At 68.8% G+C, this 57,671-nt stretch carries 41 protein-coding genes and 1 tRNA gene (2 of these 42 cut by a window edge); 23 read left to right on the plus strand and 19 right to left on the minus strand.

Features of this window, described 5'->3' with window-relative positions; all coding sequences use genetic code 11:
- The 5 genes from GV832_RS02600 to GV832_RS02620 all read left to right on the plus strand — a co-directional run.
- Positions 1 to 902, plus strand: the 3' portion of a protein-coding gene (locus GV832_RS02600; protein ID WP_168773268.1) for a cupin domain-containing protein. The gene continues 220 nt to the left of window position 1, outside the view; the window shows 902 of its 1,122 coding nt (coding positions 221-1,122); its start codon lies beyond the left edge, outside the window; it ends in the stop codon at positions 900 to 902.
- 6 nt (positions 903 to 908) lie between these two features.
- Entirely contained in the window at positions 909 to 1,829 is a 921-nt protein-coding gene (locus GV832_RS02605) for a fumarylacetoacetate hydrolase family protein (protein WP_168773269.1), read from the plus strand.
- A 74-nt stretch (positions 1,830 to 1,903) separates the two neighbouring features.
- Positions 1,904 to 2,830 carry a carbon-nitrogen hydrolase family protein gene (locus tag GV832_RS02610; RefSeq protein WP_168773270.1) on the plus strand — a complete coding sequence of 309 codons (927 nt, stop codon included), beginning with the start codon at positions 1,904 to 1,906 and terminating at the stop codon, positions 2,828 to 2,830.
- The gene (locus GV832_RS02615) at positions 2,827 to 3,456 is read left to right on the plus strand and encodes a flavin reductase family protein (protein ID WP_168773271.1); all 630 of its coding nucleotides are present in this window, start codon (positions 2,827 to 2,829) and stop codon (positions 3,454 to 3,456) included. Before GV832_RS02610 ends, GV832_RS02615 begins: the two co-directional genes overlap by 4 nt.
- Positions 3,457 to 3,486: 30 nt before the next feature.
- Positions 3,487 to 4,833, plus strand: coding sequence for a DUF6880 family protein (locus GV832_RS02620; protein WP_168773272.1), 1,347 nt, complete (start codon positions 3,487 to 3,489; stop codon positions 4,831 to 4,833).
- Here the strand turns inward: GV832_RS02620 and GV832_RS02625 are convergent.
- From GV832_RS02625 to GV832_RS02640, 4 genes are read right to left on the minus strand one after another with little or no spacing between them, the layout of a single operon-like run.
- The gene (locus GV832_RS02625; protein ID WP_168773273.1) at positions 4,794 to 5,585 is read right to left on the minus strand and encodes a heme ABC transporter ATP-binding protein; all 792 of its coding nucleotides are present in this window, start codon (positions 5,583 to 5,585) and stop codon (positions 4,794 to 4,796) included. The genes GV832_RS02620 and GV832_RS02625 overlap by 40 nt on opposite strands.
- Positions 5,582 to 6,550 carry a FecCD family ABC transporter permease gene (locus GV832_RS02630; protein WP_168773274.1) on the minus strand — a complete coding sequence of 323 codons (969 nt, stop codon included), beginning with the start codon at positions 6,548 to 6,550 and terminating at the stop codon, positions 5,582 to 5,584. Before GV832_RS02630 ends, GV832_RS02625 begins: the two co-directional genes overlap by 4 nt.
- The gene (locus GV832_RS02635; RefSeq protein ID WP_168773275.1) at positions 6,547 to 7,383 is read right to left on the minus strand and encodes a heme/hemin ABC transporter substrate-binding protein; all 837 of its coding nucleotides are present in this window, start codon (positions 7,381 to 7,383) and stop codon (positions 6,547 to 6,549) included. The genes GV832_RS02630 and GV832_RS02635 overlap by 4 nt, the downstream gene beginning before the upstream one ends.
- Positions 7,380 to 8,393, minus strand: coding sequence for a hemin-degrading factor (locus tag GV832_RS02640; protein ID WP_168773276.1), 1,014 nt, complete (start codon positions 8,391 to 8,393; stop codon positions 7,380 to 7,382). Before GV832_RS02640 ends, GV832_RS02635 begins: the two co-directional genes overlap by 4 nt.
- Positions 8,394 to 8,572: 179 nt before the next feature.
- Between GV832_RS02640 and GV832_RS02645 the strand changes: the two genes are divergently transcribed.
- From GV832_RS02645 to GV832_RS02660, 4 genes are read left to right on the plus strand one after another with little or no spacing between them, the layout of a single operon-like run.
- Complete coding sequence (locus GV832_RS02645) at positions 8,573 to 10,636, plus strand: TonB-dependent receptor domain-containing protein (RefSeq protein ID WP_168773277.1); 2,064 nt, start codon at positions 8,573 to 8,575, stop codon at positions 10,634 to 10,636.
- Between the two features lie 10 nt (positions 10,637 to 10,646).
- Positions 10,647 to 11,486, plus strand: coding sequence for a MotA/TolQ/ExbB proton channel family protein (locus GV832_RS02650; protein ID WP_168773278.1), 840 nt, complete (start codon positions 10,647 to 10,649; stop codon positions 11,484 to 11,486).
- Entirely contained in the window at positions 11,476 to 11,880 is a 405-nt protein-coding gene (locus tag GV832_RS02655; protein ID WP_168773279.1) for a biopolymer transporter ExbD, read from the plus strand. The genes GV832_RS02650 and GV832_RS02655 overlap by 11 nt, the downstream gene beginning before the upstream one ends.
- Positions 11,877 to 12,686 carry a TonB family protein gene (locus GV832_RS02660; protein WP_168773280.1) on the plus strand — a complete coding sequence of 270 codons (810 nt, stop codon included), beginning with the start codon at positions 11,877 to 11,879 and terminating at the stop codon, positions 12,684 to 12,686. The genes GV832_RS02655 and GV832_RS02660 overlap by 4 nt, the downstream gene beginning before the upstream one ends.
- An 18-nt stretch (positions 12,687 to 12,704) precedes the next feature.
- Here the strand turns inward: GV832_RS02660 and kduD are convergent, their stop codons facing one another.
- Genes kduD through GV832_RS02675 form a run of 3 tightly spaced genes read right to left on the minus strand, consistent with a single transcriptional unit; the run spans position 12,705 to position 15,575 of the window.
- Positions 12,705 to 13,451 carry a 2-dehydro-3-deoxy-D-gluconate 5-dehydrogenase KduD gene (gene kduD / locus GV832_RS02665; RefSeq protein WP_168773281.1) on the minus strand — a complete coding sequence of 249 codons (747 nt, stop codon included), beginning with the start codon at positions 13,449 to 13,451 and terminating at the stop codon, positions 12,705 to 12,707.
- On the minus strand, positions 13,448 to 14,278 hold the full coding sequence (gene kduI, locus GV832_RS02670) for a 5-dehydro-4-deoxy-D-glucuronate isomerase (RefSeq protein ID WP_168773282.1): 831 nt from the start codon (positions 14,276 to 14,278) through the stop codon (positions 13,448 to 13,450). The genes kduD and kduI overlap by 4 nt, the downstream gene beginning before the upstream one ends.
- A gap of 1 nt (position 14,279) precedes the next feature.
- Positions 14,280 to 15,575 (minus strand): glycoside hydrolase family 28 protein, encoded by a 1,296-nt coding sequence (locus tag GV832_RS02675; RefSeq protein ID WP_354001915.1) that lies wholly within the window; start codon positions 15,573 to 15,575, stop codon positions 14,280 to 14,282.
- 148 nt (positions 15,576 to 15,723) lie between these two features.
- Here GV832_RS02675 and GV832_RS02680 point away from each other — a divergent pair, with 148 nt between their 5' ends.
- The 10 genes from GV832_RS02680 to bglB all read left to right on the plus strand — a co-directional run bounded on the left by GV832_RS02680 (position 15,724) and on the right by bglB (position 31,877).
- A complete protein-coding gene (locus GV832_RS02680; RefSeq protein ID WP_168773283.1) occupies positions 15,724 to 18,729 on the plus strand; it encodes an alpha-mannosidase in 3,006 nt (1,001 codons plus the stop codon).
- Positions 18,726 to 19,928: a CehA/McbA family metallohydrolase gene (locus tag GV832_RS02685; RefSeq protein ID WP_168773284.1), complete on the plus strand. Its 1,203-nt coding sequence runs from the start codon at positions 18,726 to 18,728 to the stop codon at positions 19,926 to 19,928. Before GV832_RS02680 ends, GV832_RS02685 begins: the two co-directional genes overlap by 4 nt.
- A gap of 4 nt (positions 19,929 to 19,932) precedes the next feature.
- On the plus strand, positions 19,933 to 20,973 hold the full coding sequence (locus GV832_RS02690) for a LacI family DNA-binding transcriptional regulator (protein WP_227754191.1): 1,041 nt from the start codon (positions 19,933 to 19,935) through the stop codon (positions 20,971 to 20,973).
- 188 nt (positions 20,974 to 21,161) lie between these two features.
- A complete protein-coding gene (locus GV832_RS02695; protein WP_168773285.1) occupies positions 21,162 to 23,060 on the plus strand; it encodes an ABC transporter substrate-binding protein in 1,899 nt (632 codons plus the stop codon).
- Between the two features lie 81 nt (positions 23,061 to 23,141).
- Positions 23,142 to 24,128: an ABC transporter permease gene (locus GV832_RS02700; RefSeq protein ID WP_168773286.1), complete on the plus strand. Its 987-nt coding sequence runs from the start codon at positions 23,142 to 23,144 to the stop codon at positions 24,126 to 24,128.
- 3 nt (positions 24,129 to 24,131) lie between these two features.
- Complete coding sequence (locus tag GV832_RS02705; RefSeq protein WP_168773287.1) at positions 24,132 to 25,229, plus strand: ABC transporter permease; 1,098 nt, start codon at positions 24,132 to 24,134, stop codon at positions 25,227 to 25,229.
- 1 nt (position 25,230) lies between these two features.
- Positions 25,231 to 26,238, plus strand: a complete 1,008-nt coding sequence (locus GV832_RS02710) for an ABC transporter ATP-binding protein (RefSeq protein WP_227754192.1) — start codon at positions 25,231 to 25,233, stop codon at positions 26,236 to 26,238.
- A complete protein-coding gene (locus tag GV832_RS02715; protein WP_168773288.1) occupies positions 26,235 to 27,248 on the plus strand; it encodes an ABC transporter ATP-binding protein in 1,014 nt (337 codons plus the stop codon). Before GV832_RS02710 ends, GV832_RS02715 begins: the two co-directional genes overlap by 4 nt.
- Entirely contained in the window at positions 27,245 to 30,808 is a 3,564-nt protein-coding gene (locus GV832_RS22285) for an HAD family hydrolase (RefSeq protein ID WP_265332497.1), read from the plus strand. The genes GV832_RS02715 and GV832_RS22285 overlap by 4 nt, the downstream gene beginning before the upstream one ends.
- Positions 30,798 to 31,877, plus strand: a complete 1,080-nt coding sequence (gene bglB / locus GV832_RS02730) for a beta-galactosidase BglB (RefSeq protein WP_168773289.1) — start codon at positions 30,798 to 30,800, stop codon at positions 31,875 to 31,877. Before GV832_RS22285 ends, bglB begins: the two co-directional genes overlap by 11 nt.
- Before the next feature lie 9 nt (positions 31,878 to 31,886).
- On the opposite strand, the gene GV832_RS02735 is transcribed toward bglB, so the two are convergent.
- The 8 genes from GV832_RS02735 to GV832_RS02770 form a co-directional block, all read right to left on the minus strand.
- Positions 31,887 to 34,736, minus strand: coding sequence for a M10 family metallopeptidase C-terminal domain-containing protein (locus GV832_RS02735; RefSeq protein WP_168773290.1), 2,850 nt, complete (start codon positions 34,734 to 34,736; stop codon positions 31,887 to 31,889).
- Between the two features lie 112 nt (positions 34,737 to 34,848).
- The gene (locus GV832_RS02740) at positions 34,849 to 36,024 is read right to left on the minus strand and encodes a glycosyltransferase family protein (RefSeq protein ID WP_168773291.1); all 1,176 of its coding nucleotides are present in this window, start codon (positions 36,022 to 36,024) and stop codon (positions 34,849 to 34,851) included.
- 46 nt (positions 36,025 to 36,070) lie between these two features.
- Positions 36,071 to 39,349: an ATP-binding protein gene (locus tag GV832_RS02745; protein WP_168773292.1), complete on the minus strand. Its 3,279-nt coding sequence runs from the start codon at positions 39,347 to 39,349 to the stop codon at positions 36,071 to 36,073.
- Complete coding sequence (locus tag GV832_RS02750; RefSeq protein ID WP_227754193.1) at positions 39,349 to 40,605, minus strand: metallophosphoesterase family protein; 1,257 nt, start codon at positions 40,603 to 40,605, stop codon at positions 39,349 to 39,351. The genes GV832_RS02745 and GV832_RS02750 overlap by 1 nt, the downstream gene beginning before the upstream one ends.
- Positions 40,606 to 40,817: 212 nt before the next feature.
- Positions 40,818 to 42,065 (minus strand): NAD(P)/FAD-dependent oxidoreductase, encoded by a 1,248-nt coding sequence (locus GV832_RS02755; protein ID WP_168773293.1) that lies wholly within the window; start codon positions 42,063 to 42,065, stop codon positions 40,818 to 40,820.
- Complete coding sequence (gene amaB, locus GV832_RS02760; protein WP_168773294.1) at positions 42,058 to 43,524, minus strand: L-piperidine-6-carboxylate dehydrogenase; 1,467 nt, start codon at positions 43,522 to 43,524, stop codon at positions 42,058 to 42,060. The genes GV832_RS02755 and amaB overlap by 8 nt, the downstream gene beginning before the upstream one ends.
- Complete coding sequence (locus GV832_RS02765; RefSeq protein ID WP_168773295.1) at positions 43,521 to 44,531, minus strand: ACP S-malonyltransferase; 1,011 nt, start codon at positions 44,529 to 44,531, stop codon at positions 43,521 to 43,523. Before GV832_RS02765 ends, amaB begins: the two co-directional genes overlap by 4 nt.
- Positions 44,528 to 46,756 carry a thiamine pyrophosphate-dependent enzyme gene (locus tag GV832_RS02770; protein WP_168773467.1) on the minus strand — a complete coding sequence of 743 codons (2,229 nt, stop codon included), beginning with the start codon at positions 46,754 to 46,756 and terminating at the stop codon, positions 44,528 to 44,530. Before GV832_RS02770 ends, GV832_RS02765 begins: the two co-directional genes overlap by 4 nt.
- 92 nt (positions 46,757 to 46,848) lie before the next feature.
- Between GV832_RS02770 and GV832_RS02775 the strand changes: the two genes are divergently transcribed.
- Complete coding sequence (locus tag GV832_RS02775; protein WP_168773296.1) at positions 46,849 to 47,712, plus strand: LysR substrate-binding domain-containing protein; 864 nt, start codon at positions 46,849 to 46,851, stop codon at positions 47,710 to 47,712.
- A 15-nt stretch (positions 47,713 to 47,727) separates the two neighbouring features.
- Here GV832_RS02775 and GV832_RS02780 read toward each other — a convergent pair whose 3' ends face one another.
- Both GV832_RS02780 and GV832_RS02785 read right to left on the minus strand, forming a co-directional pair.
- A complete protein-coding gene (locus GV832_RS02780) occupies positions 47,728 to 49,008 on the minus strand; it encodes an MFS transporter (RefSeq protein WP_168773297.1) in 1,281 nt (426 codons plus the stop codon).
- Between the two features lie 82 nt (positions 49,009 to 49,090).
- Complete coding sequence (locus GV832_RS02785) at positions 49,091 to 51,139, minus strand: M10 family metallopeptidase C-terminal domain-containing protein (protein WP_168773298.1); 2,049 nt, start codon at positions 51,137 to 51,139, stop codon at positions 49,091 to 49,093.
- A gap of 293 nt (positions 51,140 to 51,432) precedes the next feature.
- Here GV832_RS02785 and GV832_RS02790 point away from each other — a divergent pair, with 293 nt between their 5' ends.
- Together GV832_RS02790 and GV832_RS02795 are read left to right on the plus strand one after the other, a co-directional pair.
- Entirely contained in the window at positions 51,433 to 52,554 is a 1,122-nt protein-coding gene (locus GV832_RS02790; RefSeq protein ID WP_168773299.1) for a hypothetical protein, read from the plus strand.
- Entirely contained in the window at positions 52,547 to 53,797 is a 1,251-nt protein-coding gene (locus tag GV832_RS02795; protein ID WP_168773300.1) for a leucine-rich repeat domain-containing protein, read from the plus strand. The genes GV832_RS02790 and GV832_RS02795 overlap by 8 nt, the downstream gene beginning before the upstream one ends.
- Before the next feature lie 54 nt (positions 53,798 to 53,851).
- Here the strand turns inward: GV832_RS02795 and GV832_RS02800 are convergent, their stop codons facing one another.
- Positions 53,852 to 56,275, minus strand: coding sequence for a calcium-binding protein (locus GV832_RS02800; protein WP_168773301.1), 2,424 nt, complete (start codon positions 56,273 to 56,275; stop codon positions 53,852 to 53,854).
- Positions 56,276 to 56,805: 530 nt separating this feature from the next.
- A tRNA-Leu gene (locus GV832_RS02805) sits at positions 56,806 to 56,890 on the minus strand.
- Between the two features lie 144 nt (positions 56,891 to 57,034).
- Here GV832_RS02805 and GV832_RS02810 point away from each other — a divergent pair.
- Positions 57,035 to 57,671, plus strand: partial view of a complex I NDUFA9 subunit family protein gene (locus GV832_RS02810; RefSeq protein WP_168773302.1) — the 5' portion only. Its footprint extends 347 nt past the window's final position; only the first 637 of its 984 coding nucleotides appear in the window; the start codon lies at positions 57,035 to 57,037; its stop codon lies off the right edge, out of view.

The following is a 57,671-nucleotide window of genomic DNA, read 5'->3' on the forward strand; positions in this document are numbered from 1 at the left end:
ACCTGGTGACGCCGGAAAAGGCGGGGCGGCGGGTGATCTACCTGAACAACCCGGGGCGGACCGATGTGGCGGCGGCGGTGGGCTGGATCTATGCGGGGCTCCAGGTGATGAAGCCCGGAGAGGTCGCCAGCGCCCACCGCCATTCCGCCAGCGCGATCCGCTTCATCATGGAGGGGACGGGGGCCTATACCGTCGTCGATGGCCACAAGATGACCCTGGGCGCCAATGACTTCGTCCTGACCCCCAACGGCACCTGGCACGAACACGGCGTCTCGGCCGAGGGCTCGACCTGCCTCTGGCAAGACGGGCTGGATATTCCCTTCGTCAACGCGATGGAGGCGAATTTCTACGAGGTCCATCCCGATCTGCGCCAGGCCGTGGGCCATCCGGTCGATGACATGACCAAGACCTGGGGCAATGCCGGTCTGACGCCCTCGGGCGGGGATTGGCAAAAGGGCTACAGCCCGATGTTCAAATACGAATGGGCGCCGACCTATGAGGCCCTGGGCCGCTATGCCCTCTGCACCGATGGCTCGCCCTTCGACGGGGTGATGATGGACTACGTCAACCCCGTGACGAACGGCCCGGTGATGCGCACGCTTGGCGCCTCGATGCAGATGCTGCGCCCCGGTGAGCACACCAAGGCCCATCGCCACACCGGCAGCTACCTTTACCACGTCGCCAAGGGGCGCGGCTATTCGGTGATCAACGGCCAGCGCTTCGATTGGCAAGAGCGCGACATTTTCTGCGTGCCCTCCTGGGCCTGGCATGAACATGTCAACCTGGACGACCGCGACGACGCCTGCCTCTTCTGCCTCTCGGACCTGCCGGTGATGCGCGCCCTCGGGTTCTACCGCGAAGAGGCCTTTTCCGACAACCACGGCCATCAGCCGGTGAAGTGAGAGCCCATGAAACTCGTGACCTATCGTGCCGATATCGAAGCGGCAGCAAGCCTGGGCGTCCTGGTCGGTGACCTGGTCGTCGATGTCGCCACCCTGGGCGAGGCCTGCGGCGAGCCCCTGCCGGGCTCCATGCTTGACCTGATCGACGCGGGCCAGCCCGGTCTTTGGGCGGTGCAGGATTGCCTGGACCGCGTGGACGGGCGCTTTCCGATCCATTCCGCGACGGCCCTGGCCAATGTGACCCTGCTGGCGCCAATCCCTCGACCCCGCAAGAATATCTTCGGCATCGGGCTGAACTATCTCGACCATGTCGCCGAAAGCGCCCGCGCGCTCGACACCAACAAGGACCTGCCCAAGCAGCCGGTGATCTTCTCCAAGCCGCCGACCTCGGTCATCGGCCCGGATCAGCCCATCGAGCACAACGCCAGGATCACCCGTCAGCTGGACTGGGAGGTGGAACTCGCCGTCATCATCGGCACCCGCGCGCGGCGCGTGACGACCGGGGCGGCGCTGTCGCATGTCTTCGGCTATTCGGTGATGATCGACGTCTCGGCCCGCGACAACCGCCGCGCCGGCCAGTGGATCTATTCCAAGGGCCAGGACAGCTTCGCCCCCTTCGGCCCGGTGATCGTCACCGCCGACGAGATCCCGGACCCGCAGGTCCTCGACCTCTGGCTGACGGTGAACGGGGTCGAGAAACAGCGCTCGAACACCGCCAAGATGCTCTTCAAGGTCAATGAGCTGATCGCCGACATCAGCCAGGGCATCACGTTGGAGCCCGGCGACATCATCGCCTCGGGCACGCCCGAGGGCGTGGGGGCGGGGCGCGACCCGCAGGAATGGCTCTGGCCGGGCGATGTGGTCACGGCCTGCGTCGAGGGCATCGGCACGCTCCGCCACCCCGTCGTGAACGCCACGCCCGACTGACCCCTTGGCTTTCACATTTGCCCAAATACTCTCTTTGCGCCCCCTCCCGGCGCGCTGACATCGGAGACCAAGCGATGACCCCTTTCAAAGCCGCCGTCGTGCAGATGGCCTCGGTCCCCGGCGATCCCATGGCCACGGCCCAGGCCGCCGCCGCCCGCCTGCGCGAGGCGGCATCCCAGGGCGCCCGGCTGATCGTTTTCCCCGAGGCGCTGGTGGGCGGCTATCCCAAGGGCGCCAGTTTCGGCGCGCCCATCGGCATGCGCAAACCCGAGGGCCGCGCGGCCTTTGCCCGCTATCACGCCGCTGCCATCGACCTCGAGGGCCCCGAGGTCGCCTGCCTCGCGGAAGCCAGCGCCGAGACCGGTGCCTTCGCCGTGTTGGGCGTCATCGAGCGCGACGGCGCCACGCTTTACTGCACCGTCCTCTATTTCGACGGGGCCAAGGGCCTGGTGGGCAAGCACCGCAAGCTGATGCCCACCGCCGGAGAGCGGCTGATCTGGGGCTTTGGCGATGGCTCCACCCTGCCGGTCTTCCAGACCGAGATGGGGACCGTGGGCGCGGTGATCTGCTGGGAGAATTACATGCCCGCCCTTCGGATGCACATGTATCACCAGGGCGTCAGCCTCTATTGCGCCCCCACGGCGGACGACCGCGACACCTGGGCGCCCACGATGCAGCACATCGCGCTGGAGGGCCGGACCTTCGTGCTTTCCGCCTGCCAATACATCACCCGCGCCGCCTATGGTCCCGACCACGAAAGCGCCCTGGGCGATGCGCCCAGCACGGTGATGATGCGCGGCGGCTCGGTCATCGTCTCGCCCCTGGGTCGCATCCTCGCCGGCCCCGATTTCAGCGGCGAGACCATTCTTTACGCCGAGATCGACCCGTCAGAGGTCCTGCGCGCCAAGTTCGATTTCGACGTGACCGGCCATTACGCCCGGCCGGATGTCTTTCAGCTGGTCGTGGACACCGAGGCGAAACCCGCCGTGCGGGTCAAATGAGATACGACCTCGAGACCCTCCCCGAGCGCATCGCCTACAAGCTTCTGGCTGCGACGACCGTGCCGCGCCCGATCGCCTGGGTCGTGACGCTGGACCGCGAGGGGCGCCGCAATGCCGCGCCCTATTCCTTCTTCAACATCATGGGCTCGGCCCCGCCCACGGTGGCGCTTGGGATCATGGCCGATCCGCGCGGGCTGAAGGACACGGCCCAGAACATCGCCGACATGGGCGAGTTCGTCATCAACCTCGTGCCCGAGCGGCTGGTGGGCGCGATGAACCAGACCGCCATCGATGCCCCGCGCGGGGTGGATGAGTTGGCCCTGGCCGGGCTGGAAACCCTGGCCTCGACCCATGTCGCCCCGCCCCGCATCGCCGAAAGCCCGGTGGCCTATGAATGCCGCCTGGTGCAGATGGTCGAGACCGGGCCGCACCAGGTCCTGGTCATCGGTCGCGTCCTGGCCGTGCATATCGCGGACCGCTTCCTGATCGACCCCGCCCGCGCCCATATCGACACGCCCGCCCTGGACCTCGTCGCGCGCGGCTTCGGCGCGACCTATCTGCGCGCCCAGGACAGCTTTCAGCTGGAGCGTCCGACCTGGCCTCTGGCAGCGCCCCCCGGCGGCTGATAGCGTCACGGCCAAAGACAGGGAAGACCCATGGCCGCCAAGACCACGCTGAACGCCAAGAACCTGGAAGCCCTGGGCGCGGCGCGGCTGGCGGAACTGCTGATCGAGGTTTCGACCGGATCGGCCCTGGCGAAAAGGCGGCTGCGGCTGGAGCTTGCGGGCGCCCAAAGCCCGAAAGAGGCCGCGCGCGAGATCGCCAAGCGCCTGTCCACCATCGCCACCGCAAGGGCCCGGATCGGCTGGCGCAGCCGCAAGGGGCTGGTGGCCGATCTTGATGGCCAGCTTCAGGCCATCGCCCGCCTCTCGCCCCAAGACCCGACCGAGGCGCTCGCCCTGACCTGGCGGCTCCTCCAGATCGCGCCCTCGATCTTCCGGCGCTGCGAGGATACCGGCGGCACGGTGGTGGCCGTCTTCCACCGGGCCTGTGCGCTGCTCGGAGAGCTTGCCCCCAGGGACCGGCCCGAAGCCCTGGCCGAAGAGGTGCTGGAGGCGCTCCAAGAGAACCTCGACGGGCAATATGACCCGCTGATCCCCTGCCTGGCCCCGGCTTTGGGGGCTGTGGGCCTCGCCCATCTCAAGACCTTGGTGCAGGCCCTGCCCGTGCCGAGCGGCGCCAGCGACCTGGCCACCCGCACCCGCCGCGCCATCGTCCGCATGGCCCTGCAGGACATCGCCGATGTGCAGGGCGACGTCGATGCCTTCATCTCCCAATACGGCCCCGCCCACCTCGCCCAGCCGCAGATCGCCACCGAGATCGCCCAGCGCCTTGTGACCCAGGGCCGCCTGACCGAGGCGCTGGAGGCGCTTGACCGCGCCGCCCCCGGCGATGCGCCCTGGGCCGAGGCCCGGCTTGCGGTGCTGGAGGCCCTGGGCCGCCAGCCCGAGGCTCAGGCCTTCCGGCTTGACCGCTTCCGCCAGGGCCTGTCAGCGGCGCCCCTGCGAGCCTACCTGAAGAAACTCCCGGATTTCGAGGATATCGATGCCGAAGAGCGCGAGCTTTCCTATGTCGCCGCCCATCCCGACCCGATCCTGGCGCTGGATTTCCTGATCCAATGGCCCGACCTTCCCCGCGCCGCCGCCCTTGTCCTGCGGCAGAGCCTCGACGGCGACCGCTACGAGGTCCTGACCCCCGCCGCCGAGGCCCTGTCGGACCGCTTCCCCCTGTCAGCGACCCTGGCCCTGCGGGCGATGATCGGCTTTACCCTGGGGGCGGGCCGTTCCGCCCGCTACCCCCATGCCGCCCGCCACCTGACCCATGCGGCCGAAATCGCGCCCCATGTCGAGGATTGGCAGGGCCATCCCAGCCACGAGGTCTATGCGGCGGGGCTAAGGCGCGATCACGCGCGCAAGGCGGGGTTCTGGCGGGCGCTGGGCTGAACGGCCTGGACCAAAAGGAAGGGCCCCTCGGGCGGCAGGCGGTTCAAGGGCGCCTCGCAGCCATAGACCCGGGCGATCAGCGCATCGGACATGACCTCTGACGGAGCCCCATCGGCCACCAGCGCCCCCTGGTGCAGCACGAGGATACGGTCGGCGCCCCGGAAGGCCAGATTCAGGTCATGCAGCACGACCAGCGCGCCGCCCCCTGCCGCTGCAAAGGCCCTCGCCCGGTCGATCACCGCGACCTGATGCGCGAGGTCAAGGCTCGAGACCGGCTCGTCCAGCATCAGCCAAAAGGGCTCCAGCCCGGTTTCCGCCTGGGCCAGGGCGCGGGCCAGGTGCATCCTCTGCGCCTCGCCGCCTGACAGTTCCATCGCGTTGCGGTGGGCGAAACCCTTGAGCCCGACCTCGGAGAGGAGGGCGGCGATCCGGGCGGGGGGCAGGGGGCGGGAGGCGCCCAGGGCCACGATATCCTCGACCGGGAAGGGGAAGGCCAGCGTGGTTTCCTGCGCCATCACCGCGCGGCGGAGCGCGAGCTGCGGGGCGGGGATTTGGCGGATATCCTGGCCGTTCAGCAGCACCTGGCCGTCAAAGGGCAGGGTGCCCGACAGCGCGGCCAGAAGCGAGGATTTGCCCGAGCCATTGGGGCCGATCAGGACGGTGACCTCGCCGGGATGAAGCCGCAGGGTCAGGTCATTCAGAACCGGGCGGCCCGCGCGGTGCAGGGTCAGGTTGCGGGCTTCCAGCGTCATGCGCGCCTCCGCAAAAGGATGTGAAGGAAGACCGGCGCCCCGATCAGCGCGGTCAGGATGCCGATGGGCAGCTCGGCGGGGGCGGTCAGGACGCGGGCCAGGACATCGGCCAGGACAAGGAGCGCGCCTCCCCCTAGCGCGGCCAGGGGCAGGATCGCCCGGTGGCCCGGCCCCAGCGCCAGCCGCAGAAGATGCGGCACCACGACGCCGATAAAGCCGATCCCCCCCGCCAGCGAAACGGCGGCCCCCGTGGCCAGGGCGGTCATCACGATGGCCAGGACCTTCAGGCGTTCCACCCGGTGGCCCATGTGAAAGGCCGCGGCCTCTCCAAGCGCCAGGGCATCCAGCCCCCGGGCCAGGCGCGGGGCGAGGAGCAGCACCGGCAGGATCACCAGGGCCCCCAGCCCGACCTTTTGCCAGGTCGCGCCTCCCAAGGAGCCCATCGACCAATAGGACAGGTCGCGCAGCTGCCGGTCATCGGCCATGGTGACCAAAAGCCCGGTGACCGCGCCCCCCAGAGCTGAAAGCGCGATCCCGGCCAGAAGCAGCCGCGCGATATCGGTCCGTCCGCCGCTCTGCGCGATCCGCGCCAGAAGCGCCACCGCGCCCCAGCCGCCCAGGAAGGCCGTCCCCATGACGACCCAAGGCCCCGAGCCACCGAGCACGATCCCCACCACCGCGCCCAGGGCCGCCCCGGGCCCCACCCCGATCACCCCCGGGTCCGCCAAGGGATTGCGGAAGAGCGCCTGCATCAGCACGCCCGAGACCGCGAGGCCGCCCCCCACCAAAAGCCCCAGCATCAGCCGGGGCAGGCGGATGTCCCAGAGAACCAGGCTTTCCTGCGCAGAGAGCCCGGTCCGCAGGCCCTCCGCCAGCCGCAGGGGGGAAAGCCCGGTGGCCCCGGTCCCCAGGGCCAGGAGAACCACTCCCAGCAACGCCAGGGGCGCCAGGCGCTGCGCGGTCATCCCTTGGCCCCGTAAAGCGCGGTGTTCAGCGCAATCGCGGCCTCTCCGGTGCGGGGGCCGAAGCCCAAAAGGAAGATCCCGTCCATCGAGATCACCCGCCCGGCCAGCCCTGCCGAGGTCTGGCCCAGGGCGGGATGGGCCGCGATCATCTCGGGCGTGATCGACAGCTCGCCCTCGCGGTCCATGACCAGGATGGCCCCAGGGTTGGCGGCCAGGACGGCCTCGTCGGTCATCGGCTTGAAACCGGTGAAGCCCGTGGCGGCATTGATGCCCCCGGCCAGCGCGATGATCCCCTCGGCCGAAGAGCCCGCTCCGCCCGCCATGACCGACCCGCCTTGCAGCGACAGGACAAAGAGCACCGATTGCGGCGCGGTGACGGCGGCGGCCAGGGCCGCAGCGCGGTCGAGGTCGGCCTGGACCTTGGCCAGCAGGGCCTCTGCGCTCAGCCCCAGGGCCTCGGCGGTGGCGGTGATCTTGGCCAGGACCCCCGGCCCATCGGTCGCGCCCGGCAGGGTGACGAAGCGCGGACCGGCGGCCTTCAGGACCTCGACCACCGGAGGAGGGCCGGCGTCTTCCTCGGCCAGGATCAGGTCGGGGGCCAGGGACAGGACCCCCTCCGCCGACAGCGCCCGGACATAGCCGACATCGGGCAGGGCCAGGAGGCTCGCGGGATAGGTCGAGGTCGTGTCCCGGCCCACCAGCTGCCCCTCGGCCCCCAAGGCCGCCACGATCTCGGCGATGGAGCCGCCCAGGACCACGACACGGGGCGTGGCAGCAAAGGCGGGCAGGGCGACAAGGCAAGAGCCCAAAAGGACAGCGCGGCGCGAGATCATGCGAAGGCCTCCTCCAGGTGCGGCAGGGCCTCGACCATGGCATTCCAGGCCTCGCCCGTGCGGTCCTTGCGATAGGCGAAGATCTGCAGGATCAGCTCTCCGTCGGCGTCGAAGGCCTCGATGGAGACGGCGGGGCCAGTGGCGGTGGGCTTGACCACATGCCAGACCTCGGCAATCCGGTCGCCGCGCAGGTGCAGGTTGAAACGCGGGTCCATGATGTTGATCCAGGGGCCCATGAGGGTCGTCTTGCCGATCGGGCCGGAGTGGATCTGGATGCAGCCCGCATTGCCGACAAAGATCATGACCGGGATTTCCGAGAAGGCCGCCAGCTCCAGCGCCGCCAGGACCGCGCCCTTTTGCAGCGGCCGCGCATGGGGCGCGCCCGCGATGCGGTTGGCGCCGAGGCGGTTCATGCCCAGGTCCTTGACCATCCCCAGGAACTGGTGGCTGTCCGTCATCGCGGCCCAGGCCTTGCGCAGCGCCTCGGCCCTTTGGGCATCGCCGCGCGCGGGCTCCACCGCCGCGCGGGGGGAGAAGTCGGGCATCGCCCCCGGCACGGCCAGCGCCGCCACCAGCCGGTCAAACCCCGCGACATCCGAGGCCGCCGTCAGGTGGATCTTGTGGACCGCATCCCCCGCCGCATCGAAGACCTGGATCGAGCGCTTGTCGCCCTCTTCCACGGCATAGGCATGGACCCAGTGCTTGGCGAAGATCCGCAGGTCGATCTCGGGCGAGAGCACCATCTGCGCCCAAGTGCCGGAGTGATAGGGCCGGTAGACCCCCTTGCGCTCATGCACGCAGTTGCGGTTGCGCGTGAGCGCCATGACATCACCCAGCTCGCCCACCAGGGGAATCAGCTGATCGGGATGGGGCGCCAAGGCGGTGACGCCATGGCCGAGATGGGCCGCGACAAGGGCGGCCTCGGGCAGTCCATGGGCCTCGGCCAGGTCACGGGCGCGGGTTTTCGGGTTCTCGGCGCGCCGGGTGCGCAGGGCAGCGGAATCGACCATGGGTCCTCCAGAAGGATGGGGGCGCGTCTGGCGGAAGGCTGGTGCGCGGGGATACTTGACAATTTCTGTCGGATTCTCTACTTCCCTATTCCTGACAAATCAAGTCAGAAAATCCTGCACGCCAGCACGACGGCATTTCGCCCGGCCAGCCCCTCGCAGACCACCTTGGGGACACTGCCATGAAACGCCTGCCTCTGACCGCCTCGGTCGCCTTCCTTGCCCTTTGCACGCCGCTTCAAGCGCAAGAGACGGGTGCCTTCCAGCTTCTGGGCCGCCTGATCTTTGGCGCCGGAGCCACCAAGCTCGCGCTCGACACGCCGCAATCCGTCACCGCGCTGGAGGCGGGCGATTTCGACCGCAGCCAGCCCGAGACCCTGTCCGACCTCTTCCGCGCCGTGCCGGGGGTGACGGTGACCGGGGCCTCGGCCCGGGCCCTGGGGCAAAGCTTCAACATCCGCGGCGTGGGCAATGCCGAACAGGCCTCGGCGGAAGAGCGCATCAAGGTCTCGGTCGACGGCGCGCCGAAGTTCTTTGAGCAGTACCGGATGGGGTCCTTCTTCGGCGACCTCGACCTTTACAAGCGGGTCGAGGTCCTGCGGGGGCCTGCCGCCTCGACCTTGAACGGGTCGGGGGCGATTGGCGGGGCGGTGAACTTCACCACCAAGGATGCGGCGGACTTCCTGGCGGAGGGCGATGGAAGGGCGGTCAGGCCGAGCCTCTCTTACGGCTCGAACGGCGATTCGCTGCGCAAGGGGGTGATCTTCGCGCAGCGCGCCGGGAACATGGAGTTCCTCGGCGCGGTCAACCAATCTTCGGGCGGGGTCGTGGTGGATGGCAATGGCACCGCGATTGCCGGAACGGCGCATGAGAGCTGGTCGGCCCTGGCCAAGGCCAAGCTGACCCTGGCCGAGGGCCAGACCCTGACCTTCGCCTATAGCCAGACCGATACCGACCTGAAGGGTGCGCTGGTGGCCCAGACCGGAGGCGCTGCCGCCTCGGGCTTTGGCACGGCCGATATCGCGGCACGCGACACGACCGCCACCCTGACCTGGGCCAACTCCGTGCCCGAGAATGACCTTCTGGACCTGACCGTCACCCTCTCGCGGACCGAGACCGAGGTGACCAAGGACAACTTCTCGATGGGCGCCATGTGCGGGGCGGGCAGCCTCCAGGTCCTGTGTGACGGCCAGTTCAGCTATGCCACCACCGCGCTGAAGGCCGAGAACCGCATTGCGCTCGCCGCAGGCAGCGTGATCCTGGGCGCGCAGCTCTCCTCCCAAGAGCGGACGGCGACCTCGTCTCTGGGCGCCATGGGCTTCCACCCCGAGGGCACCGACGACAAGCTTGGCCTTTATGCCCAGGGCGAGTTCACCCTGGCCGACCGCCTGACGCTGATCCCCGGGGTGCGGCTTGACCTTGGCCAGCGCAGCCCCTCGGCGGCGTCCATCGCCCAAGGCGCGACCGAGGCCGATACCAGCGCGGGATCGGCCAAGGTCCAGGCGCTTTACGAGGTGAGCGACAGCCTCGGCCTCTTCGGCACCTGGGCGCAGACCGAACGGATGCCCACGCTGGACGAGCTCTATTCCTATGGCACCAGCCGCGCCGGGGCGGTGCAGGTCCCGAGCCTGGACCTGCAGAACGAAAGCGCCGAGACCTTTGAGCTGGGCCTGACCTGGCAGGGCCAGGACCTGATCTCCGAGGGCGACAGCTTGCAGGTGAAGGCCACCGCCTTCCACAATGACCTGGACAACCTGATCGCCGCCAATTCGACCGGGGCAACGGGCTCGACCGCCTTCGTCAACATCTCGCACGCGCGGACCTGGGGGGCCGAGATCGAGGCCGCCTATGACGCCGAGCGCTGGTTTGCCAACCTCGCCTATGCCCATGTGAAAAGCCGCAACCTGACGACGGGGACGAGCTATGGAACGACGCTGGCCGATACGCCGGCCGAGAACCTGGCCCTGACCTTGGGCGCCAAGCTGCCCGCGCAGGGGCTGACGCTGGGCTGGCGGGTCAATGGCCATGCCGATATCACCACCGCCTCGGCCACGACCTCGGGTCCGGGCTATGCGACGCATGACCTCTTCGTCACCTGGACGGCGGAGGAGGGCCCGCTGGAGGGCATCGACGTCTCGCTGACGGTCGAGAATGTCTTCGACCGCGCCTGGCGCGACAACCTTGCGCTGGATTCGGGCGAGGGGCTGAACGCCAAGCTGACCATCGGCAAGACCTTTACCTGGTAAGGAGATCGGCATGCGGCGTTTTCTTGTTCTGCTGGCGCTGATCGCTGCCCCCCTGGCGGCGCAAGACCTGCCGCAGGCCGTCCCCGCACCGGGCGCACCGCTTCCCTCCGTCTCTCCCGTCATGCCGGGGGAGACGATGGCGCCGGGCGCCGCCGTTCCCGCCGCGCTGCCCGCCGCCGAAACCGACCTCGTCCAGATCGTCCTGCACGCGCATTGGGTGGTGCAGGCGGTCATGGCGGCGCTGGCGGGCATGGCTTTCCTGGTCCTGACCGTCCTGGTCTTCAAGACCGCCGAGATCGCGCTTGCCGCCCGGCGGCTGCGCCAGACCCTGCGGCTTGCGGCCGCCGACCCTGGGGCGCCGCTTCCCGCGCGCCCCGAGCCCGGGGCCGCCATGCTGCGCCTGATCCGGGCCGAACTGGCGGGCCTGCCCGGCCAGATCGGCGCCGTCGAGGCCGAGGGCCTGCGCGAGCGCTGCCGCATCGGCCTGACCCGGATCCAGGCGCGGGCGCTGCATGGCCTGCGCTCGGGCGTGGGCCTCTTGGCGCAGATCGCCGCGACCGCGCCTTTCATCGGGCTTTTCGGCACGGTCTTCGGCATCATGAACGCCTTCCTCGCCATCGCGGCGACCAAGACGACCAGCCTGTCGGTCGTGGCCCCGGGCATCGCCGAGGCGCTTCTGGCCACCGCCGTGGGCCTTGGCGCGGCGATCCCTGCGGTCCTGGTCTATAACTTCCTGACCCGCCGCATCGCGGTCTATCGCCATGGCCTGGGCGATGTCGAAGCCCTGGTCGAAAGCCACCTGAGCCGCGAGATCGAGCGCCGTCGCCTGGGGGGCCGCGATGCGCTTTGACCCCGATCCCGCAGAAGAACTGGCCGAGATCAACGTCACGCCCTTTATCGACGTGATGCTCGTCCTGCTCATCGTCTTCATGGTCGCCGCCCCCCTGTCGACCGTGGACGTGCCCATCGACCTCCCGACCTCGGGCGCGGCCCCCGCGCAAAGGCCCCCCGACCCGGTCTGGATCACCCTGACCGCAGGGGGCTTCGTGCTGGAGGATGTCCCCTTGGCCGAGGGCTCCCTGGCTGCCGCACTCGACGCCCGCACCGGGGCCAAGCGGGACACCGCGCTTTACCTGCGCGCCGACCGCGCCCTGAGTTATGGCCAGCTCATGCAGGCGCTGGATGACCTGCGGGCGGCGGGTTACACCAAGGTCTCGCTGGTGGGGCTGGAAGCCGCGCCATGACCACCGCGCCGCTTTGGTTGCAGATCGACCCGCCCCGCCCCGGGAGGCTTGGCGGCTGGGTCTTCTCGGGGCTGGTGGTGGCCGGGATCAGCGCTGGCCTTGCGCTTTTGGCCGCCCCCGCAATGGCGCCGGTCGAGAGCTTTGCCGTCACCCTCGCCGCGCCCTTGCCCCCGGCTGCGCCTCCGCTGACCGCCATGTCAGAGCCCGCGCCTGACCCGGTTCGGCCCCCCGAGCTCATCGCTCCGCCCGCGCACTCTGAGGTGGCGCATGAGATCACGCCGCCCAAGCCCCTGACGGAAACCGCGCCCCTGCCGGTGGCTCTGCCGCGTCTGGCCAGCGGAACCCTGCCCGACACCGCCCCCAAAGCCATGGCCGCACCGGAGAAGCCCATGGCGGCTGAGAAACCTGTCGAGAAGCCGAAGAAGCCTGCAAAGAAGACCCAAAAGAAGCCGAAGACGCCCGCCACCGAGCCCGCCACCGAGCCCGCCGCCGCGCCTCAGCCCGAGGCCGCAGCGCCTGCCGTCGCGGCCAAGGCCTCCGGCAGCGCCTCGCCCAAGGCCTGGGCCCAGGCGGTGGTCAAGCAGATCCGCAAGACCGCCAAGGCCCGCAGCCCGGGGAAGGGCGTGGTGCAGGTGGGCTTCACCGTGGGCAAAGATGGCAGCCTGACCCAGGTCAGCGTGCTGCAAAGCTCGGGCGATGCGGCGGTGGATGCCCTGGGCCTCGACCACATCCGCCGCGCCGCCCCCTTCCCGCTGCCGCCAGAAGGCGCGAACCGCAACCTGGCCTTCGCCTTCGAGCTGCGGTGAAGCAGGTGGAAGGGGGCCCTAGCGCCCCATCCAGCCGCCGTCCACGGTCAGCACCGTCCCCGTGACATAGGCGCCTGCCGCCGAGGCCAGGAAGACCACGGCCCCGCCGAGGTCCTCCGCCCTCCCCCAGCGGCCCAGGGGGATGCGCGCCAGGATGGCGGCGTTGCGGTCGGGGTCGGCGCGGAGCGCGGTGGTGTTGTCGGTCTCGATGTAACCCGGCGCAATGGCGTTGACGGTGATGCCGCGCGGGGCGAGTTCGTTGGCCAGGGCCTTGGTCAGCCCCGCCACCCCATGTTTCGCCGCCGTATAGGCCGGAACCCTGATGCCCCCCTGCATCGACAGAAGCGAGGCGGTCATCACGATCCGCCCTCCGTCTTGCATCACCTTGGCGGCGGCTTGCGACAGACGGAAGGGGGCGGTGAGGTTGACGGCCAGGACCTCCTCCCAGTCGGAAAGCGGATGGTCGGCCAGGTCGTGGCGGCGGATGATGCCCGCGTTGTTCACCAGGACATCCAGCCGCCCGAAAGCCGCCTGGGCCTGGGCGATCACCGCCCCGGCGTCATAGTCGCCGCCAAGGTCGCAGGTCAGGGCCGCAAAGCGGCGGCCCAGGGCGCGAATGGCCGCTTCGGTCTCGGGCATGGCGCGCGAGCCCAGGCCCACGACATCCGCCCCCGCCTCGGCCAACGCCAGCGCCATGGCCTGGCCGATGCCAGACCGCGCCCCGGTCACCAGGGCCACCTTTCCCGTCAGATCGAAGAGCCTCACAGCAGCGACCCCGGGGCGATCATGTCCATATCCTCAAACACCTGGTTTTCTCCCGCCATGCACCAGATGAAAGTATAGCGCCCCGTCCCGCAGCCCGCATGGACCGACCAGGGCGGAGAGATCGCCGCATCGCCGTTCTTCATCACCAGGTGGCGGGTCTCCTGCGGCTCTCCCATGAAGTGGAAGACGACGGTTGCCGGGTCCATGTCGAAATACAGATAGGTCTCGCAGCGGCGGTCATGGGTATGGGGCGGCATCGTATTCCAGTTCGACCCCTGGGCCAGCCGGGTCAGGCCCATCAGCAGCTGGCAGGTCTCCACGACATTCGGATGCAGGAAGCGGTAGATCACACGCTGGTTGTTGGTCTCTTGCGCGCCCAAGGAGACGGGCGAGGCCATGGCTTGGGTGATCTTCTTGGCGGGCAGGGATTTATGGGCGGGGGCGGAGTTGCCGTAGAACTGCGCCGGGGTCTCGGTGAGGCTCTCAAACATGACCTCCCGCGTGCCGGCGCCGAGGTAAAGCGCCTCTTCGGTGCCGATGTCGTAAGCCACGCCATCCGCCGTCACCCGCCCCGGGCCGCCGATGTTGATGAGCCCCAACTCGCGGCGTTGCAGCAGGAAATCGGTGCCGGTCAGGGGCTTGGTCTCGGCGGGCAGGGTCAAGGGCGCCAGGGGCATGGCGCCCAGAAGGATCATCCGGTCCTCGTGGGAATAGGCCATTTGCAGCGTGCCGGGCTGGAACAGGCCCTGCACCAGGAAGTTCTTGCGCAGGCCCTCGGTGTCGAGCGTTTTGGCGTGGTCGGGGTGGAGCGAGCGGTAGATTTGCATGTCAGTCCTCGAAGGTGAAGGAGGGCCCCCAGCCCGGGGGCAGGGGAGAAGGGCGGTGGATCGTGACCTCTTGCAGGATCGGCCGCACGCCATGGGCATGAAGCCCGGGCAGGCCCTGGGGATAGGGGGTGAGGCCCACGACCCGGCCCTGGGCATTGCGGGTCCAGGCATTGGCGCGGCCATTGCCGGGGGTCAGGTCGGCAGGCGTCGGGCGCAGGTCGATCTGCGCGCCGGTGCCAAGCGCTCCGGGCACCTGCGCCAGGGCGATGCGCGACAGAACCAGGTCCTCGACCCCCTCGCCCTCGTCCCAGAGGCAGATCGCGCCCTCCGCCCGCCCGGTGGTGTCCTGCACCACCACGCGCTTGACCGACCCCGCAGGCCGCGCCGCCCGCCTTGTCAGCCGCGTCAGGGTAAAGGCCTCGCCCGAGCCCCAGAAGCCGTCGGGCGTCTCGTGGCAATCGACGCTGATGCCGGAAAAGGCGATGTCGCTGATCTCGCCCCCATCGCGGGAGAAAATCCCCAGCGCGCGGTTGCTGTCCACGACCTGGCAGCCCGCGAAGATCACGTCGCGGATATCGCCATGGGTCTCGGTCCCGATCTTCAGCGCGCAGGACTGGCTGGAGACGCGGCAGCCGGTCACCCGGACCCCGCAAAGAGGGTCGATGGTCGAGGTCTTGAGCACGACCCCGTCATCGGCGGTCTCGATGTCGCAGTCGGTGACCTGGATGTCGCTGCCGCCGTCGATCACGACGCCATCGGTATTGGGCAGGGCGCGGTTGTTGCGGATCGTCACGCCCTGGACCCGCGCGCGGCGGCAGCCGATCAGATGCAGCGTCCACATGGGCGAATCGGCGATCGTCAGGCTGTCCAGGGCGAAGTCCTCGGTGTCTTCGACGACCAGGACCCGGGGGCGATGCGGGGCGGGGACCAGGACGCCCATGTCGCCATCCGGGCCCAGGCTGAAGCCTGGGGTCCCACCCGCCACGATGCGGCCCTTGCCGCTGAGGCTTGCGCCATGGGCGCGGTGGGCCAGGATCATGGCGCGGTCGCTTTGCTCGGCCAGGACGGTGCTGCGGTTGGCCGCGTAACTGTCGTAGCCGGGCAGGAAATGCAGCTCCGCCCCCTCGGCCAGGTGCAGATTGACCCCCGGGGACAGGCGCAGGGCGCCGCTGACATGCCGCCCTGCGCCCAAGGTGACCCGCCCACCGCCCTGGGCGGAAGCCTGGTCGATCCGGGTCTGAAGCTGTTCGGTCACGGGGGCGGCGTCCGGCATGATCGTGATGTGAAACTTTTGCACCAACTCACGCCCCCTCCTCGAAGTCGCGTCGCAGAGTAGCGGTGGAATTTTCAGAAAACAATGGATAATGCGCATATTCGCTTGACCATGCGGGGGGTGGTCAGTCAAAGTTGTAATGCAAATATTTCATGAAATGCCCAGGAATGCCATGACCGACCCGCGCCAGATGGACCACCTTGTCGAGCTCTTGCGCCAAGAGATCTTCCGCCCCATCGGCGCGCCCCTGGCCTTGGAGTTCCGGCGCGGCGCCCTGCCGCGTCCCCTGGGCTCTTTGCCCGGGGGCGCCTGGACCCCGGTCACGCAAGAGACGATCTGGGGCGAGCCCGGGGGCCGCTTCCTCTTCCGCGCGCGGCTGGAGGTTCCCCCGCAGGCGGCGGGGCGGCGCCTGGGCCTGCGCATCGGCGCGCAGTTTGGTCGGGTCATGGGGCGGTCGGACCCTCAGCTTCTGATCCTGGTGGACGGGGCGCCCTTCACCGGCGGCGACTTCAACCACACTGAATTCCTTCTGACCGAAGCCGCCGAGCCCGGCCGCGCCTATGACATCCTGGTCGAGGCCGGCACGATCGAAGACCGCCGCCAGCTGGGCTTCTCGCTGCAACCGGTGATCCACGACCTCCTGGCCGAGGAGACCTGCTTCGACCTGAAATCCCCCCTCGACGTCGCCCGCCACCTGCCGCCCGAGGACGCCCGCCGCACCCGCATCCACCAGATCGCCTCCCGCGCGCTGAAGGCCATCGACCTCCGCCCCGGCACCCCCGCCCGCCGCGCGGCCTCGCTGGAAGCCGCGCGCAAGATCGCCGCCGAGATCTATGCGGTGGACCCCCATGCCCCCGAGGTCGTGGCCACCGGTCACACCCATATCGACGTCGCCTGGCTCTGGCGCGTGGCGGAGACGCGCACCAAGATGGAGCGCTCCATCGCCACGGCCCTGCGGCTGATGGCGGAATTCCCCGACTACAAGTTCATGTACAACCAGGGTTATCTGCTGGATGCGCTGTCCCAGGACGCCCCCCAGCTCTTCGACGGCCTGAAGGCGGCCCAGGCCCGCGGCCAATTCGAGATCGAGGGCGCGCTTTGGCTGGAGCCCGACGCCAACCTCATCGGCGGTGAGGCGCTGATCCGGCAAATCCAGCGCGGCGTGGCCTATCACCAGCAGAATTTCGGCGTCCGCCCCCGCATCCTCTGGCTGCCCGATACCTTCGGCTACTCCGCCGCCCTGCCGCAGATCATGGCGCAATCGGGGGTCGAGGTCTTTGTGACCCACAAGCTCAGCTGGAACGACACCAATGCCATGCCGGACGAGACCTTCTTCTGGCAGGGTCTGGATGGGACCCAGGTTCCTGCCTATTTCCTGACCACCCAGCCCGCCGATGCCAAGGTCATCAACACCACCTATTGTCCCGACCTGCGGCCCAGCCACGTCATGGGCACCTGGCGGCGCTATAGCCAGAAGGGGACGGGCGACAAGCTCTTCATGGTCTATGGCCATGGCGACGGCGGCGGAGGCCCCACGCGTGAGATGCTGCACCACCTCCGCCGGATGGAGCGCGGCATCCCCGGTTGCCCCCGCGTGACCCATGGCACGATGGGCGGCTTCTTCACCGACCTGGTGGAGCGGATGAACGCCGCCCCGCAGGACTGGCCCACCTGGACCGGAGAGCTTTATCTCGAATTCCATCGCGGCACCTATACTTCCGTCGCCGAGATCAAGCTCGCCAACCGCCGCGCCGAGGCCTCTCTCCGCCGCCTGGAGTTCATGGCGGTCATGGCGGGCCACTGGCCGGAAGAGATCGCGCAGATGTGGGATATCCTTCTGCTGGCGCAGTTCCACGACATATTGCCGGGCTCCTCGATCGGCGCGGTTTACGCAGACTCCCGCGCCGACTTTGCCCGCTTTGCCGCGCTGGAGGCGGCGGCCCTGGCGACCCTGACCGAGCGCCTGACGCAAGGAGAGACCCCCTCGCTTCTCGTCGCCAACCCTATGGGCCAACCCGACACCGCCCCCCTGCGCCTGGCGGGCGATCAGCCCATGGCGATCAACACCCCGAGCCAGCTCTGCCACCGCGCCGATGGCAGCGCGATGACCCTGCTGCCCGCGCCTTCGCGCCCCGCCCTTTCGGTCACCACCCTGACCCCCAAGCCCGCCCCCCATGCCACGGGCGGCCTGCATGTGACCCCCGAGACCCTCTCCAACCCCCATCTCACCGCCCGTTTCGACCAGGGCCGCCTGGTCTCGCTTTACTCCCACCGCCTGGGGCGTGAGATGCTCAGCGCCCCCGCCAACCGCCTGCAAGCCTTTCGCGACCTCCCCCGCGAGTTCGACGCCTGGGAGATCGACGCCGATTACGAGGACCAGGCCTGGGAGATCGAAGCCCCCGAGGTCACCGTCGCCGAAACCGGCCCCCACCGCGCCGCGCTGCGGATGGTCTGGCGCTATGAGGCCTCGACGATCACCCAGGTCGTCTCGCTGGAGGCGGATGGCGACGTGCTGGAGTTCGACACCTTCATCGACTGGCAGGATCGCAACACGCTTCTGAAAGCAGCCTTCCCGCTGGCGATCCAGGCCACCGAAAGCATTGCCGAAATCCAGTTCGGCCATGTCCGCCGCCCCAGCCACAGAAACACCTCCTGGGAGCGGGCGCGCTTCGAATCCCACATGCACCGCTTTGTCGCCATGGCCGAGCCCGGCGCGGGGCTCGCGATCCTGAACGACGGGAAATACGGCCATGACGCCGAAGGTTGCACCCTTCGGCTGACCCTTCTGCGCGCGCCGACCTGGCCCTGGGACGGGGCCGATATCGGGGAACACCGCTTCCGTTACGGCCTGTTCCCCTTCGCCGACCTCGCCGAGGTCCCCCCCAAGGCCGAGGCCTTCGACGCGCCGGCCCTCGTGCTCCCGGCCCGTGGAGAGGTGGCAATGACCCTCGCCACCCCCTCCCACGACGGCATCGGCATCGCGGCGGTGACCCGGGGCGGCGAGGGCATCACCCTGCGGCTTTACGAACGCCAGGGCAGGGCGCAGGACTGGACTTTGGACACCAAGGCTGAAGCCGCCCTGACCGACCTGATGGGCGAGACCCTGACCGCGCTGCTCGAAGGCCCGGTCCGCCTGCACTTCCGGCCCTTTGAAATCAAGACCCTGGTCCTCAAATGATCGAATACCGCCACCACCTGACCGACCTTCCCGGAGATAAAAGCTTCGTCGAGATCCCCTTCGAGGTCGGAACCGACATCGAGCGGATCGAGGTCAGCTACCTCTTCCCCACCGGCTCAGAGGGCTCTGTCATCGACATCGGCCTGGCGCATCGGGGAAGGATGCGCGGCTGGACGGGGTCGGAATATGGCCATCTCTTCTTCGCCGAGGACCGGGCCAGCGCGGGCTATCACCCCGGGCCGCTGGCAGGCGCCTGGCATGTGGTCCTGGGCGTGGTGAAGCATGGGCCGACGGCTTGGGTCGACCTGACGATCCGCCTCATCCCCCGCACGAAAGCCTGGCTGGCGGGCGACCTGCATTCCCACACCGAACATTCCGACGGTGGCGCGCCGGTGGCCTTTGTTGCGGAACGGGCGGCGGCAGGGGGCTTGGATTTCCTGGCGCTGACAGACCACAACACCACGGCGCAGAACCGGCTTTGCCCGCAGGACAACGGCATCCTGCTGATCCCGGGGATGGAGCTGACCTCTTACTGGGGCCATACCAACTTCCTTGGCCTGAAGGAGCCGATCCACGACTGGCGCTGCAGCACGCCCGAAAATGTGCCGCAGAAGATGGCCGAGGCGCGGGAGGCCGGGGCGACGGTGGTCATCAACCACCCGTTCCAGAACTCCGCCGGGGGGCGCTGGCAGGGGGCTTTCGACCATTTCGACGCCTTGGAGATCTGGAACGGCAATTGGGCCCGGCACAACGAAGAGGCCCTGGCGCTTTGGCAAGAGATGCTGGCCCAAGGCCGCCGCATCCCCGCCACCGGGGGCAGCGACTGGCACCTGAAGAACCGCCGCCGCCATGGCTTTCCGGCCAATCGGCTCTTGGTCGAGACGCGCAGTATTACGGGCATCCTTCAGGCCGTCCGGCAGGGGCGGGGCGTCGTGGCCTCGGCCCCCGATGAGACCATGGCCTGGCCCGAAGATGGCCTTCGCTTCGGCGACACGGCCACCCATGCGGGGCTGCGCCTGACCGGCCTTGCCCCGGGCGATGAGGTCCGGGTCGTCAGTGCCAGGGGCCCCGAGGCCCTCCACACCGCCCAGGCCCCCGAAATGGCCCTTGACCTGACCCTGACTTCCGCCTTTCTGCGGATAGAGGTCTGGCGCGGGCCGCAACCCCGTCTTTTCACCAACCCGATCTGGGCCGATTGAGGACATGATGCCGAAAAAGCCCGGACTGAAGGACATCGCCGCCGCCGCCGGAGTCGCCGTCTCGACCGTCAGCCATGTGCTGAACGGCACGGCCTCGATCTCGGAGGAGGTGCGGGCCCGCGTGATGGAGGCCGCGCGGGAGCTTGGGTATCTCGCGCGCAGGCAGGCGCGGGCCTCGATTGCCTCGCTGTCCAAGGTGCTCTTGGCGGTGCCTGAAAGCGCCATGCCGTCGAATGACGTGAACCTGGTCTCCTGGACGATCCTCTCCGCCCTGACCCGCGACGCCGAGGAACGCGGCATCCGCATCACGCCCTTTCCGATCGGCCCCGACACCCCGGTCACCGCCGTGGCCGAGGCCGCGCGCAAGGCGGGGGCGGAGGGCATCATCCTCTTCAACGACGACCGTGAGCCTTTGCTGAAGGCCATCGCCGAAAGCGGCATCCCGGCGGTGCTGATCAACGGCGAAGACCCCTATATGCACCTGGATTCCGTCACCCCCGGCAACCGTTTCGCCGCGCAGATGGCGGTGCGGCAGCTTCTGGCCCTGGGTCATCGTCGCATCCTGCACCTGACCTGGAACGGGCGGAAGACGGTCCGCCGCCGCCTGGACGGGTTCCGCGACGCCATGGCCGAGGCCGGGCGGCCCGACGAGGATGCGCTTGTCCTGATGGCCGCGAGCTTCACTCCCGATGATGGCGAGGCGGCGATGGCGGCTTGGCTGGCGCAGCATCCCGACCTTGCCGGGGTGACGGCGGTCTTCTGCTCGGCCGACAACCTGGCCTTTGGCGCGATGAAGGCGATCAAGGCGCGGGGGCTGACGATCCCGGGCGACCTGTCGGTCGTGGGCTTTGACGGCGTGGCTTTGGGAGAGCTGCATGACCCGCCCCTGGCCACCGTCTCCGTCCCCATGGAGCAGTTCGGGCGGGCGGCTCTGGGTCTGATCGAACAGCGCAGCCTGGGCGGAGACCGGGTGAGGGCCGCGCATCGGCTGGAACTGGGCTGCAACCTGATCGAGCGGGCGAGTCTCGCCCGGGTGCGCAGGTAGTGCAAAAATTTGCATGACAGCGGGGCGCGAACCAGCCTTTCCCCTGCTTTTAAAGGAAAATCCCGTAATGCAAATTTTTGTTGATTTCTTCTGAACAAAAGCTCTAGTCTGCCCCTATCCCAAGGCCTTGATCCGCGCCGGGATAAAGGTGAGCGTGGACGAGAAAGCCGGGAAAAAGGGAGTGAGACATGAAAATTTTTGCACTTCGGGCTCTTGCGGGGCTGGCGGCCTCGACGGCCCTCTTCTCTGCGGCCTGGGCCTATCAGGAAAGCCCGATGCTGGCCGAGATGGTCAAGGCGGGCACGCTGCCCCCGGTGGAAGAACGTCTGCCCGCCAAGCCCTCGGTGATCGAGGCGGCAGAGGTCGGCCAATACGGCGGCACCTGGAACCGCGCCTACAAGGGGCCGGGCGACCGTTGGGGCCCGACCAAGCTTCTGGAAGAGCGCGTGGTCAAGTGGCGCTCGGACAAGGACGGCAACCTGACGCTGGTCCCGGGCTATATCGAAAGCTATGCGGTCAACGAAAGCTCGACCGAGTTCACCTTCACCCTCTTGGAGGGCCTGAAGTGGTCGGACGGCGTGCCGGTGACCACCGATGACGTGGCCTTCTGGTACAACGACGTCTTCCTGAACACCGACATCATCCCGACCATCGACCCGACCTTTGCCCCCGGCGGCAAGCCGATGGAGCTGGAAGTCGTCGATGCCCGGACCTTCAAGATCAAGTTCGCGCAACCTTACGTCTATTTCCTGACCATCCTGGCCAAGGATTCGACCGGGGAACCTTCGCTCGACCGTCCGTCCTTCCTTTTCCCCAAGCACTACCTGAGCCAGTTCAACAACCACTACGCCAAGCCCGAAGAGCTTGAAGCGGCGGCGAAGAAATACGGCGTCGAGAAGTGGCAGGACCTCTGGGGCTCCAAGGGCGCGGCGACGGCCTGGTGGTCGAACCCCGATCTGCCGGTCATCACCGCCTGGAAGATCGAGACCCCGGCGCCGGGCGATGTGGTGACCATGGTGCGCAACCCCTATTACTGGGCGGTGGACCAGGCGGGCAACCAGCTGCCCTATATCGACCGGATCGAGCATCGTCTGTTCGACCAGCAGGACGCCTTCAACCTGATGATCGCGCAGGGTCAGATCGACTTCCAGATGCGCTATGCCAATACCAACGACTTCCCCTTCTACATGGAGAATGCGGAAAAGGGCGGCTATCACGTCATCAAGTGGCGCGATGCCCAGGCCTGGTCGCTTCTGCCGAACCTGAACAGCCAGGACGAATTCCTGAACGGCTTCTTCGGCAATGCCGATGTGCGCCAGGCCCTGTCCCTCGCCGTGGACCGCGACACGGTCAACGAGCTTGGCTTTGCGGGTCTCGGCGAGGCGCGTTCGGCCTCTCCGGTCACCGGGTCGCCCTATTACAACGCCGACCTGGAGACGCATTGGGCCGCCTATGACCCCGATGCCGCCAACGCGCTTCTGGACGGCGCGGGCTTCACCGAAAAGGATGCCGATGGCTTCCGTCTGCGCCCCGATGGCAAGCGCATCACGATCACCGTCGAAGGCGCCGAGGACAACCAGGCGGGCATCCTTCAGGTCGTGGCCGACAATTACAAGGACATCGGCATCGAGCTCCTGCCGCGCATCATCGACCGCACGGCCTGGGACGACAACCGCAACAACAACACCTTCGACATGCAGTACTACCCCTTCGACCGCCTGTCGGTCGTGGCGGCCGACCCGCGCAACATGATGGGCTCGGACAGCTACGCGAACCAGAACTTCATCTGGTATTCGACCAAGGGCGCCTCGGGGGTGGAGCCTGCACCGGATGCTCCGATCCGCCAGATCTGGGCGGCCTGGGACAAAGCCTCGACCGCGCCGACGCGTGAGGCGGCGGATGCGGCGCTCAACGAGATGATCGCGGCCTTCGTCAATGCGGGCTATGTCATCGGCCTGGTGGGCGAGACGGCGGTTGTGGGCATCGTGGACAACGACGTCAAGAACGTGCCCGACGGGCTGATCAACGACGACATCACGCGGGGCGAAGGCCTTGCCGTGACCCAGCAAATCTGGATCAAAGAGTAACTTCGGGGCCTCTCTCCCTGTCCCCACCCGGGCGCGCTTTCACCGGCGCGCCCGGCCTTTCCCAGGCTTGCCGGAGGTCACATGCTGCGTATCATCCTTACACGTTGCCTTTGGGCGATACCCACGCTGATCGTGGTCTCCTTCATCTCTTTCGTCATCATCCAGCTGCCGCCGGGGGATTACGTCACCGCCTATGTCGCCGAACTGCGCCGGGGCGGAGAATACCTGACCGACACCCAGGTCGAGCTGATGCGCCAGGATTTCGGCCTGCGCGACCCGATCCTGTGGCAATATGCCCGCTGGATCACCAAGATCCTGCTGCATGGCGATTTCGGCCAGTCCTTCCATTACAATGCGCCGGTGTCGTCGCTGATCTGGGACAGGCTGGGGCTGACGCTTCTGCTCTCCACGATTTCGCTGGTCTTCACCTGGGGCATCGCCATCCCGATCGGGGTCTATTCGGCCACGCGGCAGTATTCGGTGGTGGACTATGTCGTCACCATCTTCGGCTTCGTCGGCAAGGGGATACCGGAGTTCCTGCTGGCCCTGATCCTGATGTGGGTGGGCTTCTCCTGGCTGAACATGGATGTCGGCGGCCTCATGTCGCCCGAGTTCGACACCGCGCCATGGTCCATCGCCAAGGCCCTCAACGTGCTGGAGCATGTCTGGATCCCCATCGTGGTCCTGGCCACCTCTGGCGCCGCCGGCCTGATCCGCGTGATGCGGGCCAATATGCTCGATGAGCTCGGCAAGCCCTATGTCGAAACCGCTTACGCCCAGGGCTTTTCCGAACGCCAGGTGGTCTGGAACTACCCGGTCCGCGTCGCGCTGAACCCCTTTATCTCGACCGTCGGCTGGGCCTTGCCTGCGCTTTTCTCCGGCGATGTCATCACGGCGGTCGTCCTGAACCTGCCGACCACCGGGCCGCTTTTGCTGCAAGCCTTGAAGATGCAGGACATGTATCTCGCGGGCGGCTTCATCCTGATCCTGTCGACCTTTACCGTGGTGGGGACGCTTTTGTCCGATATCCTCCTGGCCTGGTCCGACCCCCGCGTGAGGCTGGGCTGAGCCATGACCGATACCTCCCGCGCAGAGAGCCACTTCACCGCCTCGGCCCGCACCCTGATGTGGAGGCGCTTCCGCAAGCACCGCCTGGCCGTGGTCTCGCTGGTCTTCCTGGTCGCCTGCTACCTGGCGGCGCTGTTTGCGCCCTTCCTCGCCCCCTATCCGCCCGACAAGATCGAGAAACTGCAAACCTTCGTGCCGCCGCAGATGGTGCATATCTGGGACGGCGGCCCGGCCTGGCCCTTCGTCTACGAGCTGAAACGCACCCGCAACGCCGAGACCGCAAGGGTGACCTATGAGCAGACCGACAAGAAGATCCCGGTGCAGTTCTTCGTGAGGGGCGCCGAGTGGTCGGTCTTCGGCCTTGGCACATCCGACCTGCACCTGTTTGGCATCGAGGCCAAGAAGCAGAAGCTGAACCTTCTGGGCACCGACAGCCTCGGCCAGGACGTGTTTTCCCGCCTGCTCTATGGCGCCCGCGTCACCCTTTCGGCGGGCCTCGTCGGCGTGGCCTTCGCCTTTGTTCTTGGCCTGACCATGGGCGCGATCTCGGGCTATTACGGCGGCCGCGTCGATACCGCGATCCAGCGGCTGATGGAGTTCATCCGGTCCGTCCCCACCATCCCGCTCTGGATGGGCCTCGCCGCCGCTTTGCCGATCGAATGGGACCCGCTTTTCGTCTATGTCCTGATCACCCTGATCCTCGCCCTGATCTCCTGGACCAGCCTCGCCCGCGTCGTCCGGGGCCGCTTCCTGTCCCTGAAGTCCGAGGATTACGTCCTGGCCGCGCGCCTCTCGGGCGCCTCGCAAACCCGGATCATCACGCGCCACATGCTGCCTGCGATGACCTCCTATATCATCGCCGCCATGACGCTGGCCGTGCCAGAGATGATCCTGGGCGAGACCGCGCTTTCCTTCCTCGGCCTAGGCCTGCGCCCACCCGTTGTCAGCTGGGGCGTCCTTCTGCAAGACGCCCAGAACCTGAGGTCGGTGGCCTTGGCGCCCTGGCTCCTGACGCCTGGCCTCGCCGTCGTCCTGGTGGTGCTTGCCTTCAACTTCCTGGGGGATGGCCTGCGCGATGCCGCCGATCCCTATGGCCAATGACATGACCAATTTCCCGCCCGAACGCCTCCTCGACCTCCGCGACCTCGCGGTCACCTTCGCCACGGCCGAAGGCCCGGTCCGCGCCGTTCAGGGCGTCTCGTATCACGTCAACCGGGGAGAGGTCCTTGGCGTCGTGGGCGAGAGCGGCTCCGGCAAATCCGTCACCGTCCGCGCCATCATGCGGCTTTTGGCGCGTAACGCCACCGACACGGGCACGATCCGCTTCGCCCCGGATGGCGAGCCCCTGACCCTCTCCGGCCAACCCCGCGACAGCAAGCTCATGCGCAGCCTCCGGGGCAACCGCATCGGCATGATCTTCCAAGAGCCGATGACCGCGCTTTCCCCCGTCCATTCCATCGGCACCCAGATCGCCCGGACGGTCCTCCTTCACCGCGGCGGCAGCAAATCCGCCGCCCGCGACCGCGCCGCCGAGCTTCTGGCCCGGGTGCAACTCCCGAACCCCGGCGAGATGCTGGACCGCTACCCCCACCAGCTCTCCGGCGGCATGCGCCAACGCGCGATGATCGCCCTGGCGCTGGCCTGCGACCCCGCGCTCCTGATCGCCGACGAGCCCACGACGGCCTTGGATGTGACGACCGAGGCGCAGATCCTCGACCTCCTGCGCGGCCTGCAAAAGGACCTCGGCATGGCCATCGTCTTCATCACCCATAACTTCGGCGTGGTGGCCGACATCGCCGACCGCGTCGCCGTCATGTACCTGGGCCAGGTGGTCGAGACCGGATCGGTCGACGACATCTTCTACGCCCCCGGCCACCCCTATACAAAGGCGCTTCTGGGCTCGATCCCCCGCCTCGGCGCGGCCAAACGCCACCGCCTCCAGACCATCCAGGGCATGGTCCCCGACCCCTATCACATCCCCAAGGGCTGCCCCTTCCACACCCGCTGCGACCACGTCCGCCCCGGGCTTTGCGACGTGACCGCGCCCCCCGTCTTCTCCCCCCGCCCCGGACAAGAGGTCCGCTGCCATCTGACCGGAGGTGCGGCATGACCCCCGAAACGCTCTTGGAGGTCCGCAACCTCACCAAGCATTTCCCGCTGAAATCCCCCGGCTGGGGCAAACCCGCGCCTCTGTTGCGCGCGGTCGAGGATGTGTCCTTCTCCATCAACAAGGGCGACACCTTTGGCCTGGTGGGCGAAAGCGGCTCGGGCAAATCGACCGTGGCCCGGCTGATCCTGCGCGCCTATGAGCTGACCTCGGGCACGGTGAACTTCCGTCGCGCCGATGGGTCGGTCACCGATATCTCCAGGCTCGACGACCGCGCCCTGCGGCCGATCCGGGCCGAGATGCAGATGATCTTCCAGGACCCCTATTCGTCCTTGAACCCCCGCATGACCCTGCGGGACCTGATCGGAGAGCCCATGCTGGTCCATGGCCACCGCAAGGCCGAGATCGACGACCGCGTCGCCGAGCTCCTGGGCCTCGTGGGCCTCCGCCCCGAATTCGCCGGCCGCTACCCCCATGCCTTCTCCGGCGGCCAAAGGCAGCGCATCGGCATCGCCCGGGCCCTGGCGCTGAACCCCTCCTTCATCGCGGCGGATGAGGCGGTCTCGGCGCTGGATGTCTCGGTGGCTGCGCAAAACATCAACCTCTTGCAAGACCTGCAAGAGCGCTTCGGCATCACTTACCTGTTCATCACCCATGACCTCGGCATGGTCGAGCATATCTCGAACAAGCTGGCCGTGATGTATCTCGGCCGCATCGTCGAGATGGGCGACACCGCCACCCTCCTCTCCCGCCCCCGCCACCCCTATACCGAGGCCCTGCTGCGCGCCGTCCCCCAGCCCGACCCGCGTGGCCGCGCCGCCCGCCGCCGCCCGCCGCTCGCCGGAGAGGTCCCCTCCGCCGTCACCCCGCCCTCGGGCTGCGCCTTCCACCCGCGCTGCCCCTATGCGACGCCCGACTGCGCGCGGGTCCTGCCCGAACTCCGCCTCTTGGGCGGCGTCCAGGTCCGCTGCCACCGCGCCGAGGATCTGGCGCTGGAGGGCGTCCACGGATGACCGAAGCCCTCGCCCGTCGCCACCTGCCCGCCCTGCTGCACGACCGCGCCGAGCCCTTCGCGCCCGTGGCCGTGGGCTGGACGATCCACCACGCGCCGGGCCCCTCGGCCTCCTCCCGCCATCCGATCACCCCCCAGGGCGATGCGGTGATCGAATATGCCATCTTCTATGACTGGGATATCGGCCATCTTTACGACCTGGAGCATATCTGGGTCCATCTGAAGGGCGATGAGATCATTGCCGTCGAGGCCTCCTTCCACGGAGAGCGCGTCGCCCATCCCCTCACCCCCCGCCTCTATGCCGAGCCCGGCAAGCACGCGCTCTGGTCCGATCCCGTGCAGATGAAGGCGCAAATGGGTGAGACCCTGGCGCGCCTCTGCGGCCCCGAGGCGGGCGTGGAGGGCGTCCACATGGGCAACCCCTTTGCGGAAAGCGGCGCCTATACCGCCAGCCCCCAGGCCCACCGCCTGGCGCGGCGCTACCTGCACGCCCGCGCCTTCCAGCCCAGTTACGACTTCGTGGAAACCCAGGTCCCCCTGATCCCCTGGGAGGCCCTGAAGACCCTGATCCCGCAGCGGACCCGCGCCCTGATCCGTGACCTCCCCGCCCTGGTGCCCCATCTCGAGGCCGTCTTCCTCGACTGCGGCGACACGCTGATCGACGAAGCCACCGAGGTCAAACGCCAAGGAACGGAGGTCGTCCTGACGGCCCAACCCATCCCCGGCGCCGTCGATGCCGTCCGCGCGCTCCATGCCGCGGGATATCCCCTGGCGCTTGTGGCCGATGGCCCGCGTGAGACTTTCGAGAACCTCCTGAAGCCCCTCGGCCTCTGGGACCTCTTCGACGCCCATATCATCTCCGAGGACATCGGCGCCCTGAAGCCCGACCCCGCCATGTTCCAGGCCGCCCTTGCGGCGATGGGCAACCCCGACCCCTCCCGCGTGGTCATGGTCGGCAACAACCTCTCCCGCGATATCCTTGGCGCCAACCGCGCAGGGATCGCCTCGGTTTTCATGGCCTGGTCCAAGGCCCGCAGCCACACCCCCGCGACGCCCGGGGAAACCCCCGCCCACACCATCGCCTCCCCCGAGGCGCTCCCCGGAAAGATCGCAGAGATCGAAGCCGCCCTCCCCCCCCGCTTCACCACTCGCCCCGGCGAGACACTGACCGCCTTCGCCCTTTCCGCCCTGGAAACCCGCTCCTTCCCCGGCCCGGTCACACGCGGAACCGATAACGTCGACTACCAATTCATCAACGGCTTCGTCGCGGTCGGAGACCTCCCCTGCCGCATCGCCACCCGCGCCGAGATCGCCACCCGCACGGTCCCCTTCCCCGGCGACTTCCCCATCACGGGCGTCAACCTGCCGGGCTTCAACCGCCGCCTCGACTTCTCGGGCTTCTGGCACCTGCCCCAGCGGCTCACCCGTCTCGCCCGCTGCCACCTGACACCCGCCGCCCCCGGAGCCCACCGCTTCCGGCTGGAGACCTGCGGCGGCGTCCATATCTGGGCCGATGGCGTGCTCATCACCGCCTTCGAACCCTATACCCGCAACAAAACCGCCCAGACCGAGATCACCCTGGACCTGCCCGCAAAGGGCATCGACCTTCTGATCCGCGCCGAGGAAATGGCCGAGCGCGACACGAATTTCTTCGTCGAACTGACGCTGCTTTCCCCCTCCGCCGTGGCCGCCACGATCCCGACCAAGGCCGACCCCTCGGCGCTTCCTGCCCTGATGGCGCTCGCCCGCGACATCCACCCGACCCAGACCGCCTTCGCCCCCGATGAGGACCTGACCCTCGCCGTCTCCGCCCCCGCGCCCGTCGCGGTTCAGGTCACGGCCCGCGTCCATCCCTCGGTCCACCTCTCGCACCTGCCGCCGATTTTCGAGACCAAAGTGACCCTCCCCGCAGGCGCCACGCAGGTCTCTTTGGGCCGGGGCCTGCCGGAGGGTTACCACCCCCTCTCCCTGACCTTCGCCCTTGGAGACCTCAAGGTCGACCGCCAGATCGGCTTCGCCCGCCTCGACCCCGCCTTCCCCCTGGCCGAGACCCTTCCCGCCCGCAAGACCCAGGCCCTGCGCCACCTTGCCCAGCACGGAGAGCCCCGCGCCGGCAAGCTCCTCGCCCGCGCGGCGCTGGGCCTGCCCTTCACGGAGGAAGACGCGGCCACGCTGGATGACACGCTCGACGCCATCGACACCCGCCGCGACTGCGCCGATTTCGTGCTGGTGCCGCTTTTGTGGCTGCTGACCGACCACCCCGACTTCCTGCCGCCTGCGCAGAAGGCGCGTGCCGAGGCCTCGGCGCTTGGCTTCCGCTATTGGATGACGGAACCTGGCAATGACACGATGTGGTTCTGGTCCGAGAACCATGTCCTCTGCTTCCATGTATCGGAATACCTCGCCGGGCGGCTTTATCCCGACCATGTCTTCCCGAACACTGGCCTGACCGGGGCGCAGCACCTGGAGCTCGCCCGCCAAAGGCTTTCCCGCTGGCTGGCCTCGGTCAGCGACCATGGCCTGGCCGAATGGAATTCCGCCGCCTATTACCCGATCGACTTCATCGGCCTCCTGGCCCTGGAGCATTTCGGCGAGGCGGCCATCGCGGACCCTTCCCGCGCCCTCCTCGACCGGCTCTTCACCATGATCGCCCTGCATGGGCTGAACGGAGTCGCTTCGGGCTCCATGGGTCGCGCCTATGACAAGGAGCTGCGCGCCGGGCCCTTGAACGAGCTGGCCCCCTTCCTGGCCGTCGCCACCGGGCAGGGCTGGATCGGCACCGGGGTCGCGGCCCTGCCGCAGTTCTGCGTCTCGGCCTATACACCGCCCGAGGGGCTGGCGGGCCTCGCTGCCCCCAAGACGCCCTTGCAGGCGCGCTATGTCCAGGGCTTCGGCACCGCCGCCAGGTTGGGCCTGTGGAAGTCGTCGCATGTTCAGCTCTCGGCGGCCATCGACGGCACGCCCGGTGCCCATGGCCACCAACAGCACCTCGTCGATGTGCAGTTCACGGCGCCCTTTGCCCGGCTTTGGGTCAACCACCCCGGAGAGGATGACCCCTGGGGCCACAACCGGCCCTCTTACTGGGCGGGCAATGGCGTCATGCCGCGCGTGGGCATGGCGGGGGACACGGTCCTGATGCTCTATGACCTCGGCCCGGACCCGCGCCTCCCTTTCACCCATGCCTATGCGCCGCTGTCAGAGTTCGACGAGGTCCGCCGAGGGCCCGACTGGCTGGTCCTGCGCCAAGGCGCGGCTTCGGTCCTCGTCAAGGCCACCGGGCCGATCCAGACCCTGACCCAGGGCCCCGGCGCGGGGCTTGAACACCGCGTCCAGGGCGCGCTCACCGGCTGGCTCATCAAGGCGGGCTTCACCGACCCTGACGCGGCCGAGGCCCATGCGCAAAGCCTGACCCTTGGCCTCGACGGCCAAACCCTCACCGCCGGCGCCCTGCGGCTGGACTGGCACCAGGGCCTCTCCCTGAACGGCCAGCCCATGCCCTTCCCGACCGCCTCTTCCGACCCCGTCATCACCCCGTATTCCGAGCCCCAAGATGCCCTTTGACCACGCCACCCTTCTGTCCCAGCTTGCCGCCACCGCCTCGGGCCTCGCGCGCTTGCGCGGCATCAACGAGACGGCGCCCCTGGCCGAGGGCGGGTTCAAGCTGCAATTCGACGAATGGGACTGGGAGATCGGGGTGGGGCTTTACGGCCTTTTGCGCCATGCCGAGGCGACAAAGGACCGCGCCCTGCTGGACGCCCTGGCCGAGTGGTATGACTGGCAGATCGGCCGGGGCCTGCCGCCGCGCCAGGTGAACTCGACCTCGCCCATGCTGCCCTTGGTCTTCCTTCTGTCCCATGTCCAACGCCCCGACTGGGAGGCCCTGGTGCAGGACTGGGCGGGCTGGCTCTGTGACGGCCTCGCCAAGACCGAGGACGGCGGCTTTCAGCATGTCGTCAAGGAACGGATGAACGACGGCGAGCTTTGGGACGACACGCTCTTCATGACCTGCCTCTTCCTGGCCGAGGCCGGGCGGCGCTTCGACCGGGCCGATTGGCGTGACGAGGCGCTGCACCAGTTCCTGATCCACGCCCGCTTCCTGGGCGATGCCAGGACCGGGCTCTGGTATCACGGCTGGACCTTCAACGGGCGGCACAACTTCGCCAATGCCTTCTGGGGGCGGGGGAATTCCTGGGTGACCATCGCCATCCCCGAGCTTTTCGCCATCTTGCCCGACATGGCCCCGCCGATCCGCCACCACCTGACCGCGATCTACCGCGCCCAGGCCACGCGGCTGCGTGGGCTGCAGGCGGCCTCGGGCTTCTTCCACACGCTTCTGGACGATCCCGCCTCGCCCATCGAGGCATCGGCCACGGCGGGCTTTGCCTATGGGCTGTCGCGGGGGATCACCCTGGGGCTTCTGCCGGACAGCTTTCGCCCCATGGTGACCCGCGCGGCCGAGGCGGTGCAGGGCTGCATCGGGGCGGATGGGTTGGTGGCCCATGTCTCGGACGGGACACCCATGGGCCATGACCTGGACTTCTACCGCCGCATCCCGAACATCCCCACGCCCTATGGCCAGGCGCTGGTCATGCTGATGCTGGTCGATCTCCTGGCCCATCCCGCAGGATAGGCCGGGAGGTCAGAAGATCACGAAGCTGTCGGGCAGGAGGCTGGCCAGCGTCACGCCCTCCACCCGCAGGACATCGGTCGCGGTGAAGTCGATGATGACGCGGCTGCCGGCCTGACGGGCGTGATCTGCCAGGAAATCGGCGAAGTCCGTCGCGCCGATGCTGTCCCACAGCGCGGTGGTCAGGCCGATCCGGTCTCCCGCTGCGAAGTCCAGCACCCGGTCGCTGCCCGAGCCGAGGTCAAAGGCAAAGACATCTTCCCCCGCGCCGCCGAGCAGCCGGTCATCGCCCGCGCTGCCGGACATCGTGTCATTCCCGTCGCCCCCGGACAGCAGGTTGTCCCCCGCGTCGCCGGTCAGCGCGTCGGCATGGGCCGAGCCTATGACCCTCTCGATCCCGCTCAGCACATCGCCTGCCGCATCGCCACCCGAGGTGGCGCCGCTCGCAAGGTTCACCTGCACCCCCGAGGTCGAGGCCGCGTAGGTGACCCGGTCGATCCCCGTGCCGCCGTCGATCACATCGGCCCCCGCGCCTCCGGCCAGCGCGTCATCCCCGGCACCGCCGCGCAGCGTATCGACGCCGCGCCCGCCCGCCAGCACATTGTTCGCGCCGTTGCCGGTGATGTCGTCATTGCCGCGCCCGCCGCGCGCGTCTTCGATGATCACGCCATGGGCAATCGTGAACCCGTCCTGCACGCCCTCGACATAAGAGACGACCCCGCCGCCCGTCGCCGAGTAATCCAGCGTCGCCTCTTGCAGCGAGATCACCACATCCGCCGTCCCGGCATAGACGATCTTGTCGCGCCCGCCCGCGTCCCAGATGGCCGAATAGCCGTCCGAGACATCGGTCAGCACATAGGTGTCATCGCCGGTATGGGTCGTGGTATTGGCGCCATAGACCGCCTGCAAGAGCGCGATATCCAGCGTCCCCAGGCTGGCCGTATTGCCCGAGACCAGGGTGGCGCCTCCGTTCGGACCGGTCTCCCAGCCGCGGTTATAGGACATGATCGTGTAAATGCCCTGGTTCAGGTCGAAAGCCCCGTAGGAGTCGAAATCGGCCGTCACCCCCTCCATGATGACCGACCCGCCGCCGGTGTCATGCGGATGGGCCATGCCCAAGCCATGGGCGATTTCGTGGATCAGGGCATAGAACCCGAAGGAGCCCGGTTCGAAGCCGCTGGTGGTGAAATTGTCCATGCCGAAATGGCCCCAGCCATCCAGCGTAGCCGTCTCGGAGCCCGCTGTCAGCGTGCCGCCGCCCGTGGCCCAATAGGCCGCAGAGCCGTCGAAGGAATCCGGCGCGGCCAGCATGGCGAAATCGGCATCGGCCAAAGAGGTGACGAAGGTAAAGGTCAGATCGGCGACCGAGGCGAAGAAGCCGAAGACCGCCTCGATCAGGGCGACTTGTCCGGCGCTCCAGCCGACCGAGGTATAAGGCGCCGACACATCGGCGAAGAAGGCCAGGTCCTCGGTCACCGTGACGCCGCCCGGCGCGAGATAGACCTTGATGTCGGAGGGCGCGGTGAAGTCCCAGCGGATCGCCTCCAGCGGGCTGGGCACGCGGACGCCGATGTCCAGGTCCACGGTGGCCGAGGCCCCTGCGGGCTGGCTGCTGTCCACTGGCGTCACGGTCAGGTCGAAGTCGAAGGGCGACCCGGTGTCCAGCACGGTCCCGGCCTTCAGGAACAGCACCCCATCGGCCACGAAGAACTTGTCGGCATCCGCCCCGCCAAGAAGGAAGCTGACCGTCCCGGTCGAGCCATCGGGGTCCAGCGCGCCCAAGGTGCCCAGCCGCACATCCGTTGTCGTGTCGGTGAAATTCGTCAGCTTGAAGGCCTGGTTCAACCCCGGGCCCGACACCATCTCGGGCGCCTCGTCCAGGTCCCGGACCTGCAGGTTCAGGATGTCGAAGCCGGTGTTTCCGGCTGCATCTTGATAGACCACGCGCAGGGCATAGCTGCTGAAGGATTCGAAATCCAGCGCCACCAGGGAGCGCAGCATGCCGCTTGAGGTGATTTCAAAGGCGGCGCGGTCGCCGGTGAGGGTGGTGGGGAAGATCTGCCCCTCGCTGAAGCCCAGGATCTCGATGCTGGTGATGACCGGCACCTCGTGGCCCGCGCCGCGGATCGTCACCTGGCCGATGTCGCTGCCTGCGGGCAGGTCCTCGGACAGGTGCTTGGCGATGGACAGGACGCGGCCATCCACGGCGAGGCCCGTGACCACGTTGTCGCGCGCCTCGGACAGGGAATAGTCGCCATCGGCAAAGCGGAACTGCACCCCGCTGGGGGTCACGATCAGGTCTTCGCCATCGGGGCTGCCGTCGCGCAGGTCGCGCAGGGTGATCGTCGTGTCCGTCGCTCCGCCGCTGCCATAGCCGCCGTAGCCATCGTTGCCCTCGGTCACGACGATCTCGTAATCGTCGCGCGTGCCGCTCAGGATGATGACATCCGAGCTGCCCGCCTCGATCGTGTCATTCCCCGCGCCGGGCAGGATGAAATCGCTGCCGGTGACCGAAAACAGCGCATCGTTGTCGGCCGAGCCCGAAACCAGGTCATGCGACGCCGAGGCCGAGACCGCGATGACCGCCGTCACGGTCGAGATATTGCCCGCGCCGTCATCGACCTGAAGCGTCAGGGTGACCGAGGGCTGATCCACATCCGACAGGACCCCGCTTTCGCTGCGCCGAAGCTGGTCGCCGTCCAGGAAGAACAGCCCGCCCGCGTCGTCCAGCAGGGTATAGCTCGCCCCCCCGGTCAGGAGGCCGACCAGGGCGCCCGACTGCGCGGCCTCGGCCAGGGTTGCGTTCACGGTGCTGCCATCGAGCGGCGAACCATCGAGCTGCACGGGAGGAAGGGCGATCATGAAAAGCTCCGGGGTCAAAAGGGCTGGCAGGGCAAGCCGGGCGAAGTCTAGGGGGCCGGACCCCAGACGGTCAACAGGTTTCACCGGAGCAAAGTTCAAGGGGCCGAAAGCCTTAGACGGCCAGCGCGGTGATGGCCGAGACCGTTTCGGCCACGGGATCGGTCATCCGGGCGCGAAAGCCCTGCGCCGCCTCGGCCGCGCGGGCCAGGGCCGCGCCCCGGGCCGTCTCGTCCAGGATCAGCCCGGCCAGGCCCTCGGCGGAAACCCCGGGCAGGGCGCCAAGGCCCGCACGGTCCAGCGCCCTTGCGGTCAGCTTCTGCTCGAAGCCATGGGGCAGGACGGCCAGGGGCAGGCCCAGCGCCAGGGCCGAGGAGACCGTCCCCATCCCGCCCGCGCACAGCACCAGGCTGTGGCCCTTGGCGATCCGGTCCCAGGTCAGCGCCTGCTGCATCAGCCGCACCCCCGCCCGCGCCAGCCTTTCGCCCCGCGTGGCATCCAGGCCCGGCATGACCGCCGTGACGGGCACGCGGCGGGCAAGGGCCTCGACCAGGGCCAGGTGATCGGCGCCGAGGTCGGCCGCAGGCAGATAGGCGAAGACCGCGGCCCCCGGGGTCTCGGGCCGGGTCGCGGTCAGGACCTCGGCGGGGATGCTGGGTGTGAGCAGCCTGTCCTGCCGCAGCGCCCCCGCCGGGTCCAGCTCGGCAAAGACCGCGGGCAGGGCGGCCTCGGCCTGGACCATCTGCGGCAGGTGATCCAGCAAGGGCCGCCCGACCCGCTCCAGGGCCCGGTTGACCAGCGTCAAGAGGGCGTCCTCGGCGACCAGCGGTTCGGTCTCGGCGCCGGGGAAGGGGGGGAAGCCGGGCAGATGGGTCGGGGGCACGGTAAAGCCCGTGCCCACGGCGACACGGGGCATCCGCCCCCGCGCCGCCAGCATCAGGGAGGGGGCGAAGTCCCCCACCACGACATCGGGCCGGATCGCGGACAAGAGCGACTCCCAGCCCAGCAAGAGCCCCTCGACCATGGCCGAGCCTTGCAGGCCAAGGTTGGCCAGCACATCGCCGAACCGCCGGGGCTCACCAAGGCCGCGCAGGGCGGCGTGGCGCAGAAGACCGCTCCAGACCGGTGCCGGCCACAGAACCGCGCCCCTGGGGAGGGGGCGCAATGCGCCAAGCTCTTGCAGGACGTAATGCACGCTGTGGCCCTGGGCGGTCAGCGCCTCTCCGAGCGCGCGCAGCCTGCGGACATGGCCCCAGTTGCCGCCCAATTCCCACGCCAGAACCACCCGCATGACCACCGCCTTTGCCGGGCCACTATCACCCGCCCGGCAGCCCGGTTCAAGACGTCAGGTCGGTGATGCGGACCTCGGGGCAGGTCTTGCGGGCGATGTCGCAAAGATGCGCGTGGTGGGTCAGGTAGATCACCTGGCCGGTGCACGACATATCGGCCAGGAGGCCAAAGGCCTCGGCCGAGCGGCCATCGTCGAAGGTCTCCATGATGTCATCGGCGATGAAGGGAACGGGGGGGCGGGCCTTGGCCATCTCGTGATAGCCCGCGATGCGGAGCGCGAGGTAAAGCTGGAACCGCGTGCCCTTGGACAGGTCGGCGGCCAGTTTCGCACCGCCCTGGGCGGGGATGGCCACCAGGACCTCGGAGGCGCCATCGGGCTGGGCGTCGAGCCCGCGATAGGCGCCCCGGCTCAGGCGCCGGAAGGCCTCGGAGGCGCGGGCCAGCATGGCGCTGCGGTGGCTTTCGCGATAGCGGCGCAGGCCGATGTCGAAGGCCGTCATGGCGAGTTTCAGGGCAAGGTGATCGCGCGCGGCCTCGGCCAGGTCGTGAAGCAGGTTGGCGCGGTCGAAGGCGATGCGGGCGGCGGCATCGTCGGTGCCCACGGCAGCCAGGGCGCGGCGCGCCTCGGTCAGGGCGGCGAAGGCGGTCTCGCTGTCGGCGCGGGCGAGGGCGAGGCGGGTCTCGGTCGCCTGGGACTCGGCGGCCAGGGTTGCGGCATCGCCGGGCGGGGCGTCCTGGGGCGGGATCTCGGCCAGGTCGGCGCGCAGGCGGCTGGCGTGCAGGCAGAGCTGCAGGTGGTCGGAGAGGGCGCCGGGCGGGGCCTGGAGCCTTGCGGCCAGGGCCTCGCGGCGGGCGACGAGGGCATCGTGGCGGGCCTGGGCCTGGCCCTGGGCGGCGCGCGCCTGGGTCAGGTCGGCAAGGGCCGTGGCATGGGCGCGCTCGGTCTCTTGCGCGCGGGAGAGGCGGTCGGGGAGGGTTTCCCAAGCGGTCTCGGGCAGGGAGAGGGCGGAAAGGACGGTGTGGGCGGCCTGGTGGAAGGCCGCCGAATTCGCCTCCATCTTGGCGATGCGGTCGGCGAGGTCCTGGGCCTCGGTCGCGCGGCGGGAGAGGTCGTCGAGCCCGTCGAGAAGGGCGGCGAGGCCCGGGTCGTCATGCGGGCGCAGCGCGAGGGGCGTGGAATGGGTCGCCTGGCGCCAGGCTTCTGCCCAGGTGGCTTGGGCGGCCTGGGCCTGGGCCAGCGCCTCGGCGCGGCGGGTGGCTTCGGTCTGGGCCAGGGCGCGCTGGCGGGCGCTTTCCTTCTGGCGGTCGGCGCGGTCGAGCCGGGCCAGGGCCTCGGCCCGCAGGCGGGGCAGGCCGAGGGTGGGGTCGAGCGAGAGGGCTTGGGCGAGGTCATTCGCGGCGGCCTTGAGGACAGCATCAGCCTGGGCCAGGGCGGTTTCGGCGCGGGATTGGGCGTCCTGGGCGGTGAGCGCGCGCTCACGGAGGGCAAGCCAGGGGCGGAGGTCCTGGAGCTTTGCTCCCGGCAGGCCCAGGGCCTGGGCTGCTTTGGCGATCTCGGTCAAGTGGGCCTGCCGGGCGGTTTCTGCCGACTGCAGGGCCTGCTCTGCAAGGGCCAACTCCTGCTCTGCCGACTGGGCCAGGGTCGCTGCGGAGAGGGCTCCGGCAAGGTCCAGGGTCAGGCGGTCGTCATGGCGCAGGGCCTCTTCGAAGGCCTGGGCGGTCTCTGGCGTCAGGGCGGCGCGGTGGGTGGCCCAGGCAGCCTCGCGGCGGGAGCGGGCCTCGGTCGCGGCCTGGAAGGAGGGGGCGTCGGTGGGGGCGCGGCGGGAGAGGGCGCGGTTGCGGGCGTGGGTGGCATCGGCAAGGGCGGTGCGGGTGGGGGTCTCGGCGGCTTCCCAGGCGGCGAGTTGCCAGGGGGCGGGGATTGGCGCGGTCAGATCGCCCGACCAGGGATCGAGGGCGCGAAGTGCGGTGGTGGCCTCGGCCTGGCGGTCGGCCAGGGCCTGGGCGGCGCGGGTGGCTTGGGCCTCGGGGTCCTTGGTGCGGAGGTCGGCCATGAGGTGGGCGAGGCTTTGCAGGTCGGCCTCCGACGCCTCGGGCGGGGGGAGGTCTGCGAGGCGCTGGGCGGCGGCCTGGGCCTCGGTTTCGGCTTGCGCCAAGGCCAGGGCGCCGAGGTCGCGGCGGGTCAGGAGGGCGCGGAGGCGGGCGAGGTGATCTTGCGGCAGGGTTTGGGAGATTGGGTCTCCGGTCAGGCCCAGCGAGTGCATCTGGCGGGCGAGGTCGGCCTGGGCCTGGGCCCAAGCATCGCGGCGGCGGGGCAGGTCGCTGAGGGCTGCCAGGTGAAGGGCGTAAAGGCCCGAGGCGGCGGCGATGGGCGCGGAGAGGGGCAGGATCGCGGGGTCGCGGGGCAGGGCGGCGAGGCGCGCCTCGGTCGTGGCGATGGTCTCGGCGCGGGCGGTCATCTGGCCCGAGACCTCGCGCAGGGCCTGGTCCAGCGCGGTCAGTTCGTCGGCCTCGGCCTGGGTGGCTTGGGGCAGGTGGGAGAGGGGCTCCAGCTCGGACAAAAGCCGGGCGCGGCGTTCCATCTGCGGGATCAGGGCGAGGCCCCGGCGCAGGCGGTCGAGGTCGGAGGAAAGCGCGGCCTCGGTGGCCCGCGCCGCCTCCCAGGTCTTTTCCGCCGTGGCCGCATCGCGCTGCAGCTTTTGCGCGGCGCTGGCGGTGACGTCGAGCTCGCGCCGCATCCGGTCGAGGTCGGAGAGCCTGTCGCGGGCGGTCTTCAAGACCGAGGCCCGCGCGCGGGGCTTGTGGAAGGCGTCAAGCTCGCGGCGCATCGCGTCGAGCTGGGGGGAGAGCGCGGCAAGCCCGGCGCTGGCGGAAAACAGCATCTCGCCCAGGTCGCCGCGCGACGACAGGATCGCCTCGCCGCCCTCTTCCAGGGTCTGGTCGTCCAACGAGAACATCGCCGCATAGCCTTCGCGCGACATGCCGCCCAGCGCCGCTTGCAGCGTCGCCTCGGGCAGGCCCTGGCCTTGGCGGTCTTGCAGGCTGGCCGTGGTTTTCTTGAGGCGCACCAGGTCCAGCGTGCCGCCCGCATGGGTCAGGCTGGCGCCGATCTGCATCGTCGGGCCGGGGTGCAGGAAGGTGTAACGGCTGTGCAGCGGGATGCCGTAGAGGAGGTCCAGCCAGGCGGAGAAAAGCGTCGACTTCCCCGCCTCGTTCGGGCCGAAGATCACGTGCAGGTCGGGGGCGCCGGGCGCGGGCGCGGCGAAGTCCAGCCGCTTGTCGGTGAAATGGCCATAGCGCGTCAGGTCCAGCCGGGTCAGGCGCATCAGGCCTCTCCGAGGCTGAGGCGGGGCAAGAGCCGGTCGATGCCGCCGCGCAAAAGGGTATCGCAGGCGGCCTTCAGGGCCTCTTCGTCCTGGCCGAGGAGGTCGCGGAGCTCGGGCGGCAGGTCTTGCAGGACATCGGCGGCGAGGCGGGTCAGGGTCTCCATCACCGCGGGGTCGGCGGGCAGGTCGGCGGTGACGATCTGCACCAGGTCGGCGGGCAGCGCCGAGGCGGCCTCTCCGGTCGTGCGGTTCTCGAGCTTGTCGATCCAGAGGCCGGGCAGGCCCTCGGCCAGCGTCAGGGCCTCTTGTTTCAGCCGGTCGAGGTCGCGGGCGATGCGGAAGGCCAGGGGCGTCGCCCCGGTGAGCGTGGCGCGCAGGACGAGGTGATCCTCGGTCCGGGGGGCGCCGTGCAGGGTCGCTTGCAGGCGGGCGAGGAGCTCGGTCCAGTCGGTGAGGCCGGTGAGGTCCAGGGTGACGCGGTCGAAGCGCAGGGGGGCCAGGAAGCGCTCCTCCAGCGTCAGCTTGCCGTCGAAATGCCCAAGGGTGACGCTGCGGGGCCCCGCTTCGCCCATGTCGCGGCCCTGGGGGATGCCGGGCATGACGACGGCCGCACGGCCGAGATGCTGGCTGCGGATGTGGATGTGACCTAGCGCCCAATAGTCATAGCCATGGGCATCGAGGTCAGCGACCGCGCAGGGGGCGTAGAGGTCATGGCCCTGGGCGCCGTTCAGCGAGGTATGCATCATCCCGATGTTGAAGGCCCCCGGCACCGGCGCGGGATAGCGCGGCAAGAGGCTCTCGGGCACGGCACCCTCGGCGAAGGAGAGGCCGTGGACGGCGATCATCTGCCCGCCCGCCTCGAAGCTCTGGGTCGCGGCCTTGGTGCCGAAGACATGGGTCAGGGGCGGCGGGTCAAGCTCTCGCGTCACCTTGGAGGCGGCGTCATGGTTGCCCCGGATGATGAAGCAGCGGATCCCCGCGTCGGACAGCCGTTGCAGTTCCTGTTTCAGGAAGCGCGGGGTCTTGGCGGAGGTCTGGCTGCCGTCCCAGAGATCTCCGGCGATGATCAGGGCATGGACCTGCTCGGAGAGGCAGAGGTCGATGATCCGGGTGAGCGTGGTGCGGGAGGCGGTGGCGACCTCGGCGGCGAGCGCGGGGTCGCGCAGGGCGAGCGAGACCAGGGGGCTGTCCAGGTGCAGGTCGGCGGTATGGAGGAAACGGAAGGTCAAATGCAGCGCCCCGGCGGTTGGGTGCATGGTGGCAGGGGTGGCGCCTTGGTGCAAGGGGGCGATCGGGCCCTGGGCCCTGTCGCCCGTGGGATCAGGGTTCGTCTCATCAACGGTAGGGGGTTCACCCCGCCGCCCCGACCGAGGTCTGCATGCAGCATGCCGCCCCCCGAGGCGCGCGCCCCGGGTGAGTCCCGAACCCGCCTCTATATGCGTAGGGTGCGCTTCAGCGCACCGCCCCCCTATCCCCGTGCCGAGACCGCGTGGATCAGTCCCGCCCCTGCCTCGACCCAAGCTGCCTTGGGCGCGGTCAGGGTCTCATGGTGGGCGGTCACGGGGGCCAGGGGCAGGCCACCCGCCTCGCCGGTCAGAAGCGCGGTCGCCGCCTCGGTGCCAAAGACCGTGCCGGGGCCGATGCCGCGACCGGAATAGCCGAAGCAGGCATAGGCCCCGGGTCCGAACTCCAGGATCTTCGGCACATGGTCGGAGGTCATCGCAATCCGCCCTCTCCAGGCGTGTTCGAAGGGCGCACCGGCGATCTGGGGGAAGACCCGCGCCAGCTTGCGCCGCGCCCAGGCGGCGTGCAGCGGGCCCAAGGGCCCTTCGGAATTGCCCATGGCGCCGAGGATCATCCGCCCCGCCTGGTCAACCCGGAAGGAGCTCATGACCAGGGCCGTGTCCCAGCAGCCCTCGCGCCCCGGCAGGATATCGGGGGCCCGAAGCGGCGCCGTGGCGAATTGGCAATAGCTGACGGCCACATATTGCGGGGCATAGGCTTGCAGCCCCAGGTGATAGGCGTTGGTGGCCACAAGCACGGCCTTGGCGCGGATGCGGTGGCCGTTGCAGGTCAGAAGCCACTCAGCCCCCTGACGGGTCAGCGCGGTGACCAGACTGGCCTCATGGCACATCGCGCCCGCCGCCATGGCCGCCCGCGCCAGACCCCGCGCATAGGCCAGGGGCTGGATCGTCCCGGCGCGGGGGTCGAAGAGCGCGCCGTGGAAGGCGCTGGAGCCCGTCCGCCGCGCGGTCTCGGCCTTGTCCAGGAGCTGGAGGGGCGCGCCGAAGGCGAGGCCCTGGCGGTGGCGGTCGGCCAGATCGGCGAAGCCCCTGGCGGAATGGGCCAGGTGCAGGGTGCCGTTGCGGGTGGCCTCACAGTCGATGCCATGCCGCGCGATCAGGTCGAAGACCCGCCCCGGCGCCGCCGCCAGGGCCGCGATCAGCCGCCGTCCCGGGCCCTCTCCCATCTGGGCGATGACCGTCTCGGGCGGCAACCAGAGCCCTGCATTGGCCAGCCCGACATTGCGCCCCGAGCCGCCATGGCCCGTGGTCTCGGCCTCCAAAAGGCAGACCTTTGCCCCCATCTCGGCCGCCCGCAGGGCCGCAGCCCCCCCGGTGAAGCCGCCGCCGATCACCGCCAGGTCCACCGTGGCATCCGAGGCCAGCGGCGGGGCGGAGAACCCCTCCGCCGTCGCCCGCCAGAGGTTAGACATCGAACCTGACCCCCTGCGCCAGGGGCAGCTTGGCCGAGTAATTCACCGTCGAGGTCTGGCGCCGCATATAGGCCTTCCAGGCGTCCGAGCCGCTTTCGCGCCCGCCCCCGGTCTCCTTCTCGCCGCCGAACGCCCCGCCGATCTCGGCGCCCGAGGGACCGATGTTGACATTGGCAATCCCGCAGTCGGAGCCCGAGGCGGAGAGGAAGGTCTCGGCCTCGCGCAGGTTCAGGGTGAAGATGCAGGAGGACAGGCCCTGCGGCACGTCGTTCTGCAAGGCGATGGCTTCGGCGAAGTCGTCATAGGTCAGGACATAGAGGATCGGCGCGAAGGTTTCTTCCCGCACCGTGTCGGTTTGCGAGGGCATCAGGGCCAGGGCGGGGGTGACATAGGCGCCGGGGCCCTCCAGCGCCATGCCGCCATGGACCACCCCGCCTTCGGCCCGGGCACGCTCCAGCTGCGCCAGCATCCGCGCGCGGGCGGCCTGGTCGATCAGCGGCCCGATCAGGGTGCCGGGCTTGCGGGGGTCTCCGATGGGCAAGGAGGCATAGGCCTTGACCAGCCGCGCCACCAGGTCCTCGCGGATCGACCTGTGGACGATCAGGCGGCGGAGCGAGGTGCAGCGCTGCCCCGCCGTCCCGACTGCGCCAAAGACAATCGCCCGAACCGCCATGTCCAGGTCCGCCGAGGGCGCCACGATCATCGCATTGTTGCCCCCCAGCTCCAGGATCGCCCGCCCCCAGCGCGCCGCAACCTTGGGGCCAACCCAGGCCCCCATCCGCGTCGACCCCGTGGCAGAGAGCACCGGCACGGCCTTGGAGGCCACCAGCGCCTCCCCCAGGGCAGGCCCGCCGATGACCAATTGCACCAGACCCTCGGGTGCCTCGCCGAACCGCGCCAGCGCGCGTTCAAAGACGCGCTGGGTTGCCAGGGCGGTCAGCGGGGTCTTCTCCGAGGGCTTCCAGATCACCGGATTGCCGCAGACCAGGGCCAAAGCCGCGTTCCAGGCCCAGACGGCCACGGGGAAGTTGAAGGCGGTGATGATCCCCACCGGGCCTACGGGCAACCAGGTCTCGGCCATGCGGTGGCCGGGGCGTTCGGAGGCAATCGTCAGCCCGTAAAGCTGACGGGAAAGCCCCACCGCGAAGTCGCAGATGTCGATCATCTCTTGCACCTCACCCAGGCCCTCCGAGGTGATCTTGCCGACCTCCAGCGTCACCAGGGCGCCGAGGTCCTCCTTGGCGGCCCGCAGTTCCTCGCCCAGAAGCCGGACCAGTTCCCCGCGACGGGGCGCGGGGACCTCGCGCCAGGCCAGGAAGGCCTGCGTCGCCCGGGCCAGCACCTCGGGCATCAGGGCCGGGTCGGTCTCGGGGGCGCGGGCGATCTCGGCCCCGTCGATGGGGGAGAAGACGGGCAGGGTGCCTTGGGTCTCGGCGTTGGACAGGAGGGGAGAGATCATGATTGGGCTCCGGCAAGGGGGCGCTGATCGGGCAGCGCCATGGAGAGGAGGGGGTTTGCCGCCTGGGCTTCGGCCTTGGACGACAGGCCGCGCCAGTTCGACAGGATGAGGGATTGCAACGTCGCCCCGCCCAGGGTGGTTCCCGGCCCGGTCAGGACGAAGACATCCGGCGCAAACTCGCGGGCGGCCGTGCGGATCGCGGCGGTGAAGTCGTAGGGCTCGGTGACCTGGGTCCCCAGGGTATAGGCGCGCAGTTGGGCGGGCGTTTGGGCGCCCGGCCACCAGGTCTGGCCGCGCCCGTCGATCAGTGGCAGCCTTGGGGTCTGGAACAGGCTTTCGGGCAGAAGGCTTTGCCCCTCGGCCGCGATGGGCGCCATCAGGGCGGTGTGAAAGGCCGCATGGTTGGCCAGCCGCATGGGGAAGCGGCCTTCGGGCGGGGTGGCGGTCTCGAAGGCCTTGAGCCCGGCATCATTGCCCGCCAGAACCAGGAAGCCGCCGAGGTCGATGGAGAGCGCCAGGGCGTGCCCCGGACGGCTGGCGATCTCGGTGACGCTGGAGAGGAGCCCGGCCTTGCGGGCGGGGTCGGGGCGCCAGTCCTCCCCCATATGGGGATGGATCAGCTGCCCGCCCGGCGCCTTGGTCATCAGGCGGCCCATGGTGTTGGCGATATGGAACCCGTCCTCGGGGGTCACCGCCCCCGCACAGGCCAGGGCCGTATACCAGCCCATCGAATTGCCGGTGACCGCGACGACATCCAGGTCAAGCGACAGGAAGTCGCCATAAGAGGCCGCAAAGATCAGCGCCGAGGCATTGTCTCCCCGCCCGTGCCGCGAAAGCTGAAAGCTGGCCGCCCCGTCCAGGTCGCGCAGGCTCTCTTGGCCGTCCCGCAGGGTGTCGAAGCGGGCCAGGAGCGCGGGGTCGGGGAAGTGGCGGGCGAGGTAGCCGAGTTCGGTCGCGTTATAGGTCCCACGCCCGGGGCAGATCACGACGGCGGTCTTGCGGGTCATTTGTCCCCTCCGGTCAGGGGCCCGGCAGAGGAGGCGGGGAGTGGCGTTGCGGTGCCTGCTCCGGTCAGGGCCAGCACCGCCGCGACCACGCCCGCCTTTGACGGCATCGTGGCGGCATAGGCCGGGCCCGTGGCGATGAAACTGTCCTCGGCGGTCAGGCGGGACAGTTTCGCGTCGGTCGTCTCGTGGAAATGCGCCATCAGGGCCTCGGCGATGCCACCCGAATGGCGCGTCTCGTCCAGGACCAGGATATGGGAGCAGCCCGCGACGGCCTCGGTCAAAGCCTCCTTGGGCAGGGGGGAGAGCCAGCGCGTGTCGACGATCCGCAGCGCCACCCCCGCCGCCTCCAGCTCCGCCTGCGCCTGGGTTGCCAGGTAGACCCCGTTGCCGAAGGTGACGATGGCGCAGTCGCCGGAGCCCGAGGTTCCGACCTGGCCCAGGGGGATCAGTCGGGAGGGCTCGGGGTAGGTCCGCATCCACAGCCCATCCTTCTCGGCATGCAGGTCGCGCATCGGATAGAGCGCGATGGGCTCGACGAAGGCCACCACGCGGTTCTCCTCCCGCGCCAGCCGCACGCATTCGCGCAGCATCATCGCGGCATCGGCGCCGTTCGAGGGCACCGCCAGCACCACCCCCGGGATATCGCGCAGGACGGCCAGGGAGTTGTCATTGTGGAAATGCCCGCCGAAGCCCTTTTGATAGCCCAGGCCCGCGATGCGCAGCACCATCGGGTTGGTGAACTGGCCGTTGGAGAAGAAGGGCAGGGTCGCGGCCTCTCCCCGGATCTGGTCCTCGGCATTGTGGAGATAGGCGAGGAACTGGATCTCGGGCATCGGCACAAAGCCGTTCTGCGCCATGCCGATGGCGAGGCCGAGGATCGACTGCTCATCCAGAAGCGTGTCGATCATCCGGTCCGGCCCGAACCGCGCCTGGAGCTTTTGCGTGACCCCATAGACTCCACCCTTGCGACCGACATCTTCGCCCATCATCACCAGCTCGGGATGGGAGGCCATGAGGTCGGTCAGCGCCCAGTTGATCAGCCGCGACATGGGCTGCGGCTCGGCCATCTGCTTCAGGTCCGGCCCAAAGACCGCTGCCCGGTCGGGGCCGTTCGAAGGCCGGTTCTCGCGCCTTGGCGGGATGATCGAGGCCATGACTCCGGCGGCATCCTTCAGGCGGGGCCGCGTCACGGCCTCGGCCGCCACGCGGGCCACGCGGGCCGTGGTCTGGTCGTAAATCTCCAGCGCCTCTGCGGGGGCCATGACCCCGGCTTCATGCAGCAGGCGGACGGAGTGCAGCAGGGGATCTTGCGCCTCCTCGGCCTCGACCTCTTCGCGGGAGAGGTAGGTCGTGGGTAAATCGGCGCCGGCATGGCCGTAGAGGCGTATGGTGCGCAGATGCAGGAAGGCGGGCTTGCGGCGGGAGCGGATGTAATCGGCGGCCTCGGAGGCCACGCGGTAGGTGTCGTAGATGTCCAGCCCGTCGGCCTTGAAATACTTCAGCCCGGGGCGGGCGCGGAAACCGGCTTCGATCCAGCCCTTGGGGGTCTTGGTGGAGATGCCGATGCCATTGTCCTCGCAGACGAACATCAGGGGCAGGGGGACGGATTGATACGCGGTCCATCCGGCGGTGTTGAACGCCCCCTGCGCGGTGGAGTGGTTGGCGGAGGCATCGCCAAAGCTGCACATGACCACCGCGTCATCCGCCATCAGCGCATGTTCCGGGCGGTGGCGCTTGGCCGCGCCCACGGAATAGGCGGCGCCGACCGCCTTGGGCAGATGGCTCGCGATGGTCGAGGTCTGGGGCGGGATCATCAGCGCCCGGCTTCCCAGGACCTTGTGGCGGCCCCCGGAAATCGGGTCGTCGGAGGAACTGGCGAAAGAAAGCAGCATGTCCCAGGCGGGGTTCTGCCCCGGAACCTGACCCGCCCGCGCGATCTGAAAGGCCGCGTCGCGATAGTGCAGAAAGGCCATGTCACCCGCGCGCAGGGCAAGGGCCACGGCGGCCATGGCCTCATGCCCCGAAGAGCCGATCGTGTAAAACCCCTGACCCGCCCGGCTCATCGCGCGGCTTTGCCGGTCCAGCGCCCGCGTCAGGCATCCGGCGCGGAAGGCCTGGACCGCAAGCTCGGGGCCAAGCGGCCCGGCAGGCGCACGGCCCGCAGGCAACTCGCCCGCAGCCACCCGGGCGCGGAAATTCTCATGCACGATCTCAGCGCGGTCCATTGCCATCCCATTCTGTCGCATGGCGTCAGTCTATCTGGCCAAGCGCCCAAAAATGAGCGAGTTCTGTTCCATATCCTTGGAGAAAAACTCACATGATCGCCCCGCGCCGCTTCCTGCCCTCGATTTCCTCCCTCCTGGCGCTGGAGGCGGTGGAGCGGCTGGGCAGCGCCACCGCCGCCGCCGAGGACCTGTCGCTGACCCATTCCGCCGTCAGCCGTCAGCTGAAGGCGCTGGAGGATCAGATCGGCGTCACGCTCTTTCACCGCGCGGGCAAGGGGCTGGCGCTGACGCCTGCGGGGGCCGATTATGCGGCCTCGATCCGGGACTATTTGCAGGACCTCGCCCGGGCCAGCCTGAAGATCCGCGCGGCGGGGGCGCGGCAAAGCCTGAATCTGGCCGTCCTGCCCGCCTTCGGGTCGCATTGGCTCCTCCCCCGGCTGAAAGATTTCGCCGCCGCCCATCCCGAGATCACGGTGAACCTCTCGACCCGGTTGCAGCCCTTCGACCTGTTGCGAGAGCCCTTCGATGCCGCCATCCACTTCGGCGGGCGCGACTGGCAGGGCGTGGATTACCAGGAGCTGACGCGGGAGGAGATGATCCCCGCCGCCTCCCAAGGCGCGCCCCTGGCCCCCGAGGCACTGCTGACCCTGCCGCTTCTGCACCTGGAAAGCCGCCCCGGGGCCTGGGAGGACTGGTTCGCCCGCCATGGGGTCCAGGCCAGCCACCTGCGGGGGATGCTCTTCGACCAGTTCAGCCATATGGCCGAGGCGGCGGCCCTGGGCCTGGGCGTCGCGCTTCTGCCGCGCTTTCTGGCCGAGGCCGAGTTCGCCCGGGGGCGGCTTCAGCCCCTGGCCGATCATTACACCCCGGTCGAGGGCGCCTATTGGCTGGTCTGGCCGCAACTGCGCCCCGTCAGTCCGCCGCTCTCGCGGCTGATGGGGTTTCTGGCGGGGTGACGCCCGCGACCTGCCTCAGGGCCAGCGCGGGTGCAGGCGGTCGATCACGAAGTCATGGACATGGGGCGCGGCATGTTCGGCCAGGTGGGGATGGTCCGGCGCGAGGTCGGGATGGGCATGGGGCAGGGCATCGGGGTCATGGCCCGGCCACAGCGCCAGGCCAAGCCCCCAGGCCGCAGCCCCCAGCGCCGCCAGCGCCAGCGCGGCCTGCGGCAGTCCCCAGGCGCTGCCGAGCCATCCCGCCAGCGGGTAGGTCACCAGCCAAGCGGCATGGCTCAGCGCGAATTGCGCGGCAAAGACGGCGCCCCGGTCCTCTTCGCGGGCCGAGCGGGAGACGATGCGCCCGATGGGCACCTGGGCCGCCGCGAACCCCGCCCCCACCAGCGCCCAAAGAACCGCAAGCCCGGCAAAGCCTGTGACCCAGGGCAGGCAGGCCACCCCCACCAGCATCATCAGCGCCCCGGTCAGCATAGGCCCCCGGTCCGCGCGGTCCTGCAAGAGCCGGGGCAAGAGCAGCGCCGCCGCCATCGAGCCCGCGCCAAAGGCCGCGAAGGCCAGGGCCACGAAGCCCTGGGACAGGCCAAGCCGCGCCTGCACCAGGACGACGGTGTTGACATAGACCATGGCGCCCGCCGCGGCCACCGCGCCCTCAAGCGCCAGAAGCCCGCGCAGACGCGGGGTCGCGGCATAGATCGCCAGGCCCTTTGTCAGGCTGCGGGCAAAGCTCTCCTCGACCCTTTGGCGCGGAGGAAGGCTGACCGAGGCCACCAGCGCGGCCGAGGCCAGGAACCCCAGGACCGTGCCCGCGAAAAGCACCGGGAAAGAGACCAGCGTCAGAAGCGCGGCGGCCAGGAGCGGAGAGGCGATCTGCTCCAGGTCCTCGGCCACCCGCATCAGCGACAGGCCGCGCAGATAGGCCTTGGGGTCGGGCAGGAGATCGGGAAGCGTCGATTGGAAGGCGGGGGTAAAGCCCGCCGAGGCCGCTTGCAGCACGAAGATCAGCGCGTAGATCTGGGTCTCGGTGGTGACGAAGGGCAGGCAGGCGATGACCGCCGCCCGGATCAGGTCCAGCGTCACCAGGAAGCCCCGGCGCGGCAGGCGGTCGGCCAGGGCCGAGGCCAGGGGCGCGAGGCCGACATAGGCCAGCATCTTGATGGCAAGCGCCGTGCCGAGGACCGTGCCCGCGCGGTCTCCGGCCAGGTCCCAGGCCAAGAGCCCCAGCGCGACCGTGGCCAGGCCCGTGCCGGTCAGCGCCACGACCTGGGCCGCGAAAAGATGGCGGAAGGCGCGGGTCAAGGGCGGGGGCTCTGGCTCATGCGGGCAGGTTAGCCCCGGCGCTCCCGCCCGGCAAGCGCGGAGGCCAGGGAGGGAAGGGGCCCTACAGGAAATCGCCGGCCAAGAGCACCGTGGCCCGCGACAAGACGAAGGTCAGGTCGCCGAGCCCATCGCCATTGGCGTCGAATTCGACCGTGATGCCGCTGCGCGAGACGGAATGGCGCAGCTCTCCGGCCGTGCCGCTGAAGGCCGCGCCGCCGATCATCTGCACGGCCATGCCCAGGTCGATGTGGTCGGTGCCCGAGACGAAGTCCTTGATCGTGTCGCGGCTGGTCTCCAGCACCATGACGAAGACATCCGCCCCAAGCCCGCCGGTCAGCTGATCGACCCCGGCCCCGCCCGTCAGCCTGTCATCGCCCGTTCCGCCGTCCAGCGCGTCATTGCCCGCGCCGGAGGCCAGCACGTCGTCGCCTGCCTCGCCCTTCAGACCGTCATTGCCGTCGCCGCTGTCGAGCTGGTCGGCACCATCGCCGCCCAGGAGGCTGTCGTTGCCCAGGTCTCCGGTCAGCGTGTCGTCCCCGGCCTGACCGTAAAGCGTGTCATTGCCCGCCTCGCCCCAAAGGGCATCCGAGGCCTCGCCGCCGTCGGTCAGGTCATTGCCCTCGCCGCCGTAAAGCGCATCCGCATCCGACCCCCCGTAAAGCTTGTCCGACCCCGCCCCGCCCATCAGCGTCTCGGCCCCGGCCTCGCCATAGATCGCGTCGTTGCCCTCGCCGCCCTCCAGCACATCGACCCCGCCGCCGCCGTAAAGGCTGTCATTGCCCGCCTCGCCCAGAAGCGTGTCGACATCGGCCCCGCCGTAAAGCTTGTCCGATCCGTCGCCGCCCGAGAGCTGCTCGCCGCCGCCCTCGGCATAGATGGCGTCATTGCCCTCGCCGCCTTCCAGCACGTCGATCCCCTCGCCGCCGTAAAGCGTGTCCGCCCCGGCCCCGCCCAAAAGCGTGTCGATATCGGCGCCGCCATAGAGCTTGTCGTTGCCCTCCTCGCCGTTCAGCCAATCGGCCCCATCGCCCCCGGTCATCACGTCGTTCGAAAGCCCGCCCAAGAGCGCATCCCCGCCCGCATCGCCGAAAAGCTGGTCGGCCCCGTCGCCGCCCTCGATCGTATCGGCGCCATTGCCGCCATAGATCAGGTTCGCCGCCGCATTGCCGCGAAGGGCGTCACTGCCCTGGCCCGCCTTCAGGTTCTCGATCACCGTGGCGGCCTCGATCACCAGGTTGCCGCGCAGGCCATAGATGTTCGAACTGGTGCCCCCGGTCAGGTTGATCACCTGGGCGGCCAGATCGGTGGAAAAGTCGAAAAGGTCGGTGCCACCCCGGTCGACCACGGTAAAGGCCACGGGTTCCGCCAGTGTCCCCCCCGCCATCAGCGCCCCGATGGCCTGGTGGACCAGCCCGGCATTGGACCCGACGCCATAGGTCGTGGCCCCGAAGCCCGCCTTGCTGTTGGCGCCGTAAAGCGTCTCCATCGCGCGGATATCGGCCAGCTGTGGCGAGAGCACCCAGGCGAAGGAGGCGCCCGTCGTCGTGTTCTCGGTCTGGCTGAAATAGGACATGATCGACATTTGCCAGCTGTCGGCGGCAAAGAGCGCGTTGTTCGGATAGCCCGCGCTGCCGTTGTAATTGCCCGCATGGCCCAGGCCCAGCGCATGGCCGATCTCGTGGATATAGGTTTGCAGCGAATAGCCGGCCGGATCGGTGCCATAGTTGGCGATCCAGTCGGTCGAGACATTGACATGGCTGGAGGTGATCACCCGCGCGGCCTTGTTCGACCAGGAATAGGCGCCCTGGTCATTGTCGTCGAAGGTGATCTGCGCCGCGCCCGCGGTCACGGCCTGGAAGCGGATTCCGGTCACCTGGGTCCATGTGTCCAGCGCCTGAAGCGCCAGGGTCCGGCCCTCGGCCGTCAGGGCATTGAGGTCCACGGTCAGCGTGCCGCCCGGCTTGACGTTGAACTTGGCCGAGACCCCGCCCTGCGCCGTCCAGAAGCCCGAGGCAAGCTGGTTGGCGATCTGGGTCACGGCCGTCGTCGAGAGGGCCGCCGCGAAGGTGGGAGCCGCCGGGGCTCCGGTGCCGGAATAGGAATTGGGCATGATGCGATCCCCTTGAGGGCCGCCCGAGGGGGGCCGTCGGTTGACTGCAACTTCTGCCGCGGATGGGCTGACCAAAACCGGCCGCCACGGTGGGCATAGGGTCCGATTGCGGCAAAAAAGCGGCAAATGCGGTGAATGCGAGAGTCTTGGGGCGCCTCTTCTCCAGCCCCCCGCTTCTTCCGGCCCGGAAGGGGCCCGCGAAATTGGGGCCCGCGAAATTGTCGAACGAAGGTGCTATCTTGTCGTTGCCGCTCTTGGCATCCTTGCAGGCAGCCGCAGGAAGAGACCAAGCGATGCCCGAGACGACGCCAGACCCCGCCGCAGTCGCCTATTGGAGCAAGCCCTATGGGCTGACGAAAAAGCGCGGCACGCGGGCCGATCCGATCCGGGACTGCCTGCTTGACCGGCAAGCTCTGCGGGACTTCATCATGGGGCCGCTTTTCCGCGACGAGACGGCCTATGCGATTGCCGGAAGGATCAACGCATGGGTCCGGGAGGCCATGAAGGCCGCCTTGCCAGAAGGGCGCTACGAGGCCTGGTGCGCGGCACATATGGGTGGAGAGCTGCTTTCGCCGATCAGCCATACCTCGATTGCGAACCTGCTGAAGATGCCCGATGGCAAAGAGATGAAGTGGGACGCGAGGGTGGTCTATGCGATCTACCGGGCCACGACGGTCGACCTCAGCGCCGCGCGCCTGTTCACCCCAAGGTTCGGAACCGACCAGAGGGTGCATCACGTGCGGTTCGAAGCCCACAGTCCGCCGGTCAACGATCCGACCTCCTCCCATGTCCATGCGCTCAGCCCCGCTTTCTTCGCGATCCAGAGGCGGGCGGTGCAGATGATCTTTCCCGAGCGGCCAAGGGGCAGCACGTCCGGGGACACGGAGGGCCCCAGGTCGTGGTCCGTGCGCCTCGCCTTGCCCGAGGCGCGCTTTTCCGTCCTGGCGCCGATGGAGCAAAGCTTCGGCCAAGGCGACTTCGTGACGGAGCCCGAAACGCGCTGGGCGCGGTCGATGGAGTTTCAGCAGGATGTCCCGCGCCCTTGCGAATTGCGGGCCTGGGCGATCGTCCCGGTTCCCGATGACCGGGCCTCCGGCCCCCAGACCCTGAATGGCACGGTCCTGTCACACGAGGGCGAGCCCGCTTCGCCCTGGTTCCACGTCAAGGTCCACACGCCGGAAGTGTTTCTGGCCTTCCGCCTCTCGGCCGATATCGACCACATCGACCTGTCCCATATCGCGGTGCCCGATACCACCCAGCACGTGATGCGCGACCTCTTGCGCCGCGCCTTCATCGCCGAGGACCTGCGGCCCGCCATCCCCCTCCCCGATGGCCATATCTCGCTGGCGACCAGCGTGCTGCGGCTTTCGGGCCCGGCCGAAGAGGCAAGCGAACCGGAGAAGGGCAATGCGTGAAAACACCTGGCGGATATCCGAGAGCCTGGCTCAGAAGCTGGATGCGGCCGACCGCGTCAAGGACGAAAAGGATATCCCCTCGGCACTGCGCGCGCTTGGCATCGACGTCTCGCGGCTTTTCGAACATGTGACGCTGAGCGATATCGACATCCGGGGCTGGAGCACCGAGGGCATGTCCTTTCACCGGTCGCGGCTCATCCGCGTCAGGATGCGTCGCGACCAGGTCGAGGCCATCGGGAAAGACCAGCTCCGGGTCTTCGAGCCCATCGTCGAAGAGGGGCCCGCCGCCGACCTGGCCGAAGCGCTGCGCCGCATCGACGAGGCCTTTCGACGGCAACTGCCCAAGCTTGACCTCTCGGGGCTGGACTTGCCGACGTTGCCGGAGGCAATCGCAAGATTGCAGCCGCTGCGTCAGCTGAGCCTGGCGAATTGCCCGATCCAGGATATCGCGCCCTTGTCGAACCTGGGGCAGCTGACCGACCTGAACCTGTCCGGCACGAAGGTTCACAACCTGTCCCCGCTTGCTGGCATGAAAGACCTGGATCGGCTTGACCTGTCGCATTCCAAAGTCTGGGGCCTGGCCCCGCTTTCCGGGCTGCAGCGATTGACGGACCTCAGTCTGGCAGGCACCGGCGCCTTCGACCTGACGCCGCTGGAAGGGCATGAATACCTGAGACGACTGGATCTGTCGTCGACCATGGTGGTCGACCTGTCGCGCCTGAAAAAGAACAAGACGCTGGAGGAGCTGGACCTTTCGGACACGCGCGTCAGGGACCTGGCGCCCCTGGCCTCGATGGCGCCGTTGGTCCGCCTTGACCTGTCACGCACCGAGGTCAGCGACCTCCTGCCCCTGGCGCGGCTGGGCGACCTGAAGGACCTGCGCCTGTCCGGAACGAAGGTCGTCGACATATGGCCGCTGGTCAAATTGCTTGGCCTTGACCGGCTGGACCTGTCGCATGCGCCTGTATCGAATATTTCCCCCCTCTCCAAGATCAGGAACCTGACGGAGCTGGATCTCTCGCATGCGAAGATCAAGGATATCTCTGCCCTTGGGCATTTGACACGCATGGTCCGACTGAACCTGGCGCAGACGGATGTCTCTGATTTGTCTCCGCTGGCCGCGCTGAACCATTTGGCGCTTCTCGATATCTCGGGCACCCGCGTGGTCGATATCCGCCCCGTCGCACAAATCAAGCGCCTAATTCTCAAGACCGAAGACACGCCCTTCCACGACGGGCGCTGAGACCGTGGCGAAAGCAGGCGGCCCGGGGTTTGCGTCCCGGGCCGCCGCAGGGGTTCAGACCAGCAGCAGGTGGCCCGACAGGCCGGCGAGATCGGTATAGCCCGCCAGCGTCAGCATGTCGGCGCCCGGCAGGTCGATGACCACCCCCGCGGCCGAGGCATGGGCATAGGTCGACACGAAAGCCGCCGCGTCCATCGGGCCGAAGCCGTGGATCTCCAGCCGGTCGAGGGTCGAGAAGTCGGTGATCTGGTCGGCTCCATCGCCCTTCACATAGACGAAGGTATCGGCCCCCGCCCCGCCGGTCAGAACGTCGGCGCCGCGCCCGGCCGCGATGCGGTCCGCGCCACCGCCCCCCGAGAGATTGTCGGCCCCCGACCCGCCGATCAGCCGGTCAACGCCCTCGCCCCCCTCCAGGGTGTCGTTGCCAAGGCCGCCGAACAGCACGTCCGGCCCGCCGTTGCCGGTCAGGCGGTCCGCATCGGCGCCACCATGGATCAGGTCGCGCCCGGCCGAGCCGGTCAGGATGTCCTGACCGATGTCGCCCTTCAGCGTGCCAGCCGACATGAGGGTCACGGTCTCTCCCTGCACATCCGTCACCGTGAAGGCCTGGGTCTGCACCAGCCGCCCGCCCTTGCCGTCGGTCACCTCGATCACGGCCGTGAGGCTGTTCTGCCCGGCCTCGAAGTCCAGCAGCACGCCAGGGGCCAGCGACACCTGGATGCCAGACAGAACCAGCCGCGCATCCGAGCCCGAGAGCAGCGCGAAAGTCAGCCCGTCGCCATCCGCATCGCTGGCCGAAAGCGTGGCGATGGAAGACCCGGGCGCGGTGTTCTCGGCGACGGTCGAGGCCGAGGCGGTCAGGCCCGCGGGCGCCTGGTTGGGCTTGGGCGGGATCAGCTCGGAGGCCGAGCGGGTGCCATCCGTGAACCGGAAGTATTCGACATTCTCCACGATGGTCAGGTGCCCGGTCGCCTTGTCGGTCAGCCCGAAGGACGACCCGCCGTATTGCACGACATCGAAGCCATCCCGCGACCGGGAGAGGATCGCCGTGTCGGTGTCTCCCCAGCCGTTGATGTAATCGGCGCCGCCTCCGCCCGTGATCGTGTCGCGACCGCCGCCGCCGTGGATCGTGTCGTCCCCCGCCCCGCCGACCAGCGAGTCATTGCCCGCCTCGCCGTCGATCAGGCTGCCGGTATTGCCGCCGATGATCGTGTCATCGCCGGTCCAGCCCTTGAGCGTGTCCTTGCCGCCACCGCCCTGGACCAGGTCGTTGCCATCGTCGCCATAGAGCTCGTCGGCGCCCGACCCGCCGATGATCGTGTCATTGCCCCCGCCGCCGTGGACCCAGTTGTCCCCGGTGCCGGTCTCGATCCGGTTGGCCAGGTCGCTCCCCTGGAGGGCGTCGCCCCAGCCCGTGCCGATCACCGCCTCGATGTTCGAGATGCTGTCGGCATCGCCATAGGCGTTCTTGGCGTAGCCAAGGCCCAGGTGGACATCCGCTCCCCCCGTCGCGTTGGGGAGGATGAGGGTGTCGAAACCCTCGCCCCCATCCAGCGTGTCGGTGCCCTGCTGGCCACCCAGGAGGTCATTGCCCGCTTCCCCGGACAGGAAGTCGTTGCCCTCGCCGCCCACGAGCTGGTCCGCCTCGGTCCCGCCATGGATCCGGTCGTTGCCCGCGTCGCCCCAGATCGTATCGGCCCCGCCCATGCCATACATGACGTCGTTGCCGTCAAAGCCCCGGACGCTGTCGACCGCCGAGGTGCCGGACCAGACATCGTTGCCAGCGCCCGGGCCGGTGGTGCCGCCCGAGATCAGCGAGAAGTCGCCCTTGCCGTTGCCCGCCAGGGTCGTGGTGCTGAAATTCGCGTTGCTGTAGGCGACGTCCAGCCGCGAGACATAGGCGGCGGCATAGCTCCCCCCGGCGCCGAAGTCGCGGGCGATATCCGAAAGGGGGTGAAGCTTCACCACGCCGGTGTAGTTGTCCCAGACCTGCTGGATGCCGTTGATGACCCCCGCATAGACGAAGGAATGCGCAATCGCCTTGCCGGAGGAGCTGATCGACGCCTCGGAAGTATTGCCCGCAGCGTAAAGCCGGATCGAGTCGCCCGCCACCAGCGTCGAGGCCAGGGCCGTCGTGCTGGTATAGGTCCCGACCAGCCCCCAGCCATCGCCCGCCGCATTGGGCGCGCTGGCATGGGGCACCACGAAGGCCGCGTTCAGGACCGCATCCGGATCGTTGCCCGCGGTCATGTTCCGGCTGTCGAAGAAGGGCACGCCCGCGCCGTTGGTCATCAGCCAGACCAGCGCCGTGCACATGTCCCAGCCGACCGCCTTGCCTTCGTTGGCGGCATAGAGTTTCAGGATTTCACTCGTCGAGAAGCCGGCGACCGCCGCCGACATGTCGAACGTATAGGAGGCCGCCGCGCTGGCGAGGCTCGAGACGCCTGCATTCGCGGTTTGATCGATCGTCGCAACCATTGTCGCTGTCTCCTGATTGAGGCGGCTGGGTCTCAGGCGCCGTTGCCGAAGTCCGAGAGCTTGCGTCCTGGTCTTGAGAGCAGTCTTGCCGACCCTCTTCCCGCAGGCCGACCCAAGTCTCGGTGCGCAGAATCTAGGGGACCCCCTTTCGACAGGATATTCGGGCAGTTCCGACAAGACCGGGGTGAAGGGGGTGGCGGTCGACAATGGGAGGCAGAGTTCCGACAACTGCCGGAACGGGCGGTCAAGCCCAGCCGTCTCGGGCGGCGTCCCATGGGGCAGAGCCTTGGCCGGAGAGCGCTCTCCGCGACTCGGGCGGGGGCAGGTGGAGGCGCCCTGTCACGCGGCCAAGCGGGGACTGTGACCGGCTTTCATGGCCATGAAGGACCCAGGCCAAACCAGAGGTCCGCTTTGCGCCCCCAGGGGCGGGCGCGTTCTGCTGCGCGAGAAAGCCAAGGCGGGCCTTTGGCGGGGGCGCCAAAGACAAAGCCGCGCAACCAGTTGGGATTGCGCGGCTTTTGGCCTGTAAATGGTGCCCAGAAGAGGACTCGAACCTCCACGCCTTGCAGCGCTGGTACCTGAAACCAGTGCGTCTACCAATTCCGCCATCTGGGCACGCTTTCAGTGCGGCGGGGTTTAGCCGGGGATTCGGGGGGTGTCAACAGGGCTCGGGTGAAAAAAACGCGAAAGGCTTTGGCCTTGCTGGCAGCCGGGCCCCGCTGTATTCAAGGCGCGTCTGGACAGTCAAACGAGGGCGCCATGAGCAAATTGGTCACGATCTTCGGCGGGTCGGGTTTCGTCGGGCGCTATATCGCCCGCGCCATGGCCGCAGAGGGATGGCGCGTCCGCGTCGCCTGCCGCCGCCCGAACGAGGCGCTTTTCGTCAAGTCCTATGGCGCCGTGGGCCAGGTCGAGCCCGTCCTGTGCAACATCCGCAACGAAGCCTCGGTCGCCGCTGCGCTTTCGGGCGCCCAGGCCGTGGTGAACTGCGTCGGCACCTTTGACACGATGGGCGCCAACAATCAGACCGCCCTGCATGTCGAGGGCGCGGGCCGCATCGCCCGCCTGGCCTCGGCCGCGGGGGTGCACAGCCTTGTCCACGTCTCGGCCATCGGCGCCGATGCCGAGGGCGGGTCCAACTATGCCCGCTCCAAGGGCGAGGGCGAGGCTGCGGTGCTTGCGGGCTTCCCCAATGCGCTGATCCTGCGTCCCTCGGTGGTCTTCGGCCAGGAGGACGGCTTCTTCAACCGCTTCGGCGCCCAGTCGCGCCTGGGGCCGATCCTGCCCCTGGTCGGCGCCGAAACCCGCTTCCAGCCGGTCTATGTCGAGGATGTGGCCCAGGCCGCGCTGAACGGCATCACGCGCGGCGCCACTGGCGTTTACGAGCTTGGCGGGC

This window comes from Stagnihabitans tardus, from assembly GCF_009925085.1.
Classification (GTDB): Bacteria; Pseudomonadota; Alphaproteobacteria; order Rhodobacterales; family Rhodobacteraceae; genus Stagnihabitans; species Stagnihabitans tardus.

Coding starts and splice junctions, on each gene's coding strand:
- GV832_RS22285 (WP_265332497.1), top strand. CDS start 27,245: ATGACCGAAGCCCTCGCCCGTCGCCACCTGCCCGCCCTGCTGCACGAC.
- GV832_RS02645 (WP_168773277.1), top strand. CDS start 8,573: ATGAAACGCCTGCCTCTGACCGCCTCGGTCGCCTTCCTTGCCCTTTGC.
- GV832_RS02695 (WP_168773285.1), top strand. CDS start 21,162: ATGAAAATTTTTGCACTTCGGGCTCTTGCGGGGCTGGCGGCCTCGACG.
- amaB (WP_168773294.1), bottom strand. CDS start 43,524: ATGATCTCTCCCCTCCTGTCCAACGCCGAGACCCAAGGCACCCTGCCC.
- GV832_RS02630 (WP_168773274.1), bottom strand. CDS start 6,550: ATGACCGCGCAGCGCCTGGCGCCCCTGGCGTTGCTGGGAGTGGTTCTC.
- GV832_RS02755 (WP_168773293.1), bottom strand. CDS start 42,065: ATGTCTAACCTCTGGCGGGCGACGGCGGAGGGGTTCTCCGCCCCGCCG.
- GV832_RS02770 (WP_168773467.1), bottom strand. CDS start 46,756: ATGGACCGCGCTGAGATCGTGCATGAGAATTTCCGCGCCCGGGTGGCT.
- GV832_RS02745 (WP_168773292.1), bottom strand. CDS start 39,349: ATGCGCCTGACCCGGCTGGACCTGACGCGCTATGGCCATTTCACCGAC.
- GV832_RS02660 (WP_168773280.1), top strand. CDS start 11,877: ATGACCACCGCGCCGCTTTGGTTGCAGATCGACCCGCCCCGCCCCGGG.
- GV832_RS02775 (WP_168773296.1), top strand. CDS start 46,849: ATGATCGCCCCGCGCCGCTTCCTGCCCTCGATTTCCTCCCTCCTGGCG.
- GV832_RS02690 (WP_227754191.1), top strand. CDS start 19,933: ATGATGCCGAAAAAGCCCGGACTGAAGGACATCGCCGCCGCCGCCGGA.
- GV832_RS02795 (WP_168773300.1), top strand. CDS start 52,547: ATGCGTGAAAACACCTGGCGGATATCCGAGAGCCTGGCTCAGAAGCTG.
- GV832_RS02635 (WP_168773275.1), bottom strand. CDS start 7,383: ATGATCTCGCGCCGCGCTGTCCTTTTGGGCTCTTGCCTTGTCGCCCTG.
- GV832_RS02625 (WP_168773273.1), bottom strand. CDS start 5,585: ATGACGCTGGAAGCCCGCAACCTGACCCTGCACCGCGCGGGCCGCCCG.
- GV832_RS02715 (WP_168773288.1), top strand. CDS start 26,235: ATGACCCCCGAAACGCTCTTGGAGGTCCGCAACCTCACCAAGCATTTC.
- GV832_RS02785 (WP_168773298.1), bottom strand. CDS start 51,139: ATGCCCAATTCCTATTCCGGCACCGGAGCCCCGGCGGCTCCCACCTTC.
- kduI (WP_168773282.1), bottom strand. CDS start 14,278: ATGCAAATCTACCGCTCGCTCCACCCCGACCACGCCAAAACGCTCGAC.
- GV832_RS02790 (WP_168773299.1), top strand. CDS start 51,433: ATGCCCGAGACGACGCCAGACCCCGCCGCAGTCGCCTATTGGAGCAAG.
- GV832_RS02615 (WP_168773271.1), top strand. CDS start 2,827: ATGAGATACGACCTCGAGACCCTCCCCGAGCGCATCGCCTACAAGCTT.
- GV832_RS02750 (WP_227754193.1), bottom strand. CDS start 40,605: ATGCACCCAACCGCCGGGGCGCTGCATTTGACCTTCCGTTTCCTCCAT.
- bglB (WP_168773289.1), top strand. CDS start 30,798: ATGCCCTTTGACCACGCCACCCTTCTGTCCCAGCTTGCCGCCACCGCC.
- GV832_RS02700 (WP_168773286.1), top strand. CDS start 23,142: ATGCTGCGTATCATCCTTACACGTTGCCTTTGGGCGATACCCACGCTG.
- GV832_RS02800 (WP_168773301.1), bottom strand. CDS start 56,275: ATGGTTGCGACGATCGATCAAACCGCGAATGCAGGCGTCTCGAGCCTC.
- GV832_RS02735 (WP_168773290.1), bottom strand. CDS start 34,736: ATGATCGCCCTTCCTCCCGTGCAGCTCGATGGTTCGCCGCTCGATGGC.
- GV832_RS02705 (WP_168773287.1), top strand. CDS start 24,132: ATGACCGATACCTCCCGCGCAGAGAGCCACTTCACCGCCTCGGCCCGC.
- GV832_RS02765 (WP_168773295.1), bottom strand. CDS start 44,531: ATGACCCGCAAGACCGCCGTCGTGATCTGCCCCGGGCGTGGGACCTAT.
- GV832_RS02640 (WP_168773276.1), bottom strand. CDS start 8,393: ATGGTCGATTCCGCTGCCCTGCGCACCCGGCGCGCCGAGAACCCGAAA.
- GV832_RS02710 (WP_227754192.1), top strand. CDS start 25,231: ATGACCAATTTCCCGCCCGAACGCCTCCTCGACCTCCGCGACCTCGCG.
- GV832_RS02655 (WP_168773279.1), top strand. CDS start 11,476: ATGCGCTTTGACCCCGATCCCGCAGAAGAACTGGCCGAGATCAACGTC.
- GV832_RS02605 (WP_168773269.1), top strand. CDS start 909: ATGAAACTCGTGACCTATCGTGCCGATATCGAAGCGGCAGCAAGCCTG.
- GV832_RS02740 (WP_168773291.1), bottom strand. CDS start 36,024: ATGCGGGTGGTTCTGGCGTGGGAATTGGGCGGCAACTGGGGCCATGTC.
- GV832_RS02610 (WP_168773270.1), top strand. CDS start 1,904: ATGACCCCTTTCAAAGCCGCCGTCGTGCAGATGGCCTCGGTCCCCGGC.
- GV832_RS02680 (WP_168773283.1), top strand. CDS start 15,724: ATGACCGACCCGCGCCAGATGGACCACCTTGTCGAGCTCTTGCGCCAA.
- GV832_RS02685 (WP_168773284.1), top strand. CDS start 18,726: ATGATCGAATACCGCCACCACCTGACCGACCTTCCCGGAGATAAAAGC.
- GV832_RS02650 (WP_168773278.1), top strand. CDS start 10,647: ATGCGGCGTTTTCTTGTTCTGCTGGCGCTGATCGCTGCCCCCCTGGCG.
- GV832_RS02620 (WP_168773272.1), top strand. CDS start 3,487: ATGGCCGCCAAGACCACGCTGAACGCCAAGAACCTGGAAGCCCTGGGC.